The organism is Litorilituus lipolyticus (assembly GCF_006439335.1).
Lineage (GTDB): Bacteria > Pseudomonadota > Gammaproteobacteria > Enterobacterales > Alteromonadaceae > Colwellia > Colwellia lipolytica.
The window spans coordinates 172,680-230,350 of sequence record NZ_SAWY01000007.1 but is presented as its reverse complement, the minus strand read 5'-3'; the positions used below and the strand labels follow the sequence as shown (position 1 = coordinate 230,350).

The 57,671-nt window shown below is 38.2% G+C and carries 51 protein-coding genes, 1 tRNA gene and 1 riboswitch (2 of these 53 cut by a window edge); of the genes, 37 read left to right on the top strand and 15 right to left on the bottom strand.

Features of this window, described 5'->3' with window-relative positions:
- Nucleotides 1-270, top strand: the 3' portion of a protein-coding gene (locus EPA86_RS04650) for an NAD-dependent succinate-semialdehyde dehydrogenase (RefSeq protein ID WP_140602247.1). The gene continues 1,203 nt to the left of window position 1, outside the view; only the last 270 of its 1,473 coding nucleotides appear in the window; its start codon lies beyond the left edge, outside the window; it ends in the stop codon at nucleotides 268-270.
- 144 nt (nucleotides 271-414) lie between these two features.
- On the opposite strand, the gene EPA86_RS04645 is transcribed toward EPA86_RS04650, so the two are convergent.
- A complete protein-coding gene (locus tag EPA86_RS04645) occupies nucleotides 415-4,599 on the bottom strand; it encodes a hybrid sensor histidine kinase/response regulator (RefSeq protein ID WP_140602246.1) in 4,185 nt (1,394 codons plus the stop codon).
- A gap of 813 nt (nucleotides 4,600-5,412) precedes the next feature.
- On the opposite strand from EPA86_RS04645, the gene EPA86_RS04640 reads away from it, so the two are divergent.
- On the top strand, nucleotides 5,413-7,092 hold the full coding sequence (locus EPA86_RS04640; protein WP_140602245.1) for an alkaline phosphatase: 1,680 nt from the start codon (nucleotides 5,413-5,415) through the stop codon (nucleotides 7,090-7,092).
- 232 nt (nucleotides 7,093-7,324) lie between these two features.
- Here EPA86_RS04640 and EPA86_RS04635 read toward each other — a convergent pair.
- Nucleotides 7,325-7,400, bottom strand: a tRNA-His gene (locus EPA86_RS04635).
- A gap of 314 nt (nucleotides 7,401-7,714) precedes the next feature.
- Here EPA86_RS04635 and EPA86_RS04630 point away from each other — a divergent pair.
- Nucleotides 7,715-8,257 (top strand): DUF1285 domain-containing protein, encoded by a 543-nt coding sequence (locus EPA86_RS04630; RefSeq protein WP_140602244.1) that lies wholly within the window; start codon nucleotides 7,715-7,717, stop codon nucleotides 8,255-8,257.
- A gap of 28 nt (nucleotides 8,258-8,285) precedes the next feature.
- On the opposite strand, the gene EPA86_RS04625 is transcribed toward EPA86_RS04630, so the two are convergent.
- The 7 genes from EPA86_RS04625 to moaA all read right to left on the bottom strand — a co-directional run bounded on the left by EPA86_RS04625 (nucleotide 8,286) and on the right by moaA (nucleotide 12,601).
- Nucleotides 8,286-9,035: a HesA/MoeB/ThiF family protein gene (locus EPA86_RS04625; protein ID WP_140602243.1), complete on the bottom strand. Its 750-nt coding sequence runs from the start codon at nucleotides 9,033-9,035 to the stop codon at nucleotides 8,286-8,288.
- Nucleotides 9,036-9,076: 41 nt separating this feature from the next.
- On the bottom strand, nucleotides 9,077-9,532 hold the full coding sequence (gene moaE, locus EPA86_RS04620; protein ID WP_140602242.1) for a molybdopterin synthase catalytic subunit MoaE: 456 nt from the start codon (nucleotides 9,530-9,532) through the stop codon (nucleotides 9,077-9,079).
- 94 nt (nucleotides 9,533-9,626) lie between these two features.
- Nucleotides 9,627-9,875: a molybdopterin converting factor subunit 1 gene (gene moaD, locus EPA86_RS04615; protein WP_140602241.1), complete on the bottom strand. Its 249-nt coding sequence runs from the start codon at nucleotides 9,873-9,875 to the stop codon at nucleotides 9,627-9,629.
- A 26-nt stretch (nucleotides 9,876-9,901) separates the two neighbouring features.
- Nucleotides 9,902-10,399 carry a cyclic pyranopterin monophosphate synthase MoaC gene (gene moaC / locus EPA86_RS04610; protein ID WP_140602240.1) on the bottom strand — a complete coding sequence of 166 codons (498 nt, stop codon included), beginning with the start codon at nucleotides 10,397-10,399 and terminating at the stop codon, nucleotides 9,902-9,904.
- Entirely contained in the window at nucleotides 10,399-10,941 is a 543-nt protein-coding gene (gene moaB, locus EPA86_RS04605) for a molybdenum cofactor biosynthesis protein B (RefSeq protein ID WP_140602239.1), read from the bottom strand. Before moaB ends, moaC begins: the two co-directional genes overlap by 1 nt.
- 15 nt (nucleotides 10,942-10,956) lie before the next feature.
- Entirely contained in the window at nucleotides 10,957-11,625 is a 669-nt protein-coding gene (gene mobA / locus EPA86_RS04600; protein ID WP_140602238.1) for a molybdenum cofactor guanylyltransferase, read from the bottom strand.
- A gap of 4 nt (nucleotides 11,626-11,629) precedes the next feature.
- A complete protein-coding gene (moaA, locus tag EPA86_RS04595) occupies nucleotides 11,630-12,601 on the bottom strand; it encodes a GTP 3',8-cyclase MoaA (protein ID WP_140602237.1) in 972 nt (323 codons plus the stop codon).
- A riboswitch (molybdenum cofactor riboswitch) is annotated at nucleotides 12,588-12,747 on the bottom strand. It overlaps the preceding gene by 14 nt.
- Nucleotides 12,748-12,904: 157 nt before the next feature.
- Here moaA and moeA point away from each other — a divergent pair.
- Together moeA and EPA86_RS04585 are read left to right on the top strand one after the other, a co-directional pair.
- The gene (moeA, locus tag EPA86_RS04590; protein WP_140602236.1) at nucleotides 12,905-14,137 is read left to right on the top strand and encodes a molybdopterin molybdotransferase MoeA; all 1,233 of its coding nucleotides are present in this window, start codon (nucleotides 12,905-12,907) and stop codon (nucleotides 14,135-14,137) included.
- A 65-nt stretch (nucleotides 14,138-14,202) separates the two neighbouring features.
- Complete coding sequence (locus tag EPA86_RS04585) at nucleotides 14,203-14,592, top strand: hypothetical protein (protein WP_140602235.1); 390 nt, start codon at nucleotides 14,203-14,205, stop codon at nucleotides 14,590-14,592.
- A 95-nt stretch (nucleotides 14,593-14,687) separates the two neighbouring features.
- Here EPA86_RS04585 and hemL read toward each other — a convergent pair whose 3' ends face one another.
- The 4 genes from hemL to EPA86_RS04565 form a co-directional block, all read right to left on the bottom strand.
- The gene (hemL, locus tag EPA86_RS04580) at nucleotides 14,688-15,971 is read right to left on the bottom strand and encodes a glutamate-1-semialdehyde 2,1-aminomutase (protein WP_140602234.1); all 1,284 of its coding nucleotides are present in this window, start codon (nucleotides 15,969-15,971) and stop codon (nucleotides 14,688-14,690) included.
- A 51-nt stretch (nucleotides 15,972-16,022) separates the two neighbouring features.
- Nucleotides 16,023-17,036 (bottom strand): aspartate carbamoyltransferase, encoded by a 1,014-nt coding sequence (locus EPA86_RS04575; RefSeq protein WP_140602233.1) that lies wholly within the window; start codon nucleotides 17,034-17,036, stop codon nucleotides 16,023-16,025.
- A 530-nt stretch (nucleotides 17,037-17,566) separates the two neighbouring features.
- The gene (hemJ, locus tag EPA86_RS04570; protein ID WP_140602232.1) at nucleotides 17,567-18,010 is read right to left on the bottom strand and encodes a protoporphyrinogen oxidase HemJ; all 444 of its coding nucleotides are present in this window, start codon (nucleotides 18,008-18,010) and stop codon (nucleotides 17,567-17,569) included.
- Entirely contained in the window at nucleotides 18,010-19,785 is a 1,776-nt protein-coding gene (locus EPA86_RS04565) for a chloride channel protein (protein WP_140602231.1), read from the bottom strand. The genes hemJ and EPA86_RS04565 overlap by 1 nt, the downstream gene beginning before the upstream one ends.
- Before the next feature lie 168 nt (nucleotides 19,786-19,953).
- Here EPA86_RS04565 and EPA86_RS04560 point away from each other — a divergent pair, with 168 nt between their 5' ends.
- The 5 genes from EPA86_RS04560 (at nucleotide 19,954) to EPA86_RS04540 (ending at nucleotide 27,089) form a co-directional block, all read left to right on the top strand.
- Complete coding sequence (locus tag EPA86_RS04560) at nucleotides 19,954-20,679, top strand: DUF6776 family protein (protein WP_140602230.1); 726 nt, start codon at nucleotides 19,954-19,956, stop codon at nucleotides 20,677-20,679.
- 101 nt (nucleotides 20,680-20,780) lie between these two features.
- On the top strand, nucleotides 20,781-21,122 hold the full coding sequence (gene erpA / locus EPA86_RS04555) for an iron-sulfur cluster insertion protein ErpA (protein ID WP_140602229.1): 342 nt from the start codon (nucleotides 20,781-20,783) through the stop codon (nucleotides 21,120-21,122).
- A gap of 368 nt (nucleotides 21,123-21,490) precedes the next feature.
- Nucleotides 21,491-22,672 carry a diguanylate cyclase gene (locus EPA86_RS04550; RefSeq protein ID WP_140602228.1) on the top strand — a complete coding sequence of 394 codons (1,182 nt, stop codon included), beginning with the start codon at nucleotides 21,491-21,493 and terminating at the stop codon, nucleotides 22,670-22,672.
- 136 nt (nucleotides 22,673-22,808) lie between these two features.
- On the top strand, nucleotides 22,809-23,936 hold the full coding sequence (locus EPA86_RS04545; RefSeq protein ID WP_140602227.1) for an efflux RND transporter periplasmic adaptor subunit: 1,128 nt from the start codon (nucleotides 22,809-22,811) through the stop codon (nucleotides 23,934-23,936).
- 12 nt (nucleotides 23,937-23,948) lie between these two features.
- The gene (locus EPA86_RS04540; RefSeq protein ID WP_140602226.1) at nucleotides 23,949-27,089 is read left to right on the top strand and encodes an efflux RND transporter permease subunit; all 3,141 of its coding nucleotides are present in this window, start codon (nucleotides 23,949-23,951) and stop codon (nucleotides 27,087-27,089) included.
- Between the two features lie 195 nt (nucleotides 27,090-27,284).
- Here the strand turns inward: EPA86_RS04540 and EPA86_RS04535 are convergent, their stop codons facing one another.
- Together EPA86_RS04535 and EPA86_RS04530 are read right to left on the bottom strand one after the other, a co-directional pair.
- Complete coding sequence (locus EPA86_RS04535) at nucleotides 27,285-28,307, bottom strand: GGDEF domain-containing protein (protein ID WP_140602225.1); 1,023 nt, start codon at nucleotides 28,305-28,307, stop codon at nucleotides 27,285-27,287.
- 2 nt (nucleotides 28,308-28,309) lie between these two features.
- Nucleotides 28,310-29,461, bottom strand: coding sequence for an HD-GYP domain-containing protein (locus EPA86_RS04530; protein WP_140602224.1), 1,152 nt, complete (start codon nucleotides 29,459-29,461; stop codon nucleotides 28,310-28,312).
- 271 nt (nucleotides 29,462-29,732) lie between these two features.
- Between EPA86_RS04530 and EPA86_RS04525 the strand changes: the two genes are divergently transcribed.
- From EPA86_RS04525 to mreC, 27 genes are all read left to right on the top strand, one after another.
- The gene (locus EPA86_RS04525; protein WP_140602223.1) at nucleotides 29,733-30,359 is read left to right on the top strand and encodes a tetratricopeptide repeat protein; all 627 of its coding nucleotides are present in this window, start codon (nucleotides 29,733-29,735) and stop codon (nucleotides 30,357-30,359) included.
- Nucleotides 30,360-30,444: 85 nt separating this feature from the next.
- The gene (gene rnr / locus EPA86_RS04520) at nucleotides 30,445-32,847 is read left to right on the top strand and encodes a ribonuclease R (RefSeq protein ID WP_140602222.1); all 2,403 of its coding nucleotides are present in this window, start codon (nucleotides 30,445-30,447) and stop codon (nucleotides 32,845-32,847) included.
- A gap of 60 nt (nucleotides 32,848-32,907) precedes the next feature.
- Nucleotides 32,908-33,663: a 23S rRNA (guanosine(2251)-2'-O)-methyltransferase RlmB gene (rlmB, locus tag EPA86_RS04515; RefSeq protein WP_140602221.1), complete on the top strand. Its 756-nt coding sequence runs from the start codon at nucleotides 32,908-32,910 to the stop codon at nucleotides 33,661-33,663.
- Between the two features lie 92 nt (nucleotides 33,664-33,755).
- Entirely contained in the window at nucleotides 33,756-34,994 is a 1,239-nt protein-coding gene (locus tag EPA86_RS04510) for a DUF945 family protein (RefSeq protein WP_140602220.1), read from the top strand.
- 148 nt (nucleotides 34,995-35,142) lie between these two features.
- Nucleotides 35,143-35,550, top strand: a complete 408-nt coding sequence (gene rpsF, locus EPA86_RS04505) for a 30S ribosomal protein S6 (RefSeq protein WP_140602219.1) — start codon at nucleotides 35,143-35,145, stop codon at nucleotides 35,548-35,550.
- A gap of 35 nt (nucleotides 35,551-35,585) precedes the next feature.
- Nucleotides 35,586-35,903 (top strand): primosomal replication protein N, encoded by a 318-nt coding sequence (gene priB, locus EPA86_RS04500; RefSeq protein WP_246058255.1) that lies wholly within the window; start codon nucleotides 35,586-35,588, stop codon nucleotides 35,901-35,903.
- A 44-nt stretch (nucleotides 35,904-35,947) separates the two neighbouring features.
- Nucleotides 35,948-36,175, top strand: coding sequence for a 30S ribosomal protein S18 (gene rpsR / locus EPA86_RS04495; RefSeq protein WP_011041278.1), 228 nt, complete (start codon nucleotides 35,948-35,950; stop codon nucleotides 36,173-36,175).
- Nucleotides 36,176-36,193: 18 nt separating this feature from the next.
- Entirely contained in the window at nucleotides 36,194-36,646 is a 453-nt protein-coding gene (gene rplI, locus EPA86_RS04490; protein ID WP_140602218.1) for a 50S ribosomal protein L9, read from the top strand.
- Between the two features lie 284 nt (nucleotides 36,647-36,930).
- A complete protein-coding gene (locus EPA86_RS04485) occupies nucleotides 36,931-37,884 on the top strand; it encodes an MSHA biogenesis protein MshI (protein WP_140602217.1) in 954 nt (317 codons plus the stop codon).
- Complete coding sequence (locus EPA86_RS04480) at nucleotides 37,874-38,479, top strand: PilN domain-containing protein (protein WP_140602216.1); 606 nt, start codon at nucleotides 37,874-37,876, stop codon at nucleotides 38,477-38,479. Before EPA86_RS04485 ends, EPA86_RS04480 begins: the two co-directional genes overlap by 11 nt.
- Nucleotides 38,476-39,180 (top strand): hypothetical protein, encoded by a 705-nt coding sequence (locus EPA86_RS04475; protein WP_140602215.1) that lies wholly within the window; start codon nucleotides 38,476-38,478, stop codon nucleotides 39,178-39,180. Before EPA86_RS04480 ends, EPA86_RS04475 begins: the two co-directional genes overlap by 4 nt.
- The gene (locus EPA86_RS04470; protein ID WP_140602214.1) at nucleotides 39,173-39,493 is read left to right on the top strand and encodes a hypothetical protein; all 321 of its coding nucleotides are present in this window, start codon (nucleotides 39,173-39,175) and stop codon (nucleotides 39,491-39,493) included. The genes EPA86_RS04475 and EPA86_RS04470 overlap by 8 nt, the downstream gene beginning before the upstream one ends.
- A gap of 15 nt (nucleotides 39,494-39,508) precedes the next feature.
- Nucleotides 39,509-41,230 (top strand): pilus (MSHA type) biogenesis protein MshL, encoded by a 1,722-nt coding sequence (gene mshL / locus EPA86_RS04465; RefSeq protein WP_140602213.1) that lies wholly within the window; start codon nucleotides 39,509-39,511, stop codon nucleotides 41,228-41,230.
- Nucleotides 41,231-41,286: 56 nt separating this feature from the next.
- Nucleotides 41,287-42,189, top strand: a complete 903-nt coding sequence (locus EPA86_RS04460; RefSeq protein ID WP_140602212.1) for an ExeA family protein — start codon at nucleotides 41,287-41,289, stop codon at nucleotides 42,187-42,189.
- Complete coding sequence (locus EPA86_RS04455; RefSeq protein WP_140602211.1) at nucleotides 42,186-43,358, top strand: tetratricopeptide repeat protein; 1,173 nt, start codon at nucleotides 42,186-42,188, stop codon at nucleotides 43,356-43,358. Before EPA86_RS04460 ends, EPA86_RS04455 begins: the two co-directional genes overlap by 4 nt.
- 26 nt (nucleotides 43,359-43,384) lie before the next feature.
- The gene (locus EPA86_RS04450) at nucleotides 43,385-45,097 is read left to right on the top strand and encodes a GspE/PulE family protein (RefSeq protein ID WP_140602210.1); all 1,713 of its coding nucleotides are present in this window, start codon (nucleotides 43,385-43,387) and stop codon (nucleotides 45,095-45,097) included.
- Between the two features lie 18 nt (nucleotides 45,098-45,115).
- Complete coding sequence (locus EPA86_RS04445; protein ID WP_140602209.1) at nucleotides 45,116-46,351, top strand: type II secretion system F family protein; 1,236 nt, start codon at nucleotides 45,116-45,118, stop codon at nucleotides 46,349-46,351.
- Between the two features lie 28 nt (nucleotides 46,352-46,379).
- Nucleotides 46,380-46,871 carry a hypothetical protein gene (locus tag EPA86_RS04440; protein WP_140602208.1) on the top strand — a complete coding sequence of 164 codons (492 nt, stop codon included), beginning with the start codon at nucleotides 46,380-46,382 and terminating at the stop codon, nucleotides 46,869-46,871.
- Nucleotides 46,872-47,085: 214 nt separating this feature from the next.
- Nucleotides 47,086-47,766: a type II secretion system protein gene (locus tag EPA86_RS04435; RefSeq protein WP_140602207.1), complete on the top strand. Its 681-nt coding sequence runs from the start codon at nucleotides 47,086-47,088 to the stop codon at nucleotides 47,764-47,766.
- Between the two features lie 70 nt (nucleotides 47,767-47,836).
- Entirely contained in the window at nucleotides 47,837-48,379 is a 543-nt protein-coding gene (locus tag EPA86_RS18425) for a prepilin-type N-terminal cleavage/methylation domain-containing protein (protein WP_281284857.1), read from the top strand.
- 102 nt (nucleotides 48,380-48,481) lie between these two features.
- Complete coding sequence (locus tag EPA86_RS18420) at nucleotides 48,482-48,985, top strand: type II secretion system protein (protein ID WP_140602206.1); 504 nt, start codon at nucleotides 48,482-48,484, stop codon at nucleotides 48,983-48,985.
- On the top strand, nucleotides 48,975-49,556 hold the full coding sequence (locus EPA86_RS04420) for a prepilin-type N-terminal cleavage/methylation domain-containing protein (protein ID WP_140602205.1): 582 nt from the start codon (nucleotides 48,975-48,977) through the stop codon (nucleotides 49,554-49,556). The genes EPA86_RS18420 and EPA86_RS04420 overlap by 11 nt, the downstream gene beginning before the upstream one ends.
- Nucleotides 49,556-50,443, top strand: coding sequence for a PilW family protein (locus tag EPA86_RS04415; RefSeq protein WP_140602204.1), 888 nt, complete (start codon nucleotides 49,556-49,558; stop codon nucleotides 50,441-50,443). Before EPA86_RS04420 ends, EPA86_RS04415 begins: the two co-directional genes overlap by 1 nt.
- A gap of 174 nt (nucleotides 50,444-50,617) precedes the next feature.
- Nucleotides 50,618-51,046: an MSHA biogenesis protein MshP gene (locus EPA86_RS04410; RefSeq protein ID WP_140602203.1), complete on the top strand. Its 429-nt coding sequence runs from the start codon at nucleotides 50,618-50,620 to the stop codon at nucleotides 51,044-51,046.
- The gene (locus EPA86_RS04405) at nucleotides 51,047-56,107 is read left to right on the top strand and encodes a LamG domain-containing protein (RefSeq protein WP_140602202.1); all 5,061 of its coding nucleotides are present in this window, start codon (nucleotides 51,047-51,049) and stop codon (nucleotides 56,105-56,107) included. It begins immediately after the preceding gene.
- Between the two features lie 218 nt (nucleotides 56,108-56,325).
- The gene (locus EPA86_RS04400; protein WP_140602201.1) at nucleotides 56,326-57,369 is read left to right on the top strand and encodes a rod shape-determining protein; all 1,044 of its coding nucleotides are present in this window, start codon (nucleotides 56,326-56,328) and stop codon (nucleotides 57,367-57,369) included.
- Nucleotides 57,370-57,545: 176 nt separating this feature from the next.
- Nucleotides 57,546-57,671: the start of a rod shape-determining protein MreC gene (gene mreC / locus EPA86_RS04395; RefSeq protein ID WP_140602200.1), read on the top strand. It continues 768 nt past the right edge of the window; the window shows 126 of its 894 coding nt (coding positions 1-126); the start codon lies at nucleotides 57,546-57,548; its stop codon lies off the right edge, out of view.

The following is a 57,671-nucleotide window of genomic DNA, read 5'->3' as shown; positions in this document are numbered from 1 at the left end:
TTTGAAAATGAAGAAGACGTAATTACAATGGCTAATGAGACAGAATATGGGCTAGCAGCTTACTTCTATACGAGAGATATTGGACGGATTTGGCGAGTTGCAACTAAGTTGCAGTACGGCATGATAGGAATCAATGAAGGCATCATTTCTAATACTGCTGCACCTTTTGGAGGCATGAAGCAATCAGGCTACGGACGTGAAGGTTCAAAGTATGGTTTAGATGATTATTTAGATATTAAATACTTATGTATGGGTGGCTTGAACTCATAAATTCAAGGTACTTGCGTTAAATACGGAGTTGACACTAAAGCCAGAAAAGATGGGGTGGCTAATAGGATTGAATCTACAGCAACTGAAATCACACTGTAAAGCCTTACAACTCAGCGATAGCCAATACTACAGATAAGATACTGATTAAGGTATGTTAATATCTTGACCTAACCAAGCTCTTAGTTTTTTGAGTAAACTTTTGGGGTTGATAGGTTTGGTGAGATAATCATTCATGCCCGCATTAAGACATTTTTCTTTGTCTCCTTGCATCGCATTTGCGGTCATCGCAATGATATGGATGTTTTTATTCACTTCCCCTGCATCGCCATCTCTTATTTTTTTAGTTGCTTCATAGCCATCCATTTCAGGCATTTGACAATCCATGATAACAACGGTGAAAGGCTTGCTCGTTGCATTTTTGAGTGCTTTTAATGCTTCAATACCGTTAACTGCCACATCCGCTGTTAAGTTGATATTTTTTAGCACACTCAAAGCGACCATTTGATTTACCCTATTATCTTCGACAAGTAATATACGGGTAGACTCTGGCCAGTTTATAATATCCTCGATGACAGCTATTTTACTCTTTATCTGTTGTTTCTTGGTTGAGTGGTCAGTTGATGGTGACTCAGAAACAATATGCATAACAGATAATGCATTAACTAAATCATTGGTTGTTGCTGGTTTGTAAAAAGAAGTATTGGCTCCAATTGCTGATAAGTGCTTAAGATCTATTTGCTCATCCATTGATGTCATCATCACGAGTTTCATCGCTTTATAACTTTCATTTGCTCGAATACTTTTCACCAAAGCTTCGCCATTCATATTTGTCATATTGAAATCAATTAATGCAATATCAAAGAAAGAGCCTTCATCAGAATTAAAAGATTCATAACAGTAATTCAAAGCTTGCTCACCGCTATCCGCCTCAGTGACTGTTATTCCCCAGCTTTCAAGCTGCCTGCGTAATGCGCCCCTATTTGACTGATTCTCAGCGACAATTAAAACATTACTATTTGCACAATTTATGGGTGGAACAATATCTTTCGCCGACAGACTTTTTTCAACGAGGCAAGTGATTTCAAAACAGCTACCTTTACCTACTTCACTGGTAACAGTGACATCACCATTGAGTAATTTACATAACTTTTTGGTGATACTTAGCCCTAAGCCTGTACCGCCATATTTGCGAGTTGTAGAAGCGTCTACCTGACTAAATACACCAAAAAGAGATTGAATCTTTTCTTCAGGAATTCCAATGCCAGTATCTTGAATTTTACAGGTAAAAACATAGATATCATTCTGCTCGGTCGGTTCAAGTTTAGCTAGAATCGCTATCTCACCTTGTTCGGTAAATTTAATCGCATTACTAACAATATTAGTGAGTATTTGGCGTATTCTACCTGGATCAGACTTTATCGATGATAACTGAATATCAGTTAAGTCGAGGATAATTTCAACGCCTTTTATCTGTGCTGATAGCGCGATAGATTCGGCAAAATTACCCAATAAATTGCGTAAATCAAAATCTATGTATTCAAGCTCGAGTCTACCGGCTTCAATTTTAGAGAAGTCTAGAATGTCATTGATTATTGTTAGTAACGAGTTAGCGCTAGAATTTGCTATATTTATTCTGTGTTCTTGCTCTGAAGTGAGTTCACTGCTTTTGAGTAAATTAAGCATACCTAATACACCATTCATAGGGGTTCTTATTTCATGGCTCATATTGGCTAAAAACTCAGATTTTAATCGGGTAGCTTCTTCTGCTTTTTTTAATGCTTCTGTGAGATCAGCGGCTTGGGCATTTAATGATGCTGTTTTTTCAGAAACTTGTTGTTCGAGGGCGAATACAAATTGCTTTTGTCGCTTTATTTCTGATTGTTGTAAGCGTGTACGCAAATAAATGGCTAAGAAAATAAACAGAACAACAATCAAACTATAAAGTGAATATGCCCACCAAGTCCCCCAAGGAGAAGGAGAAACATGTAAGTTAATGGAAAGTAATTTCTCACCCCATTCACCACGACCATTAGTCGCTTTTACTAAAAATCGATATGAACCACCGTCTAAGTTGGTAAAAGAGGCTGAGTTTCGATTACCTATTTCAATCCAATTGTCATCATAGCCTTCAAGCTTATAGGCGTATTGGTTCCTGTTCGGGGAAATAAAATCAAGCACGGAAAACTCGAATGAAAAAAAGTAATCAAGATAAGAGAGCTCAATATCTGTTACGTAAGAATATGGCCTTTCAAGTTTTACTGACTGGCCCATTTTACTAAAGCCAGTTAATACTATATTCGGCTCACTGTTTACGGTCTCTAACGAAGCAAGATTAAAAAATTCTATACCTCTTTGGCTACTGGTAAATAGGGTGTCATTAACACCTCTGACTAAGCTGCTTGGGTAGTAGTTCAAACCTAGAGAGCCATTTTCATTTCCGTAGTTGGTCACTTCTCCTGATAATGGTTCTAACTTTGAAACGCCTTTGTTGGTTGTTAGCCAGATGTCGCCATTACTGTCATTTGCAATAGCACGTATTAACGAAGTAGGAAGACCATCTTTTACATTAAAATGTTTGAATGTCTTTGATTCAGGTAAGAATAAATTTAAGCCTTTTTGCGTAGCTATCCAAATATCGTCGTTGTTCGCTTGGTGTATGTCTTGAACTATATTTCCTAATAAACTGCCCTCTTGATTGCTGTCACTTTTAAATGAAATTAGCTGTTGCTTAGCTTCTTGCCAGAGATGGACCCCATCACCTGTGCCAATCCACATGTTGTCCTTTTTGTCCCTAAAAATTTCAAGTATTTCAGGGTGGGATAACTTAACGGTATTATCTAAATGAGCAAACGTTTTAGTCGCTATGTCATAGAGGTATACACCATTTTTATAGGTACCAATCCATAACCTATTTTTGTGATCTAAACTTAGTGCGCGAAAATCTCTGAACTTTCTGAAGTGTTGGTCTGTTTTAGGGTAAGTGAACAATTCTAACTGTTTAGTTTCAATATTATATTTAGCTAAACCTTCATCTTGAGCAATCCATAGGTTTTTATTGTTATCGGGTAAGATAATTGGGCGCTCTGTGATGCCATTATTAGTGTAACCATTGCCAGCACTAAAAATAGGTAGAGAGAGTTTTTCTAATTGCTGAGACGCCACTTTCCAGGTAAATAACTCTGAAAGTGAAGATACAATGAAAATATCCCCATTCGCGTCGGTAGCAAGGCCGTTTGGCGCAATTAATTCTGTGCTATTAATTGATTTAAAACGACCACGCGGCATCAGTTTGTATATTCCGTGAACTTCGCTAGTAATCCATTTTGTTCCGGTATTATCTTCAAAAATGATTCTTAGCCCATTGTTATGCTCAAAATCTAACTTTTCAATTTCGTTGGTAGAGCTAGATTGACGAAATACTCCTTTAGTCGTCACAAACCATATATCACCTGTTTGGTCTTCGATCATAGAATTAACTTGACCTAAGTTATTATCAAACGGTGAAGTTACTCTAGTAAACGTACCGGATTGCATTTCAAACAAATATGGACCTTGCTGAGTTGCTACATAAAACTTTCCCTGGGAGGTTATTAAAATACTTCTAATCTCATTAGCTCCCGTTGGGGTTTTGTTCTCCGGTTGAGGAAAAAAATGCGTAAAAGTTTGCTTGTTTTTATCGAATAAATTAAGGCCATAGCTCGTTGCAATCCATAAGTTGTTACTATCGTGATCTTTAATATCCCATATCCTACTGTGAGACAGGCTTGAAGCATCGCCTTCAATCTTATCTATGAGCTTAAAACGGTTATTACCAAGATATTTACTTAAACCTTTGTCATAAGAGCCTAGCCAAACCGTTCCTTCTTGATCATGAAATAGGGATTGAATGCGGTTAGATGCGATAGAATCTTTGCGTAGAGGATCATGAATAAAATTTTCAAAATGACCTGTTGCAGGGTCATATAGATTAGCGCCACCACCCCAAGTACCGATCCATATTTTTCCATTTTGGTCTAGCATCAAGTTGCCAGCATCGTTATGTGACAAACCGCCTGGGGTTAAGCTATCGAATTCAAAAAGGGTTACTTTTCTTCCATCGTAACGCATAACACCGTTTTCAGCGGTACCAAACCAAAGTAACCCCTGAGTATCTTGAATAATTGAATAGATTTCAGATGAGACAAACCCGTCTTCTGCGGTGAGTTTTTTAATTAAATATTTATTGTTTAACCTTGAAGGGGATTCATTACAATGAGCTGGAGTAATAGCCCCTAAAACTAAGGTAACTATACAAGTAAGACGAAGATAACTTAGTAAATTAATGAGCATAAAACCTATATAATATTGTAATTCTCTGAGGTATTGGAAAAGCTAATTATTTTATAACTTTAGTTTATTTAACAGCGTAAATCTATTTTTAACAATGTAGTGATTTGAGCAGATTACATAGTGTTTAGTATGATAGCTAAGTTTATAATCAGTAATAAGTACTTATAGTTAAAACTATAACTCAATAAAATTATCATATTGGGTTGTGGTGCTACAGTAAATAAGTGTTTATAAAGAGACATTTTATACTGCCTAATAGCGTATGATTTAATTAAGGGGGGAGATTGAGATTTTAACCATTGAGCTGCAGTTTCAAGTTCACGAAACGTTTTAACTTTTGATCTTTTTTATAGGGCACGTATAAATCATTTAGTTCTTGTTGTATAAGGCTGTGCATTCAAAATGCCTTTGCGATTAAATTTTGTTTATTCAGCCATTTGTTAATTTCTTCAACGACTTGATAAGTTTCAGCTGTAGCCCTTGAAGCTATATCATCGAGTAATGTATAAAAATCTAGTCTTTGCTTGCATTCAAATTTCTTTTGCAAGCTCCATCAGCACAGAATAAGTACAGGACTAGTTTATGGTTTCGATGTTTTATTGCTTTAATTAGCGTATGGAATGTTGAAGCTCATAAAGGGTAAAGTAGCTACATACCGAATGGCTTCAAACTAATAAAAAGCTGAATTATTTTTGTAAGCTTTTGAGGCGTAGTCATATTGTCACATTAGTTTATTATTAGTGAATTATTTTCGTCACAAATAACTCATATTGTATTGCGCATTACTAAGCATTTACTTTATGAGATAAAAATATGTTAAAAAAATCACTATTAGTTTTAGCTATTTCAAGCACACTATTAATGGGGTGTAATGACGACGACACCATCGAAGTCATCAAAGAAGTGGAAGTAGTGAAGGAAGTTGAAGTCGCACCAGCGCCTATTACCCAAGTAAAAAATGTTATTTTAATGATTGGCGATGGCATGGGGGCTCAGCAAGTCGGCTTGCTTGAAGAGTATGCCCGTCGTGCGCCAAACTCGATATACAATGAGATGAATAACCAGACCGCGTTAACTAAACTGGGCCATGCAGGCCAGTTAGGTTTATCGTTGAATGCGCCTTTTGGTGCTAACGGTAGCTTAGTGGTCGATTCTGCTTGTTCAGCCTCACAGTTAGCTACAGGCGTTGCAGCAGGCTCTGAAATGGTTGGTCTTGATGAACAAGGTAATATTGTTGAAACCATTTTAGAAAAAGCAAAAAGAGCGGGTAAAGCAACAGGGTTAGTGTCAGATACCCGCATTACTCATGCAACACCAGCCGCCTTTGCCTCACATCAACCACACCGTTCACTTGAGCCCGCCATTGCAGAAGAGTTAATTTCAACCGGTATGGTTGATGTCATGTTATCAGGTGGTGCACGAGTATTTTTACCTTCAGATATTAAAACTAATAATGAGAGTCGCCAACTAATGGCTGATCTAGGTGCGCCAACTAGCGTCTATAAAAAATCGAAACGTAGTGATGACCGTAACTTAATTGTTGAAGCGAAAGAAGTGCATGGCTATAACCTTGTATTTGATGGCACACAACTAGATAACGTAACTGGCGAAAAAATCTTAGGCTTATTTGCTAATTCAGGTATGGAAGACGGTATTGCCTACACTGCCTGTAAAGCAGATAACAGCTGTAGCCAACCATCATTACGTGATATGACCCTAAAAGCATTGGATGTATTATCGCAAGATGAAGATGGCTTTTTCTTGATGATTGAAGGTGGACAAATTGACTGGGCTGGCCATGTAAACGATGCAGGATGGATGTTACATGAACTCCTAAAGTTTGATGAAGCGGTAGATGCAGTTTATGAATGGGTAAAAGATCGTAATGATACGTTAGTGGTAGTTACTGCTGATCATGAAACTGGCAGCTTTGGTTTCAGTTACACCCGCAAAGATCTACCAGCAGGAAAAGTATTAGAAGGTAATGGCATGCAAGGTCTTGAATATAAGCCGAATTTCAATTTTGGCTCATTGCATAATCTTGACCGTTTATATGCGCAAACCGGTACATTTTACGACATGATGAACCAAGTTAATGGCGATTGGGATTTTACCAATACACTAGGCTCTGAATGGGCTGACGCTGTTAATGCTCACAGTGACTTTAAGATCAGTGATGAGCAAGGTACTGCGATCACCGAACGTGAAGCGAATGAATATCATGTTGACGGCCATAAATATCTAAGCGCCACCGAGTTCCCGAAAATTAACGACTTTAAAGAGTTCTTTGTTTACGGAGATGAGCTGCACGCTAACTTAATAGGTCGTGCATTGTCAGCAGATCAAAACGTAGTTTGGGGGACAGGAACCCACACTGCAGCGCCTGTGCCAGTTTATGTTTATGGCCCGCAAGGGCTGACACAGCAATTCTCAACTATGCAACATCATGTTGATATTGCGAATAAGATGATGAGTGCATTATTGCCTGAGTAGTATGTAAGTAGTGAACTAAGAGAAATATAAAGCCCAGCGACAAAGTTTACAGGGCTTTTTACAAGAGGTTCATCATTCCAAAGATGTAATATGCATTATTGGATTTTTAGCGTTAAAAATAGCACTAACGGTGCTTGATGCATTTACAGAATATACACAGGACTGTTCATCAGAAATTTCAGGCTGTAGTGATGAATTGCCAGCAGGTATTGATTTTAAATGCAAGAAAAAATGGGGTGGCTAATGGGACTTGAACCCACGACAACCGGAATCACAATCCGGGGCTCTACCAACTGAGCTATAGCCACCACTGAGGTGTACTGTTGTACGAGTGCGCTGTGAATTATCAGCGCGGGGATTGTATTGCATTTCACTCACATTTGACAAGGAAAAGTTAAGCTTTTTCCGTGAATTTTGTAAAATCCATTAAAAAACTCTTCTTTGTTGAAAAAAGTATTGATGAAAATAGCTTGAACTTGATAATTTGAGCATTTTGTTTTCTTCAACCGTGCCTTTTTAAAGACTAGTCTGAGCGATTTTTTGTTTGTTTAATACGTTATTACTTTTTTCTTTTTTTGCCTTTAATTTATACTGGAAGCTAGTTCTCATATTAAGGTCGCTTATGTCACTTGAAAAACTCTCAGCTGAATTAAATAAACATCAACAATCGTTACCGCCTGTTGAATCATGGAATCCTAGTGATTGTGGTGATATTGATATTGAAATAAAGCGCAATGGTGATTGGTATCATGAAGGAAGTGCATTTAAACGTATGCCGTTGGTCAAGTTATTATCATCAGTCCTTATCAGGGAGCAAACTCAAAGCAATGATGATTACTTTCTCATTACACCTGTTGAAAAAATGAAAATACGTGTTGAGGATGCTCCTTTTGTGTTAACGCACTGGCATTGGCAAGATAATGAGCAAGTAATGGTTGTTGAGACCAATGTTGGAGATCGTTTTATCTTGAACAGTGAACACCCTATGGAATGTGGTGATGATGGCAGTTTATACGTAGTTGTTAGGCGTAACTTAACCGCTAAGGTGCATCGTAATGTCTATTATCAGTGGATAGATTTGGCGACAGAGCAAAAAACTGCACAAGGGGTTGAATTGATGTTTACCAGTGCAGGATGTCAATTTTCCTTAGGGAAAATAGCGTAAATATTTTAGGTGAATTCAGCTAAAAAACTTAGCGACTTCCGCATACTGGGCAATTAGCTTGCTTTTTCATGGAGAACTGTTGCCACTGATTCGACAACCCATCAAGCATATTTAATTGATTCACTTGTACTTTATTATTGGTCAGTAGTTTTATTGTTTGCAGCGCTTGCATGCCGGCGATCATTGCTAATATAGGGCCAATAATACCAATGGTTTGGCAATTATTGGCTGGCGCCTTTTCACTGGCTGGGAATAAACATTGGTAACAGGCACTATGCTCATCACGAGGATCTATAGTGAGTTGCTGACCATCAAACCCTGTTGCAGCGCCAACAATCAGTGGCGTTTTGTGTTGAATGCAGGCTTGGTTGATCATGTAGCGTGTTTGAATATTGTCTGAGCAATCAAGCACCACATCAACCATAGGTAAATAGTAATCACATAGCTCTTCATCGAGCATGTCATCTATGGCTTCAATAATGGTGTCTGGGTATTGTTCGCTGAGCTTTTCTGCTGCACATTCTGCTTTATTTTCTTCTACATTGTTTTCAGAAAAAAGAATTTGTCTAGGTAGGTTTGATGGCTCTATGGTATCGCCATCAGCAATATATAAGGTGCCAACTCCAGCAGCCGCTAAATATAAACTGGCAGGGTTGCCTAAGCCGCCTACACCTAAAATAAGTACCTTGGCATTGCGTAAGGCTAATTGACCCGACTCACCAATTTTCTTCATCATAATTTGACGTGAATATTTGAGTTGTTCTTGCGTTGTTAACACGGGGGATTTACCTTATTTATGTTTTTCCATCAAAGAGAACATTAGGACCATTGCTGAGCTTTAGCTTCGTCACTGTGCTTGGCATCCAACCATTGTTCACCTTTATCACTTTGTTCTTTTTTCCAAAAGGGCGCTTGTACTTTTAGGTAATCCATGATGAATTCATTGGCAGCAAAGGCGTCTTTTCGATGTTTACTAGTGACACCAACAAAAACAATTTGTTCGCCAACCTTTAATGCACCTATGCGGTGAATAACTTTTACTCGGCCAATATCCCAACGCTCTTTAGCTGTTGCAATGATTTTGGCAAGCGACTTTTCTGTCATGCCGGGGTAGTGTTCTAAGGTTAAAGTGCTCACCTCAGTGTCGTTATTGTTATTGCGTACGCGACCCGTAAAAGTAACTACTGCACCATCGGTAGCATTATCTTGTTCAAGCAGGGCTACTTCGTCTGCGAGTGCAAAGTCTTGATGTTGGATGGAAATTTCACTAGTCATGGTTCACTCAATCTTTAATTTATCTTTTTTGCCTATGCAGTGGTGATTAACTAAGTCATTAACGACTAGGTAATTCACCACTTAGCGTACTTTATTAACCACCAGTAACAGGGGGAAAGAAGGCCACTTCATCACCCGCTTTTACGGGATGAGATTTATCAACCATGTCGTGATTTACCGCAGAAAGTAACGACGCGTTGTTAAGTGTTTGTTGCCATTGCTCACTTCTGGCACTTAATTGTTTAATAATATCAGCAACAGTACTCAACTCATGACTTTCAAGGGTGAGTGAGTCACAATCTAACTGCTCTCGTAAAGCGGCAAAAAATACAACGTTAATCATAGGAGCTCCTAAGTGTTAATCAGTGTTTAGCTACTTGCTTGCCATTGACCTGACTTGCCACCTTCTTTTGTTAAAACTTTAATACCATGAATCTCCATTGCAGGATCAGCAGCTTTACACATATCAAATAAGGTCAGACAAGCAACGCTTACAGCTGTTAGTGCTTCCATTTCAACACCTGTTTGTCCGGTAAGTCGACATAAACTTGTTACTTTCACCTGTTTGTTTTCTGAGTCAGTCGTGAAGTCTACTTGTACTTTACTGAGCATTAGAGGGTGACATAAAGGAATTAAGTCACTGCACTTTTTAGCAGCTTGAATACCGGCAATACGAGCTACAGCAAAAACATCACCTTTTTTGTGCTTACCTGTGGTGATCAGCTCAAAGGTTTCATTATTCATACTGATAAAGCCTTGTGCTGTTGCTGTGCGTGATGTCATAGCTTTTTCTGTCACATCAACCATATTGGCTTCACCGTGTTGGTTTAAATGACTAAGTTCAGCTGCTTGGTTTGTTGTCGTCATTAGCTTCTGCTCTCACATTGTTCAGCAGTGATGTTAAGGTGCGGCACAAAATTGCAAGGTCTGTGGCTGGCATCAAGTTGCTCTTTAATGACTTTATCCCAAGCCGTTTTACACGCATTAGTTGAACCAGGTACACAGAGTACTACCGTTTTATTCGCTATGCCGCCAAACGCGCGTGATTGAATTGTTGAGGTGCCTATTTCACCTAAGGATACGTGACGAAAAACTTCACCAAATCCTTCAACAGCTTTATCGAATAATGGCATTAGCGCTTCAGGAGTATTATCACGAACGGTAAAGCCGGTGCCGCCTGTTGAAATAATCGCGTGAATATTTTCATCAGCTATCCACTTAGATACCATGGCACGCAGTTGATACACGTCATCAATAACAATCGCTTTGTCGGCTAAGTTGTGACCTGCAGCAGTTAAACGTTCAACAAGTGCTTGGCCAGATGTGTCATTTGCTTCGGTACGTGTATCAGAAACCGTAAGCACGGCAATATTTAAAGGGATGAATGATTTACCGCCATGTGCAGACATAAGTTTTTCCTTTGATTATAAAGTACCCATGTTGGCAAATTGCTGCTGCGCTAGCTGCCAATCTTGGGGGGTATTACTATTAAATAAAATGTTATTTGCTTCACCCGTTGAGGTGAGTGCTACGCTTTGATGTGGCATATTTTTTAATAAAGCCCGTATCGAAGGTGCTTGCTTGTGGTTGTTTTTCTTTTTCGCTTGATGGTTTAAGTGTTTATTATCTTGAGCAATTAAAGTTTTTCCGTTAAAGCTTTTTTCAATAAACAGCGTTAAAAAAGCATTGTTGGGTAAAAACAATGGAATATTGTGCTGCTTATTTTGGCTATCAGTAAAGAATGTTGCTTGTTGCTTTAACTCTCCTGCAAGCCTTAATGAAGTTAATGCAGAGGCTGTCATTAACGGTAAATCAACGGGGATTATTAAGAAACTGTCAGGTTGCTTCATCTGCTGTTGATTTAAATAATACAGCACACTGTAAATACCACCCACAGGGCCTGATTGCTTAATGGCGTCGGGAATTTGATACTCATCACCACTAATGACCACATCAGATAGCCCTGAATCACGAAGTAGCTGACAAGAAAAGTTGAGCATGCTTTCTTGATTTTTACGTAACAGCTTAGACTTATCTTCACCCATGCGAGAGGACAAACCGCCCGCTAAAACCACCCCTAAACATGAAGTCATCTACTTAACCGCCCAACATCGCTAGATGCTTTGTGGCCCCGGTTAATTTTTCGTGTAGAAAGTGGGTTGCTTTTTTATCAGTTAGCAGTGAAAGAATTTTTGCTTGTAATGGCGCTAAGTCATCACTTTGCAATTGTTCTCTTAACGACAAGCCTTCTTCACCAAATAAACAAAGATGCAATTTCCCACTAGAGCTTACTCTTAAACGGTTGCAGCTATTACAGAAATCCTTAGAGTAAGGCATGATCAAACCAATTTTTCCTTGGTAGTCTGGGTGATAAAATTCTTGTGCAGGGCCTGCAGATTTATTTTGAATAACGGGTAACCAGCCATCTAAAATGAGGTTTTGCTTAATTCTTGAGCCTTGTACATGTTGCGCATTGAAAAACTCTTGGTTATCGCCTGTTTGCATTAATTCAATAAAGCGCAAAGTAACAGGCGTATCTTTTAACCAATCTAAGTAAGATTGTATGTCTTTACCGCTATATTGGCGCATTAACACCGTATTTACTTTGATATCAGTGCTGCCGTCAGCTAGCGCCATATCAATACCTTTAAGGATGGTTGCTAATTTATCGTGGCCTGTTATGGCGAGAAATTGCCTAGGGTCTAAACTATCAATACTAATATTTATGGCGTCAATTCCAGCATCAAGCCACTGTGGAAGGTGCTCTGGTAACTTAAAACCGTTTGATGTTAAGGCAACTTTCTTAATGCCTTGAGTATTTTTACAGATTGATATTATTTCAGGTAAGTCTTTGCGCAAAGCAGGTTCACCACCTGTAATACGTATTTTTTCTGTACCTAATTGGGCAAAGCCATGGGTAATACGCTTGATTTCATCAAGAGAAAGGAAGTCGCGCGGCTGATTACATTCATAACCATCAGGCAAACAATAATTGCAACGAAAATTGCAAACATCGGTAATTGAGAGGCGAAGGTAGCTAAACCTACGGCCATAATTGTCTGTTAACATGTCACCTTTCCAAATAACGGGAGGCTAACGCGTTTCCTTGTTAACCCTGGTAAACAACGAATTGCTTACGGCTTTTATGACGTGCTAGTTAAATAAATAGTGAAGTTAACTAGGTTAGCGATAAAAGCTCGGTGTAAATTCTATGTGGTAAGTATATATCAGTTTTATCAAAAAATGATATTTCTTTTGTTGCTGAAAACCTTGATCCTTATCAAAGAAAATTAGCATTTACTCTATGCAATATCAGGGCAATTAAGCATACTAGCGCCAATGATGAAATTTACAGAATAAGTGAGAGTTTTTATGTCTGATTGTTGTTCAGCACCAGGTTTATTACCTTTTGAACAGGCGCTTACTAAAATGTTAGCTCAAATTACGCCGGTGACCGATGTATTAGATTTACCTGTAGAGCAGGCGTTAGGTTATGTATTAGCGAGTGATGTACTCAGCCCAATTAATGTGCCGCCACACGATAACTCGGCCATGGATGGATATGCTTTTTCTCATTCAAGTTTAGAGCAGTCTTCCACATTAACGCTTGTTGGGCGTTCAATGGCTGGTGCGCCTTTCACCGGTAAATGCGAAGCTGGTCAATGTATTCGTATTATGACTGGGGCGAAAATGCCTGATTGTTGTGACAGTGTTGAAATGCAAGAGAACTGCCAAGCAGAAGGTGAACATATTCGTTTTCTGCAAGAGAAAAAGTTTGGCTCGCATGTTAGAAAAGCTGGTGAAGATATTCAAAAAAATCAGCAGGTACTCAAGCAAGGCCATCGAGTAACACCTGTGGACATTGGTGTTTTAGCCTCTTTAGGTGTCCCTACTGTTAAAGTATTTCGTAAACTTAATGTTGCCTTAATTGCGACAGGTGATGAATTGAAGTTACCAGGACAAGCATTAACTGAAGGTGATATCTACGAAAGTAACAGTTTCGTGTTATCCGCAATGTTAGAAAAACTCCATGTTAATGTGATTAATTTTGGCATTATTAAAGATGATCTTTCGGCGATTAAGGCCGCCTTCATTGATGCAGATAAACAAGCGGACGCGGTTATTTCTTCAGGTGGGGTGTCAGTGGGTGATGCAGATTATACTAAAACTGTTTTAGATGAATTAGGTGAAATTGGTTTTTGGAAAATTGCCATGAAGCCAGGTAAACCGTTTGCTTTTGGTAAACTCGCGAATAGCGTATTTTTTGGCTTACCGGGTAATCCTGTTTCTGCCTTAGTGACCTTTCACCAGCTAGCTTTAGTTGCTTTAACAAAAATGCAAAATGCCGAACCATTAAAGCGTACAACTTTACGCGTGAAAACCACTAGCGATTTACGAAAGTCGCCTGGTCGTATGGATTTCCAGCGAGGCGTACTTTCAGTGAATGAACAAGGTGAAACGGTTGTTGCTTCTACGGGGTCACAAGGTTCAGGTATTTTATCTAGTTTAGCGCAAGCGAATTGTTTTATTGTGCTAGAGAGTGAACAAGCTAGCGTGAGCAAGAATGACTATGTAACTGTACAAATGTTCGATAATTATTTGTAGATTTTTTCTGGTGGGCTATAGTTCACAATGAATGATGTAAATGTTGTACTAGGAGAGTCGTGTTTATGGAGCATAGATTAAGTTTCGCTTCTGTAAAATTAATTAATCCTAACATTGCAGAAGTTATTGTAGACGCTGGCGTAATAGTTTCCATGGAGATGGTAGAAGAATATGAGGCTTTTTTAGGCCAAATATTTCAGCATGAGTTTGCCTTACTCGTTAATAAAATTAATCCATATGATTATTCTTTTGAGGCAAAATTATCAATAGGATCTCATGAGAAACTAAAAGCGATTGCCGTGGTTTATTACAATGAAACTGCAGAGAAAAAAGCCTCTGAGGTCGCTAATTTAAGGCAAGTCGATGGTTGGAATGTTAGGTTTTATTCTGGACTTGAACTGGGCTGGCAAGAAGGTGTTAATTGGTTAGAAGAAGAACTCAAGCAAGCTAGCTAGTGCTATTGAGTAAATTAAGTCTATTAATAAGTTAATAAAAAGCCGTTTACACTTATGTGTGAACGGCTTTTTTAATTAAATTGAATTTAACGAGTTTACAGCTGTGCGAAACACTTATCTGCAGCTGCTAATGTTTTTTCAATAATGTCATCTGTATGCGCTGTTGACAAAAAGCCGGCTTCAAATGCTGAAGGAGCTAAGTAAACCCCTTCATCTAACATTAAGTGGAAGAATTTTTTAAACTTCTCAGTATCACATGCGGTGGCTTGTGCGTATGTAGTAATTGGCTGCTCTTCTTCGGTAAAGAAAATACCGTACATGGCGCCAACGTAATTAATGTTTAAGCTAACGCCATTTCTTTCAGCTGCGGCTTTTAATCCCATCGCTAATTTTTCAGTGGCAGCGCTTAATTGTGCGTGCTTATCACCTTGAGATAACTCATTTAGTGAGGCTAAACCGGCAGCCATAGCAATTGGGTTACCTGATAATGTACCTGCTTGGTAGACCGGACCAACAGGTGCGATGAAATCCATGATTTCTTGTTTACCACCAAAAGCGCCAACTGGCATACCGCCACCAATGACTTTACCTAGTGTGGTTAAGTCTGGAGTAATGTTGTAATGGGCTTGAGCGCCACCTAGTGCCACACGAAAGCCTGTCATAACTTCATCTAAAATTAATACGCTTTTATATTCGTCACAAATTGCGCGTAAACCTTCAAGGAAGCCTTCAACTGGCGGAATACAGTTCATGTTACCTGCTACTGGTTCTACAATAATACAAGCAATTTCATCAGCATATTTAGAGAAAATTTCTTTTACTTCATCTAAATTGTTGTAACTTACTGTTAGAGTGTGTTTGGCAAAATCAGCAGGAATACCTGGAGAATTTGGTACACCCATAGTCAATGCACCTGAGCCGGCTTTTACTAATAAAGAGTCAGCATGACCATGGTAACAACCTTCAAACTTTAATATTTTATCGCGTCCGGTATAACCACGTGCTAGGCGAATGGCACTCATGGTTGCTTCAGTACCTGAACTTACCATACGTAATGATTCCATTGATGGTACAAGTTCTTTGACTTTTTCAGCCATGGTGATCTCTAGTTCAGTCGGTGCACCGAAACTTAAACCGTTTTGCGCTGTTTTTACAACGGCATCAAGAATAGCTGGGTGGTTATGTCCTAAAATCATAGGCCCCCAAGAGCCAACATAATCGATGTAGGCTTTATCGTCTGCATCATAAACATAGGCACCTTCAGCACGTTTAATAAAGCACGGGCTGCCGCCTACACCATTAAATGCACGTACTGGTGAGTTAACACCACCAGGGATAGTTTTTTGCGCTTGGGCAAATAATTGTTCAGATTTGTTCATAATTTGCTTCTTGATTATCTAAAGTAAAATGAGTGTATGGTCTGTTTTTCATTAACCATTTTTATTTGTATACCAGTTTACTGGCATTTCATATTGAGTTAATTGATCTTCAACACCTAAAGTTAAAGCAAATAACGCCATTCTCACTAAAACCCCATTTTGGGCTTGTCTGAAAATAGCTAAATTATCTAGTTCATTTAAGTCGGCATCTAACTCATTTGCCTCTGGGCGAGAGTCGCGAGGTAGCGGATGCATGATCACGGTATTGTCTTTGCAATATTGCTGATAAACACTTTTATTTAAACTAAAGTGTCCACGGTATAAATCGGCTTCATCTTTGCTAGCAAAACGTTCTTGTTGAATTCGTGTTTGGTAAATTACGTCAGCTTGTAAATTGCCTGCCATTTTATCGGTAATGATCACTTCATGGCCCGCATCAGATAATGTTGAAATAACACTATCTGGCATTTGCAATGCTTTTGGCGAAACCATAGTGATTTTAACATTGTTATATAAACTGATAAGTTTTGATAATGAATGTACTGTTCTACCGTGTTTTAAATCCCCCATGAGCACAATATTCAAGTCATCAAGACCTTTATTGAAGTGCATCATTTCAGATTGGATAGTAAATAAATCTAAAAGGGCTTGGGTTGGGTGTTCATTGGCACCATCACCGCCGTTAATCACTGGTACGGTACTACCTTGGGCAAACTCACCGACTGAGTGCATTTTAGGGTGACGCATTGCAATAACATCTGAGTAGCCACTGATCACCTGTGCGGTATCAAATAAAGATTCACCTTTACTTAATGAAGAGTTTTCTTGACCAACGGTTTCTCTGACAAAGCCACCTAATAAGTTAAATGCTGTGCCAAAACTTACGCGGGTACGCGTACTTGGTTCGAAGAATAAATTACTTAATATTGCTCCCTCAAGTACATTACAGCGTTTTTGACGTGAGGCATAAGGCGCCATTTGAGCTGATACTTGTAGGATTTTTGCAATCGCTTCGCGATCAAATTGAGATACTGACAGGATATGACTGCCTTGAAATTTCATCATCTTTTCTAGCCTAAGAGAATGTATATCATCCTAAAAAATTTGCCAGAATATAGCATAAATGCCAAAAATTGAGAACGACTATACAAGTTTGTTTACATATTTAAAGCAGGGGTGGTTAACTGTTAGTTGAGTGAGATTGCTTGAAATCGTTATTTTTCTTGACTGAAATGTTAGGAGTAGTAATAAAAGCGGCCAAGAAAAATAAGATAAAAACAATAAATGTGCTGAGATTACTTTGCTCTCTAATAGAAATATTAAAGTAAAACCATGCTTGTTCAGCCAAGCCTATAATCAAGCCTGTCAAAAAAAGTACTTTGGCAGAAGGCTCAATATAATTCGGTTTTTTATGTAAAAACCACTTGGCTGCGGTATAACCTAATGTGGGGATAAAAGTCCAAACGATGAATACAATAATCGAAAAGAATACCGCAGAAGCGGAGATATTTACTTTGTAAAATAAGCCAAAGACTAATGACAGTTGAAAAATTAAGTATCCACAATAAAGAGGTAGCATAGTATTTTTTAAAAAGTTATGGCTTTACATAAGCAAGAATGATTACGGCAAATAATATCAATACGGGGACTTCATTAAAGATACGATAAAACTTGCCTGAGCGAGTGTTTTTATCTTGTTGGAAGATTTTAACCAGCTTGAAACAGTAGCCATGATAGATAAACAAAATAATCACTAAGGTGAGTTTTATATGCAACCAAGTTGCTGCTACAAACCAAGCACTACCGTAAGCCATTATGATGGCAACACCTAGAATAAGCGTGAAAAGTGCAAAAGGAGTAACAAAAAGCAGTAAGCGCCTTTCCATGCCTTTTAATTGCTCTGACACTTCTTTTGATTGAGTTTCTGCATGATTAACAAATAAGCGCGGTAAATAAAAGATACCAGCAAACCATGCCACCATAAAAATCACATGAAATGCTTTTAACCATAAAACATTACTTAATAAAAAACTGCTCATTAAATTAATTTTCCTTCAACGAGATAATAACGAATTTGTTCAAAGGTCACGATGCCGATAAAGTCATTATGATCTTTTTGATAAATATATACACCACCTTTACGCTGCTGCACTAACGCAAGGTATGCTTCGGCAAGTGTTGCTTGGCTAGACAAAGGCAATAATTGATGTAATTGCATTTTTTCTGCTACTTGATATTCAGCTTGTTCATAGTGTTCAGGTATTTCGGGTTGAGTAATAGGATTTTCCTGGTGCTCAAGAATATTCACTAAAGGTACAGCAGCATTAAATTCAGCCCAATAATAGGTAATATCTGCTTCACTTTCTTTGTTCGATATCACCTTATTGATAATTAAGGTGTCTTGCGGTGTGCTGACTATTTCACCCGCTAGGCTTCTTTGTGTGGCATTTTCAAATAGTTTGTACTTATCTTTCATGATGGCGAGTACGCCTATTTTTTGTAATGCTTCTTCTATTGGGGGTTTATGATAAATTAAATTTTGTACATCAAGTTGCATGGTAAAGATAGAGCGATTTTCAAAGACTTGTTTTGAAATGACGCTCGCTACTGTGATAACTATCATGGCCGGTACAATAATTTCTAATTGACTAGTCAGCTCCACCACAGCTAACAATGCTGCCAATGGTGCATTTAATGTGGCTGCCATAAAACCGGCCATTCCCATTAAAATATAATCACTAGCTAGGTTTTCTCCTGGAATGATTTGCATAACAATGGCTCCTGCGCAAGCGCCAGTGATTGCACCAATACCGATAACAGGACCAACAATGCCGCCAGGAATGCCTAAACCAAGGGCAGAAATAGTCATTAGCAGCTTAGCTATAAGTAAGCTTAATAATAAACTTATTTGCCAATGATGTTCTAATGAGAAATCGATAGCACTTGATCCTGTTCCCATAGCACCAGGTACAAGATAGCCTAAACTTCCGGTAATAAAAGCGGCTAACATTAGGCGTGGGATAATATGCATTGTTGCACTACGCTTTATTAAAGTGACTAAAGACTTGTTAAATAATGCGGCGAGTATGCCAAGGAATATACCAAGAATGATTAAGAAGAAGTATTGCCCGTGACCTAAAGTTATCGTTGAAAAGTATTCAAAATGATGTGAGGTACCAAAAATCGTTTGAGTAATTAACGAACCGACAATTGCGGCTAACATCACCGGAATAAATATATGAATTTTATATTCGCGCATGATGACTTCCATGACAAAAATAACCGCGGCTATTGGGGTATTAAATGTTGCCGCAATACCTGCCGCAATACCACATGCACATAAGGTTCTTATGCTATTGTAGGGTAGCTTGAGTAAGTGGCCTAAATAACTACTACAGGCTGCACCCAAATGAACTGCGGGTCCCTCACGGCCTACAGAAAAACCAGAAGCTAAGGCAATGGCACTACCAAAAAATTGGTTTAGGGTATTTTTAAATGGCATGACGCCGTGGGCTACTTTTAAGCGGTGTAAGACAAAAGCGATACCTGTTCTTAGGTATTTGTATCCTGTTAACCAACCAATGGTTAATATAATAATCGCACCAATAATCGGTAAATCGAAACGACTTATGGAATCTAAGCTGTTATAGTTATCGCGTTTTACTAGGTATAATTGCTGAATTTCTTCAATTGTTAAGATAAATAACACTACCAATAATGCAGAGGCAGCTCCCCCAACGATGGCTAATAAGCAAATTTGCCAAGATGTTTTGGGTAAGGCTAAGTGCTTTCTGATTGCTGGGATTGAAATCATTAATTGGCCTAAGTAAGTCAAGATTTAAATATAAGGGTCAACAGCGAAAGGTTTATCAAATCGGCGTATTTGGTTTAATTTGCTGTGAATGATTATTCATTATTTCAATAGTGATGAAATAGCCAGCAGCCCTTATTCTTTCAAATATAAGGTTATTGTACGTTACAAATGAATTGGTTAGCAAAAATAAATCTTAAAATTGTCAGCCAGCGATTAGGCCCTTTTAAGTCGGCACTGTTTTTATTTCTTTTAATAAGTTTATGTGTGTTTATTGGTTATCGGTTAGGTAATTATTTTCAACAGCAGCAATTGATGACACTTGCACAACAAAAAGAAAGATTAGAGCAACTTTATGCTGAGCAATCTCAACAGCTAGCGCGTATACACACTTTAGAAGTTGAGCTTGCAGTTGAACAAATGGCTAATCAAGAAGCACAAGCTATTTTAAAAGAAACCGCAGAAGAACATTATGAAGTAAAAAAACAACTCGCTTTTTATGAAAAGGTGATGGCGCCTGAGAAGGATGCAGGCGGGTTAGTGATTGATAATGTTAAAGTGCTTGCTACTCAAAGCGCTGAACATTACCAATTTCAAGTAGCATTAGTTCAACAGCAATTAAAAAGGCGATTTAGCAAAGGTTATATTGATATATCGGTTTCTGGTAGTTTAGCAGGCAAGCCTAAACAGTTAAAATTGAAAGACATTGCAGATATTTCTAAAAAAGCTTTATCGTTTAATTTTCAGTACTTTCAAATCATTAATGGGAAGTTTACTTTACCTCAAGGGTTTACTCCTGAAGAAATTCACATTACAGCTACAGTACCTAAAGCTCGCGGACAAAAGTATTACAAGTTAGAGAAGAGTTTTCCCTGGTACATTGATGAGCAATTATAATACTTGATTAAATTGGTCAGGTTTAAGATAATTAGCCCCCTTAATTAGGCTTAATCTTTTAAGTTTATTTTATTTGTATTATTTGTAATAAGTAGAGCGCCATGTCAAACCCTGAGTTACCGATTAAATTTACTGATGCCGCAGCTAATAAAGTTTTAGCCTTGATCACAGAGGAAGAAAATCCAGCACTAAAATTACGTGTTTATGTGACAGGTGGCGGTTGCTCTGGTTTTCAATACGGTTTTACTTTTGATGAAAAAGTTAATGACGGTGATATGACGATTGAAAAACAAGGTGTGACTATGGTGATTGACCCTATGAGCCTTCAATATCTTGTTGATGGGGAAGTAGACTATCTTGAAAGCCTGGAAGGTAGCCGCTTTGTAGTGAACAATCCAAATGCATCAACAACCTGTGGTTGTGGCTCATCATTTTCAATTTAATACTTAACCTCAGCTCGAGATAACAACTTGCTTTCTAGCAGTCTATTTTCCTTACTACAGCGTTAAATTAGTTTGCAATAGACTAGCTATTGACGCACTAATTTGCCTTGTATTAAGAAAAATAGCCAAGCTAGAATAATGATAAATATTAGTTTACATACATTTCAAATAGCTAGCTAATTTCTTATCCCGAGTTGAGGTTACTTAACATATTGTAATACCCAAAACGCCGACTTTATGTCGGCGTTTTTGTGCCTTGCCTTTAAACTCATTTGTGCTGTCTTATCTCAGTCAACATTGACAATAGTATCCTTGTGCTATAGTTAAATGACTTTTCAAAACTGCAGACATATTGGTATGGAGTGCCTATGGTAGATGATAGCCAATCTTCTACGGTCGCGTTTATGCGAGAAATCTTTGCTTACTTGGGAACTAGTAAAAGTACCTTTAACTTATTGAGTTCGATACACCAAAGTTTAAAAGAAGTACTCTATGCTGAAAATTTTTATGTGGTACTAGTAAGCGCCTCTACACGTTATGTCACTTTTCCTTATTATCAAGATGTTATTGATGATATTTCCACTGATGATTTGAATTTAGTGCCCTTAGAAAAGCTTTTCAAAACATTAACCATGTATGCGATTAAAAAGAAACAGGTGGTTTGTTTAACGCGTGACGAAATAGAGATACTAGGTGAGCAAGGAGAGGTGTGTGTATTGGGAACTATTCCTGAGCAATGGCTGTGTTTTCCGTTGATTCACCAAGGTGAATTTCTAGGTGATTTTGTTATTCAATCGTACCGTAGTAGTAAAGAGTATTCTCAGCAAGATATTGATGTACTGAATTTAATTAGTCATGTTATTGCAGCAGCATTATTTTTATTTAAACAAAACGCAGAGTTAACCGATACGCTATCACAGTTACAGCAACATAAAGATCAATTAGAGGAAAAAATTCAATCAAGAACCAGTGAGTTAGAGCATACTTTGATCAGCTTGCAAGATGAGATAGAAAAAAGCAAAGAGCTGGAAGAACGGCTAAAGTTTCTAGCTTTTCATGATAATTTGACTGAATTATATAATCGCCAATATTTTCTTGAGCAAATGGAAAACTTAGCCTCAAAAAGTAAACGTGAACCAATACATGCTGTGGTCGCTTTTCTAGATCTCGATGGCTTTAAACCCATTAATGATACGTTTGGGCATGCCTGTGGAGATTACGTATTAAAGACTACCGCTCAGCGACTATTAAGCTGCTTTCGCCGGCATGACATAGTTGCTCGATTTGGTGGTGATGAATTTGTTATTTTATTAAATAATGCGATATCGAATGAAAGTTTAGTGGCAATTTTAACGCGTGTTGTGGAGGTTATTTCACAAGTCATCCACTATCAAGAAAACTCCGTAAAAATTGGTGTCAGTATTGGTGTGGCACAACACTTTAATGGTGTCATAAATCCTAGCCAATTATTAGAGCGTGCAGACTTCTCGCTTTATCAAGCGAAAGAAAAAGGCAAAGGTTGTTTTGTCTTTAATAGTAGCGTTGCTTAATGTGAACTTATCGCTATTTAATCAAGTTGATTGATAGCTATTGCACGGTAAACAATTTTTAAACATTTTGTAGCAAGATAGCTTTTTCAACTAAAAGCAAAAAAAGTTATAATAAGCCCATTAAAATGGAGACATTATGACTAAATTCACCCTAAATACTCGTTGGCTAGAACAACGTCCATATATCATTGCTGCAATTATTTCGGTACTACTTATTCTATGGATGGCATCAGGCAGCCATGCTGCTAGTTCTTCAGAATCCTTAGATGTTCAATCAGAAGCAAAGCCTCAAGTTAAAGCACAAGTCAAAGTGGAAACTTTTCATGCGAGTGATATTTTTCAAACCATTGAGCTTTACGGACGAACTGAACCAGATCGTGTTACAACATTAAAGGCAGAAGTACGTGGAAAAATTGTTAAAGTTACGGCTAAAAGAGGCTCTACAGTAACTAAGGGACAGGTCATTGCTGAAATCGCCTTAAACGATTTACCTTCACAACTCACGCGCAGTAAAGCTTTATTAAAACAACGTGAAATTGAATATAAAGGAGCGATGAAGCTTAATAAGCAAGGATATCAAGGAGAAGTGCAGTTAGCGCAAGCTTTCTCCGACCTTGAAGCGGTAAAAGCAGAGATACAAAGATTAGAGTTAGATATAAAAAATACTATTATTCGAGCGCCATTTTCTGGTGTACTGAATACGCGATATGTTGAGGTAGGAGACTATGTAGCTTCGGGTGATGATATCGCGATGATTGCTGATTTAAATCCTTTAATTGTCAGAGCTCATGTAACGGAAAAACAAATCAATAAAATAGCTGTGGGCATGAAAGCTCAAGTGCTATTGCTTAATGAACAAAGAGCACAGGGTGAACTGCGTTATATTGCTAGTGTTGCTAACGATGCCACTAATACTTTTAAGATAGAAGTAGAAATACCTAACGACGAAGGAAAGTTGCTGGCTGGGTTAAGTGGTGAAATGATTATTGAAGTGGAAGAAATGCCCGCTATTAAAATCTCTCCAGCGTTACTTGCTTTAGATGAAAAGGGCAATATCGGTGTTAAATCAGTGCATGAGAGCATAGTGCAATTTACCCCTATTAATATTATTAAAAGTGAAAGTGATGGTATTTGGTTAACGGGCTTGGGTGATCAAAGTGACATTATCACTTTAGGGCAGGGCTTTGTTAGAGCGGGTGATCGAGTAGATGCAATATTTGCCCAGCCAAGCAGTGAAACTGTTAACGACAATAACAGTAAGTAATTAGGAGTTTCTATGCTAACCCTTATTGATGCTGCGCTGCAGCGTACGCGCTCAATCTTAATGTTGTTCGTGCTTTTATTGGTATCAGGTGCAATTACTTATGCCAATATTGCAAAAGAATCAAACCCAGATATTACTATTCCAATTATTTATGTCTCTATGGTGCATGATGGCATATCGCCTGAAGATGCTGAGCGCATGTTAGTGCGTCCGATGGAAAATGAGCTTAAATCTATCGCGGGCATAAAAGAAATGAGTGCTAATGCGGGTGAAGGTCATGCTTCAGTGACTATAGAGTTTGTTGCTGGTCTTGATCCCAAAGAAGCATTGGCAGACGTGCGAGATAAAGTCACTCTAGCCAAGGCAAAATTGCCAAGCGACACAGAAGAGCCTGAAGTTCATGAAGTGACTATGGCTAACCAAGAAGCGGCAGTGACGGTTATTCTTTCAGGACCTGTAACGGAGCGCGGTTTAATTACGCTTGCTCGTTCAGTGAAAGATAAAATTGAAGCCATGCATGAAGTGCTTGAAGTTGATATTGGTGGTGATCGAGAAGACATGGTAGAAATCCTTGTTGATCCCTTATTAATGGAAAGCTATGGCTTAGATCAGGGTGATATTTATAACTTAGTAGAACGTAATAACCGTTTAGTACCTGCGGGAACTATGGATACAGGCAAAGGACGTTTCGCTATAAAAGTGCCATCAGTCTTTGAAAATATACAAGACTTACTTGAGCTACCAATTAAGGTAGATGGTGATAAAGTCATAACTTTCCAAGATGTATCAACAGTGCGTAGAGCATATAAAGATCCAACGTCTATAGCACGCCTAAATGGTCATCGTTCTATTTCGCTTGAAGTGAAAAAGCGCTCTGGCGAGAACATTATCGATACGGTAAATAAGGTCAAAGAAATTGTTGAGGAGAACCGCTTAAAGTGGCCAAATCATGTCAATGTTGATTATGTTGGTGATAAATCTGATGAAATAAAAGAGACGTTAACGGATTTACAAAATAATGTTTTTTCAGCGGTATTATTGGTTGTCATTATTATTATAGCTGCTTTAGGTACGCGTACAGCCTTACTTGTTGGTTTAGCAATTCCTGGGGCATTTTTAACAGGTATCCTTGTGATTGCTATGGCGGGAATGACGGTCAATATCGTCGTTTTATTTGGTCTTATTATGGCCGTTGGTATGCTTGTTGATGGCGCGATAGTGGTGACAGAATTTGCCGATCGCGAAATGAACGAAGGTCGCTCTCGTAAAGTGGCTTATAGTTTAGCAGCAAAAAGAATGGCATGGCCTATTATTGCCTCAACCGCGACAACATTAGCTGCATTCGCTCCCTTGATGTTCTGGCCTGGCATGATGGGCGAGTTTATGAAGTATTTGCCTTTTACTTTAATTGCCGTATTAACCGCTTCTTTAGCAATGGCGCTCATATTCGTGCCAACATTAGGTACTGTTTTTGGTAAAGCTAGAGCCATTAGTGAAAAAGAAAAGCAGCAAGTTGTTCAGGCAGAAGAAGGGGATTTATCTCAGTTAACTGGTTTTACTGGCCGTTATATTGGCTTGTTAACGTCAGCGATAAAACACCCATGGAAAGTTGTAATTGCCACTTTTGCAATTGCTTTTGTCGTGATCGTTTTATATAGCAAGTCTGGCTTAGGCATGGTTTTCTTCCCTGAAGTAGAGCCAGAGAGTGCCACCATGGTAGTTCGCTCCCATGGTGATTTATCTGTTCAAGAAAAAGATGCCATCATGTTCTCTATTGAAGATCGTATCTTAGACATGGAAGAAATCGAGACTCTATATACTAGAACAGGCGGCAACAACCAAGTAGGTACTTTTAGGGTTAACTTGGTTGATTGGCAGTTAAGACGTAGTGCCGATGACGTGATTGCCACAATACATGAGCGTACTGCTGATTTAGCAGGTGTTGAAATCGAAGTACGTAAAAATGAGAATGGCCCGCAAAGTGGTAAAGACTTGAAAATTGAACTGAGTTCACGTTTTCCAGATAAGTTACAAGACTCTGTAGGGATAATTCGTGGTGCCTTAACAGACAGTGGAAAATTCACCGCCATTGAAGATACAGGCTCAAAGCCCGGTATAGAATGGCAGTTGGTTGTTGATAGAAATAAAGCTGCGACCTATGGTGCTGATGCTGCGCTTGTTGGATCTAGTGTTCAAATGGTGACTAATGGTTTAAAGCTCGGTGAATATCGCCCCGATGATGTTGATGATGAGTTGGATATTCGAGTGCGCTTTCCTGAAGAAAAACGTAATATTAGTCGACTAGACTCATTGCGTTTAAAAACAGCTTCAGGCTTAGTACCAGTAGGTAGTTTTGTTGAACGAAAGGCAGCTCCTAAAGTTGATACCATTCGACGAGTTGATGCGAAAAGAGTTGTGACAATTCAGGCAAACTTGGTTCCTGGTGCTCAATTACAACGCGTATTACCCGTTTTGCAGCAGCAATTTCCTGAACTAGGCATTCACCCTAGTGTTGATATTGCAGTCAAAGGGCAAAATCAAGATCAGCAAGAGTCTGAAGAGTTTTTGGTGAATGCTTTTGGTATTGCGCTTTTCGTTATGGCAATGATTTTGGTGACACAGTTTAATAGTTTTTACCAAGCCTTTTTGATTTTAAGTGCGGTAGTGTTCTCAACAGTTGGGGTATTTTTAGCTTTACTTCTTGTGCAAAAGCCTTTTGGTATTGTGATGGGAGGAATAGGGGTTATTTCTCTGGCGGGGATCGTAGTGAATAACAATATTGTACTCATAGATACCTACAATGTATTAAGAAAAGAAGGTTATGCAGTTGTCGATGCCATTTTAAGAACAGGTGCTCAACGCTTGCGTCCAGTCCTATTAACAACAACGACGACTATTTTAGGCTTGATGCCAATGGTTCTGCAGGTCAACCTAGACTTTTTTGAAAGAACAATTGTTTTTGGTGCGCCTTCAACACAATGGTGGACTCAGTTAGCAACAGCGATTGCAGGTGGCTTAGCGTTTGCTACTTTACTGACACTAGTTTTAACGCCTTGTTTATTAGTATTAAGAGATAAACGAAAAGAGGCAAAATTATCGTCGATAAAGTCAGGCAGTAAGGTAACTCCCAAAAAAGTTAGTCATGCAGCGTAATAATTAGTTTTGTTCTGTAGTTATTTTATTGCGTCATGAAAAATTGACGACAATTTGATAACAGTAAAAAACTGGACTTTTAGGCAATAGCTTGCAGTAAACTAAAAACCTGTTCATCTTAATAAAAAGCTATATTGACTGTTGTGGGTATGGCTTTTCTTTGTTTTTAATAATCTGTTATTAGGCAAGTTTGTGCTAACTCACGGGAACTTTCTTTTGCAGATATAATTGCTGATCGGCTTGTTTTAGTAATTCGCTCATGGTTTTTTTACCATCGCTAACTGCTGCACCACAGCTAATAGTTACCGCAAGTGTTTTATCATGGTAGGGCATGGGGTTAGTCTGAAAATATGCCATTAATCGCTTAGCAACTTCTAATGCTTGCTGGTAACCTTGCCCTGCAAGTGTTACCACAAATTCATCGCCGGCATAACGAAAACACTTGTCATTTTCGCGAATCAAATGCTCAATGGTTTGGGCAACATAACTCAGTACGTCATCGCCACAATCGTGTCCATAAGTATCATTGATTTGTTTGAATTTATTGCAATCAATAAACAGTACTGAAAACGGGATGTTATATCGCTGCTGACGCATTAACTCTTCATTAATAGTGACCTCCATTAATCGTCTATTAGCAACGCCTGTTAATCTATCGTAATTGGCCATGTATTCGAGTTGCTCTCGAATGAGTACGTTAGATAAACATAAACTTATTTTAACTGCCAATTGCTCTAGATGAAATGTACCAAGCTGAGGATTAAACCTGTCTTTCTTTTGGTCAGCTAAGAATAAGCTTGCGAACAGCTTTCCTTCTAATATTAAGGGGATTAGTGCCGCAGAACCCGTTTGTGCTAATAATGACTCGGGGAGAATATGGTCAAGTTGCTTAATATTATTAATGAGTAGGGGCTTTTGAGCGTGTTGGTGTAACGAGTTAAGGCTCTTATCATCGATATTAAAACAATTTTCTTTATGCCAATGGGAAGTCAGGTTGTCTGTTAAAAGGTATGCAATGGGTGTAGGTTGAACAATTAATAACGCAATATCAGATAATGAGAACTTGTCTCTAATGAGGGTTAAAAGTCTCTGTAAAAGCTCATTACTGGTATGGCAAGCTAATATTTCAGTTTCAATATCAAAAAGCTTTTGTGCAATAACTTCATTAGTTCTCGAGTTTGCTAATAACTGTTGCAGTTGTTCAGCAGAATTATCCATAACTAACCATCCATAAGTAGCATTTCAATAATTTTATTCATATCTAGATTAAATTCTTCAGCTCGAACCCCTTTGACTATCGCATCGTCGCTGTTATTTAAGTCTATTTCTTGTGTGTTTAAAAAGTGATTAAGTTTTACGCTATAGAAAGAATGTACTTTAGGACTTGTAGGGCAGGTATCATTGCGCTCTTTTACTACCGCGAGCTTTTTTGATTCTAGTTGCACTAAGGTACCCACTGGGAATACACCAACACAACGAATAAAATGATCTACTAAGCTGGCATCTAAATGGTTGTTTTGTCCTAATTCACGCAGAATGGCAAAAGCTTTGTTGTGTGGGAAGCCCTTCTTGTACACACGTGTAGCTGTTAAGGCGTCGAAAATATCACAAATAGCGATCATGCGACCATATTTACTTATTTTATCGCCAGGCACATTAAACGGATAGCCGCTGCCATCGAGCTTTTCATGATGTAATGCCGCTATTTCTAATGCGAGCTTACTGATACCGGGAGTTTTTTTGATAATATCAATAGAGTGATTGGCGTGAGTTTTCATCACGGTAAACTCTTCATCCGTTAATTTCCCAGGTTTATTGAGTATTTCGTCTGGAATTTTAATTTTGCCGATATCATGTAAAAAAGCGCCAATGGCTAGTTGTTCAATGATTTTTCGGTTGAGCTTTAAGTAACGACCAAAAAGGGTGATGTATACGGAGACCGCTACGGAGTGCTCAAGTAAATATTCATCTTTTTCACGAATATTTACCATGCAAGCCAAAGAGTCAGGGTTTTCGAAAACTGCTTCAATTGACTTATTTGTTATGTCTACTACAGGGTCTAGTTCAATAGTACTACCGGTGAGAGCATCAGAAAAAAGTTGCTTTTGAATGTTTTTAGATTCATCAAAGATGACTTTCGCTTCTTTTATTTGTTCAGTAAATTTAACTTCGGGGCTTTCAGTTGCAGGAGTAGTAATTGTCTTACTTTCGTCAATAATAACAGAGTAAACTTTTTTGCTTTTTAAATTATTAATGACCGCTAGACTTTTTATATGGCCAGGAGATGTCAGAGAGAATTGCCCTTCTTGTTTGGCAATTTTAACCACGTAGTGGCCAACAGCGATCTCAGTAATTTTCTTTTCTGTCAGCATTCAACTACGCCATTATGTAAAGTTAACTTAAGAAGATATGATCTCTTATAAAATTATATTAGCTATTATTTTACTAAGGTACAATATAATTGAGTACAAACAGGGATGTATATTCAATTTTTAACTGGCTTAATTTATGCTTAATAATATTTCATCACAAAATTAAATATTGGCTGTTATGGGCCGATATAAAAGTATTGTTTTTAATGTTTCTTACTTATTTGTGTTTATTGTTTTGAAATAGGCACAGTAATCTATTGGATTGTTTAATATGCGACTTTTTTTAGTTTTCTTTTTAAGCCTTTGTTTTTCCTTATCTGCTCAGGCTTTTCAAAGTAACCTGCAAGCAGTTCAAATTTATACTGATGATCAACTATTAGATTTAATTAAAGAAAATAAGCACTTAAGTCAAGTTGTTCTTGATGAATGTCAGTTAGTTCAAGATATTGAAGCGCGTGCTAATAAAGCGAGTATGCCTTCATATCAATTTTTATGGGGCGATATGCTGGCATATGGCGTTTGTGTAAAAAAAGATATTCAGCTCGGCCTACACTATATGCACCTTGCCGCAGATCAGGGATTGGCAGAAGGCCTTGAACAGTTAGGGCGTTATTATCATGTCGGTAAATTTATGCAAGTAGACATAGATAAGGCAATTGTTTACCTCAAAACGGCAGCATCGTTAAACAACCTTGCCGCTCAAATTCGCTTAGCAAAGATATATCAACAAGGTTATGGTAGTCCGTTAGATTATCCAGCGCTTTATTCTCAGTTACATCACTCTGTTACAGACGATAAAAAAATGCATAAAGAAATTAGCCGATTACTAGAGGATTTGGCAACAAAAATGCCTGAAAAAGTGGTCACTGCAGCAAAAAGAACTGATTACACCAATTAATTATTTCAATCGCTTACACGATAATTGCTCAATTGGTTGTGATATACTTACCCCAGATTATCTATATCACTGATCAAATATTATTGTGACCTTAAATGACCCTCATGCTCAGCGTGAAGCTAAAAAATACCAGAAACCTATCGCCAGTAGAGAATTACTTCTCTCGCTAATAGAAAAGTCTTCACCGCCACCTACCTTTACCACCTTAGCTAAGCTTTTGAAATATAAAGACGATGAACAGCTAATTGGCTTAAAGCGTCGTTTAAGGGCAATGGAAAATGCTGGTCAGTTAGTTTTTAATAAATTTAAGCAATATGCTATTCCGGCTAAGAACAGTTTAATTACCGGTAAAATTATCGGGCACCGAGATGGCTTTGGTTTTTTTACGCCTGATGATGAAAATTTAGCAGATAAGCGTGGTAAAGATTTTTATGTTTCTTCCCATGAAATGCAGCGTGTTTTTCATGGTGATATTGTGCAAGCGATATTAGTGGATAGAACGGATCGTAAAGGCCGAAAAGAAGTTAAAATTATTGATGTTATTGAGGGGAGAAAAGCACCGATTGTTGGGCGCTTTTATGTCGATCATCATATTTGTATTGTAGTCCCAGAAGACAGTAAAATTAAACAAGAAATCTTGATTGACCCTAAAGCTAAGTTAGGGGCAAGGCATGGGCAAATGGTTGTGGTAGAGCTTATTCAACGGCCCACGAAACGTTCTAATGCTATAGGTAAAGTGATTGAAGTATTGGGTGATCATTTAGCACCGGGCATGGAAATTGAAATAGCGCTACGAGCTCATGATTTACCTCATCAGTTTTCACATCAAATTCAAGCTGAATTGGCTACCATTAGCGATGAGGTCATAGAAAACGATAAATTGCTGCGTAAAGATTTGCGTGATCTACCTTTAGTTACCATTGACGGTGAAGATGCCCGAGATTTTGATGATGCCGTTTATTGTCAGCCTAAGAAATCTGGAGGCTGGCGTTTATGGGTCGCTATTGCTGATGTCAGCCATTATGTAAAACATGGCAGTGCGCTTGATGAGGAAGCGATTTCACGCGGAAACTCAGTGTATTTTCCTAGCCAAGTTATTCCTATGCTGCCAGAAAAGCTGTCTAATGGTTTATGTTCGTTAAACCCTGACGTCGACAGACTTTGTATGGTGTGCGAAATGACGGTGAGTGCCGCAGGTAAGTTATCTGGTAGTCAATTCTACCCTGCTGTGATGCGCTCACACGCTCGATTTACCTATACCAAAGTGGCTGCTATCCTTGACGGTGATGAAGCTTTAATTGAGCAATATCAGCCACGAGTGGATGATTTAAAAAACCTCGAGCAAATGTATTTAGCTTTGAGTGATGCAAGAGCAAAGCGCGGGGCAATCGCCTTTGAAACACAAGAGTCTATCTTTATATTTAATGATGACAAAAAGATTGAACGTATTGAGCCATTAATTCGTAATGACGCTCATAAAATTATTGAAGAGTGTATGATTTTAGCCAATGTGGCGACGGCTAAGTTCATTGAAAAGCACAACAAGGCAGGTTTGTTTCGTGTACATGACAAACCTAGCGAAGATAAATACAATAACTTTATCAGTTATTTAACAGAGTTAGGTATTTTCCTTCCGCCAAAAGAAGAGCCTGAACCACAAGATTATTGCGATATTCTAGGACAAGTGGCTAATCGTCCTGATCAAGAATTAATCCAAACCATGTTATTACGCTCAATGCGTCAGGCGGTCTATCAAAGTGATAATTTAGGCCACTTTGGTTTAGCCTTATCATCATACAGCCACTTTACTTCTCCTATTAGACGATATCCTGATTTAGTTGTTCATCGGGTGATTAAAGCCATTTTGCAGCAACAGCATAAAGATGATGAGCTGGTTAAAAAAGCGACGGCTGGTGCCTACGATTATCAATTGCCAGAAGTCATTGAGCTGGGCGAGCATTGTTCAATGACAGAAAGACGGGCTGATGAAGCAACACGTGATGTCTCTGACTGGCTTAAGTGTGAGTTTATGCAAGATCACGTTGGTGATACCTTTACAGGGGTTATCTCAACGGTAACTAATTTTGGTATGTTTGTCCGCTTACAGGATCTCCATATTGAAGGCTTAGTTCATATTACTTCGCTCGGTAGAGATTTTTATCATTATGATGATGTGCGTATGTGTCTTACAGGTGAAAATACCGGAGTGAAATACCGTGTAGGCGACGTTGTAACTGTACAAGTTGCTGCGGTAAACCTCGATGAGAAGAAAATAGACCTCTCCTTAGGTAATAAAATAAGCAGCGCTAAGCGAGTGAGCCATTCAAAGGCGAGCAAAGGTAAAAAATCTAGCAAAAAAGCCTCAGCAACATTTGTTAAAGATAAGCCTAAAAAAACGAAAGTAAAAAAAGAAAAGAGCAAGGCAAAGAAAAGAACAGCTCGTAAAAAACGTCCAGGTAAGAATGCTCGAAAACAAGCAAAACAATAATTGCTTGTCAGTAAATGAATAATATCAGTCGATAGCCTTGTGCTATCACAGGAAAGAAACATGGCAAAGAATGAAGAAATAGTTTTTGGTATTCATGCAATCAATGCATTAATTAACAGCGCACCAGAACGTTTTATTGAACTGTGGTTGTTAAAAGGGCGTGAAGATGAGCGGTTATTACCTATTATCAATTTGGCTAGAAAATATGGCATTTCTGCTCAAATGGTACAGCGAAAAGTGCTCGATGATAAATGCAAAGGTGAGCAACACCAAGGTGTAGTCGCGCGAGTAAAACCAGGGAAAGTACTGTCTGAAAATGATTTAGATGACATTATTTCGCTTGCTGAAAAACAAAATAAGTCACCTTTCCTTCTTATTCTTGATGGCGTTACTGACCCACACAATTTAGGTGCCTGCCTAAGAAATGCAGATGCTGCGGGAGTTCAAGCGATTATTGTACCCAAAGATAATGCTGCGAAAATTACTGGTACGGTAAGAAAAGTTGCTGTAGGTGCTGCTGAAACAGTCCCTTTAGTACAAGTAACAAACTTAGCCCGAACGATGAAGCATATACAGAAAATGGGGGTTTGGATTGTCGGTACCGCAGGAGAAACAGATACCTGTCTTTATGACGTTAAGCTTTCAGGCCCTATTGCATTAGTAATGGGAGCTGAAGGCAAAGGGATGCGCCGATTAACGCGTGAAAACTGTGATCAACTGGTTAAATTACCTATGGCAGGTAGTGTTTCAAGTTTAAATGTTTCAGTAGCCACGGGTATTTGTTTATTTGAAATGGTGCGACAAAGAGCACTTTAATCTGTTTAGCATTGACTAAATTTATTACCAACTCAGTTACTGAAAGTTGTCAGTAACTGACTAATGGATCAACCTACAAGGAAAGGACTCCAATGAAAAAACTCTTTATTACTTTAATCGTAGTGGTTGCACTATGTTTAGTTTTGCCAAAAATATTTGGTGGCATAATAAAAGCTGAATACCATAATACGCTTAGCCAACTTAACCAGCACCCGGCAATAAAGGCTAAAATTAATGCTTTCACTATAGATTGGTTTAGTGGCCGAGCGACTAGTGAAATTACTTTCCTTATAGCCGATGATGACATTGAAGAAATTTCTATCATTATTGAAGATACACTGGATTTTGGCCCTATTATTTTAGCAGATGAAAAACTGCAATTTGCCATGAGCTATGTGAAATCATCAGTTAAATTAAATACCGATGTTGGTGAGTTTAATCAGCGAGTGACTAATTTCATCGATAAAAATGTTCAACTGACCAGCTTATTCACTTTTAGTAAAGATGTCATATCAAAACTTGAAGTGGCAAGTATTAATGAAACCATTGACGGAGAGAGTATTCATTCTAAACCTGCTTATGGTGAATTTACCTTATCAGATATGCGAGATTTTGACGGCGTATTTAACTGGGGTGGTATGACGATAAGTAAAGAAAATACTCGAGTTAAATTAGGAGCTGTTTCATTAGAATCTAGTCAACAAGCAATAAATGGTAATTATTTTCAAGGAAATACCTTGTCTACAGGTTACTTCAAGTTAATGGTTGAAAGTATGACTGTTGATGAAGGAGGTCAAGAAGCACTATTAACCATGAATGGGTTATCAATGAATGCCGATTCCACTGTTAATGACAATTTGATGGAAGTCGGTGTGAATTATCGTATTGATGAGCTTACTTCAGCAGGGGAAGTGTTTAGCAATGCCGATTTTGATTTGAAAGTAATACGTTTGGATGTAGATACAATGCAAGAGGCGAATGATATTTTTGCCAATTTAACTAATGATATTGACCAGCTTTCTTCTCAAGATAACATGGTAAAGTTCTCAGAGTTAGCACAAAAGTTAATTGCTAAAGAGCCAAAGCTAATTGTTGAAAACTTAAGTGTTGATACCTCAGAAGGAAAAGTTAAATCTGATCTTGTTGTGAGTATCGATAAAGAAGTCTTTGATGCTAAAAATATCATGAGTATTATGGCCGCCATCAGCGCTAAGGCAAACGGTTCTTCACCTGAGGCCTTATTATCAAAATATGGCTTGGACGCACTGGTTAATCATTATATCGAGCAAGGATTATTGGTTAGGGAGAAAGCTGATTACAGTAAACCATGATAAAAGGCGCTTATTTTTTATTCTTGTTATTATTAAAGCTTTTCTCTATAATACGCCTCCTTAATTCAGCCCGAACTTTTTGTTCCTTGCCTCTACACTGGTGTTGGCTGAGCCAGATTTTGAGGCTACAACCCATAAGGAGCTCGTAATGCGTCATTACGAAATCGTATTTATGGTTCACCCTGATCAGAGTGAACAAGTGTCTGGTATGATCCAGCGCTACACAGACTTGATCAATGCTGCTGAAGGCAAAATCCACCGTCTAGAAGACTGGGGTCGTCGTCAATTAGCATACCCAATCAATAAACTACACAAAGCACACTATGTTCTTATGAACATTGAAGCGCCACAATCAGTTATTGATGAATTAGAAACTTCTTTCCGTTATAACGATGTTGTTATTCGTAACATGATCATGCGCACTAAAGACGCGGTAACTGAAGCATCACCTATGGCTGCTGCTAAAGATGACCGTCGCGAAGCTAAGAAAGAGGTTGCTGCTGAGCCAGCTAAAGCTGAAGAAGTTACTTCTGAAGAAGCTGCTAGCGAAGAATAAGCACCCAGTGATTTTTCTTGATTAGAGTGAATGCAATGCAAGAAGCTCTACCAGAGAATAGCCTGATGTTGACAGGTATTGTTGTGAAAACACCAAAACAGTCAACAAGCCCAGCGGGTATTAGTCATAGCCAGTTTTCCATAGACCATAAGTCTATACAAAACGAAGCTGGCATGAATAGACAAGCATTTGTCAGAATACAAGTTGTAGCCACAGGTGAATTATCACACTTAACTCGTGAATTAGTTGCTGGTTGTCATGTAAAGGTGATGGGATTTATAAACCGTCATGAATCTAGAAATGGAAATCCACTTTTAGTGTTACATGCTCAGCAAATTGAAATGATTAATTAAGGTTTGACTAACATTTGTTAGTTAAATCAAATGAGGAGAACTCCATGTCTCGTTTTTTTAGACGTCGTAAGTTTTGCCGTTTCACAGCGGAAGGCGCAACATCTATCGATTATAAAGATATTGCTACTTTAAAAAACTATATCACTGAAAGTGGTAAAATCGTTCCTAGCCGTATCACTGGTACAGCTGCAAAATATCAACGCCAATTAACTCGTGCAATTAAACGCGCTCGTTACTTGTCATTGTTACCATACACCGACTTACACAAGTAAGCTAATAAGGGGTTTATAATGGAAGTAATTCTTCTAGACAAAATCGCCAAATTAGGCGGCCTTGGTGACAAGGTAACTGTTAAATCAGGTTATGCACGTAACTACTTATTACCAAAGGGTAAAGCAGTTTTTGCATCTCAAGCAAATGTTGAGCACTTTGAAGCACGTCGTGCTGAACTTGAAGCTCAATTAGCTGAAGTTTTAGCTGCTGCAGAAGCTCGCGCTGCTAAATTAACTGAATTAGCAGAAGTTACAATCGCATCAAAAGCTGGTGACGAAGGTAAGCTATTTGGTTCTATTGGTACTCGTGACATCGCTGATGCGATCACTGAAGCTGGCGTTGAAGTTGCCAAGTCTGAAGTACGTTTACCATTAGGTGCTATCCGTGAAACAGGTGAATTCGATATCGTTATTCACTTACACAATGATGTTGATACTAGCATCAAAGTGGCAGTTATCGCTGAAGCATAATCATTAATCAGTATTGTACTGATTAAGCTATAAAACGCTGTTTAGTTATTTAAAATAACGACAGCGTTTTTTTTCGTCCATAATTAGCATAAAGCATTTTAAAAAATATTAATTCAGGTTAATGCCTTTTATGAAAAGCGCAGCACTTTCAACTTTAAAATCAAATACCAACAGTAATACTTTTATTAAGTGAAAAAGCTTGCACCTGAGTCACATTAAAGGATAATGTTAATTAAGTGTTTCTTTTTGATACTTCTTTTAGATAAATAAAATAATACTAATACATGTCAATATTTACGCGGATAACGAATTTATTCTCCAAAAAACATGCCACTCAACGTGTTGGTATTGCGTTGCGACAAAATACCCTTTCTGTATGTTCAACACCCAAGCAAGATGATGAAACGGTTGTAGGCGAAGTTGTCTTTAAAGAGCAAACCATTATTGATAATGATAACTGCGCTGCCATCGAGGCAATTCAACAACAGTGTTATTTAACTGGACAAGTGTACTTAGTGTTAAATGAACAACAGTCGCAAGTTGTTCAGGTCGATAAACCCAACCTTTCTGAAGCAGAAATATTAGGTGCATTAAAGTGGCAAATAAAAGACTTAGTGACCATACCGCCTGATAATATGGTATTAGATTACTATGATGCTCCAATGATGATGGCTGGCAAAGAAAAAATTAATGTAGTCTGTGCCCCATTAGCTGAATTAAAAAAATTGGTGCAAACTGTGCATCAACATGAACTAAATATAGAGAGAATCACCACGCAAGAATTTGCTTTCGCCAATCTAGTGCCGATTAAAAATGAAGCTGTGTTACTTGTTTGTCAGCAACCAGATGAAGAAATAGTTATTATCATTGTTAAGCAAGGAAAACTCTATTTTAACCGTCGGTTACGTGGGTTTGCACAGTTGGCGAGTAAAACGGAGGAAGAACTTAGCTTTGGTGTGGTAGATAGCTTAAGTCTCGAAATTCAACGATCGACAGATTATTTTGAGCGCCAATTAAAACAAGCACCAATAAAAGAAATTCAAGTACTACTACCAATAAAGTTGGAAGGCTTCTTTGCGCGTAAATTGTCTGAGAATACCAATGTTCCTGTTACTTTGTTACCTCTGCCTAGCCCATATCACGAGCAAAGAGAGTTTGCTGTAGCCTTAGGCGCAAGTTTGCATAGGTCTGATGACGACCAAACGGAAGCTTCTTCGGAGGTACAAGATGCAGGGTAAACATTCGATTAATTTATTGCAGGCGGAATTATTGCCTGAAAAAGTTTTACTGACACTGCCTCGAGTTGTCATGTTATGGGGTGCACTGTTACTGGCTATGGTTATATGGGCCTTTGTAACTCATAGCTCAAATAAACAATTAAAATCAACTTATAGTGTTTTACAAAAGCAAAGTAATAAGCAAAGTCAGCAAGTTAACACTTTAGAAAAAAAGATAGCAAATCGAGCGCCTGATAAACAATTACAAGATAAACTGGCAACCTTAAACTTATTGATGCGACATAAACAAGGTTTGCATGGAAAGCTAACTGATACCAAGCGGACTTTTGTTGTTGGTTTTGCTAAGGCGATGCAAGAGTTATCACAAATGCATCACCCTGATATTCGTTTAACACAAATCAATATTAACTTAGATGATATGACTTTTTCAGGTTTAGCTAAGAAACCTGAAGCGGTACCTGCTTGGTTGGCAGGGTTTGAGGACTCAGTATTATTATCAGGAAAATCATTTGTTCAGTTTGAACTGACTCGAAATGAAGCGAATATGACTGAATTTACTGTGAGTTCAAAATATGCTGCGGAGGATTCAAAATGAAGCAGCAATGGCAATTATTAACAGAAAAATATTTACAGTTAACCAGCAGGGAACAGTACCTCATTTTGTTAACTGGTGTGGTGGCGGTTTGCTTCACTATTTTCTATTTGTTTATTGATGTGAAGTCCCTTGAAAACGATAAATTGAATAAACAAATATCGCAGCTCAAATCGACCAATAAAACCCAAGCTATTACCATAAAAGAGTATCAAGCTGCGCTAAAAGTTGATCCAAATACTGTCATTAAAAATAAAATTGCTCACATCGAAGATAAAATGGCGAAAGTTGATAAGCAACTATTAGCCTTAACTTCTGAATTGATTGATCCTATTCAAATGCGTCATGCGTTGTTGAAATTACTTAAGTTAGAACCTAATGTTTCATTGTTATCATTTGAATTAATTGGTGCTGTACCATTAATTACTCCACAAACTAATCAAGATGGTGAAACAGAAAATCAAAGTGATGTTATAGAGCCTTTAGTACTAGAAGAAGCAGGATTAAATCTTTATCGACATGGCATTAAAATTAAACTTTCAGGAAGTTATTTTGATCTGATGGCCTACTTACAAAAGCTAGAGCAATTGTCATGGACATTCTTTTGGCAACAATTTGATTTTACTTTGAAAGAGTATCCAGTAAATGAAGTCGAAATTGAAATTTATAGCCTAGGAACCAAGGAGGACTTCGTTGGTGTATAAGTTATTTATTATCATCATTTCATTAGTTTTTTCCTTAACACTTTGGGCAGCTAATATTGATCCAACCAAGCCTTTTGGCCAAGGTTCGTCGCAGTCTTTGGTAAAAGATGAGAGCAAACTAGTGTTAGAGTCAATTGTCCATGGTGAAGGTATTCATACCGCAGTTGTAAACGGTAAAGTATTAAGAGTAAATCAATCAATCGGAGAATATCGTCTGATTGCAGTAAATGATGATAGTGTTGTATTACGCAGTGAAACTGAGCGCCTTAAATTGTATGTTCATAAAGCATCCGTGTTAAAAAACAACAAGTAGGTTTGGCAGGTAGCAATGATAGAAAAAATGATTCCTATGAAAAAAATTCCATTACCCCTAATTGTCTCAAGCTTGCTTATAGCATTAGCTGGTTGTCAGTCAGTGCCATCACAGCCCACAGATTTTAAAGAAGGTCTGTCTGAGGCGATTGAAGATACAAAGGCGGTCAATGCGCCTAAACCGTTAACCCAGGTACCAAATTCTGTTCAGCAAGAAGTCATGCAGCAAAGCATGTCGAAAGCTAAGCAAGGGTTATTATCTGAAAAAAGACTGCAAGTAGCGGCAACAGCTGTCGAAGCAAAAGATTTTTTTAATGCCATTGTAGAAGGCTCAGCTTACAGTATAGCTATTCATCCTGATGTATCTGGACAAATTTCCCTAAATCTAACTGACGTTACTTTATCTGAAACGTTAAATGTTATTGAAGAAATTTATGGTTATGAAATTCATCAAAGCAATAACATTATTAAAGTTTATCCTTCGGGAATGCGTAGTGAAACTATTGCTCTGAACTACTTATTTTTAAAACGCTTTGGTACCTCGAGTACAAGTATTAATTCAGGTGGTGTCTCTGAAAACGATCCAAACTCTGGTGGAAATAGTAATAACAATAATAACAGCAGTGGCAATGGCAGTAATAACAACCGAAACAGTAATAACAATAACTCGAATAGCCAAACTTCTTCCAGCGGGATTAACATTTACACTGAAAATGAATCTGATTTTTGGCTTGAGTTAAAAGAAACCCTAACGGCTTTTGTTGGTACAGAAGGAGGTCGTTCAGTTATTGTTTCCCCACAAGCAGGCCTAGTGACTGTCCGTGGTATGCCTGATGAAATAAGTGCAGTGAAAAAGTTTATCACTGATACTGAAACCCATTTACATCGCCAAGTTATTATTGAAGCGAAAATAATGGAAGTGACCCTTAATGATGATTATCAACAAGGTGTTCACTGGGAGGAAGTTTTAGGTAGTCTAGGTGATACTAACTTCACTTTCCAAACTAATGGAAATATTTCAGGCAATGTTATTTCATCGGCTATTGGTGGAGCAACTAGCTTGAGTTTTTCTGGTCCAGACTTTAGTGGCGTTATAGATCTTTTGCAAACTCAGGGTAACGTACAAGTGCTCTCTAGTCCGAGAATTACTGCTACGAATAATCAAAAAGCAGTGATTAAAGTGGGTGAAGATGAGTATTTCGTGACCGAAGTCTCCAGCACAACGACAACTGGCACGGCAACAACAACTACACCAGAAGTCACACTAACACCATTTTTCTCAGGTATAGCGCTTGATGTCACTCCTCAAATAGATAAAGACGGTGATGTAGTGCTTCATGTTCACCCATCAGTTACCTTAACTGATGAGCAAAACAAGAGTATTCAGCTTGGAAGTGAAGAGCTTATTTTACCTCTAGCGCAAAGTAGTGTGCGTGAGTCAGATACTATTATTAGAGCTAAGTCAGGTGAAATTGTTGTTATTGGTGGCTTAATTGAAACTTACACTATAGATAAAGAGTCAAAAACACCGTTGTTGGGCGATATACCGATTGTTGGTGAGCTTTTTAAAAGTAAAAGTGAAACAACACAGAAGAGAGAGTTAGTGATTCTACTGAAACCTGTCGTTGTTGGTGCAGATACGTGGCAAAATCAATTACAAGATGCTCGTCAATTGCTAGATCAATGGTTTCCTGAAGAAAGTCACTTCAACGACGATAGTAATAACAACCAAGAGTAATCAGAGTATTTATAGTTAGCGATATTGATGAAAAGGTGAGGGTATAGCTTAACAATATGTATTTGTACCACTTTGGTTTGCAAGAGCTTCCCTTTACGCTGACCCCCAATACTAACTTTTTTCTAGGGCTTTCACCTCATAACGAAGCCCTAGCTGTTTTAATGACGGCTTTAAAAACTGGCGAAGGCTTTATTAAAGTAGTTGGTGAAGTCGGCACTGGTAAAACGTTATTGTGTCGAAAATTGCTAAATGAAATTCCTGAACACTTTGTTACGGCGTATATTCCTAACCCGTATTTAAACCCAAATGAGTTAAGACGTGCAGTTGCCGTTGAGCTGGGTGTTAAACAGGCGCAACGTATGTCTGTGCAGCTATTAACACAGCGTATACAAGATAAGCTACTTGAATTGCACCAAAAAGGTCACTCGGTTGTATTGATTCTAGATGAAGCACAAGCTTTACCTGAAGAAAGTTTAGAGGCGTTAAGGTTGTTTACTAACTTAGAAACAGAGACGCGTAAATTATTGCAAGTGGTATTATTTGCACAACCTGAATTAGATGAACGTTTAGGCCAGAGTGAGTTTAGACAATTACGCCAACGTATTACTTTTTCTTATCAATTGCGTGCAATGAATGAAGAAGAAGTTCAGCATTACATTCAGCATAGAATGAAGGTAGCGGGATATAAAGGTGCTGAGCTTTTTTCAAAAGCTGTTATTAAAAAAATTACCAAAGTGAGTAACGGCATTCCAAGATTGGTCAACATTTTATGCCATAAAATGCTTATGCTCGCTTATGGGCAAGGGCAATATCAAATGACGAAAAAACATTTACAAGCAGCCATAGAAGATACCGAGGGGGTTAGTTATAAGCCCCTGAGTTTGACTTATTTAGCCGTAGTCATGATAGTTCTGACAAGCTTAGTCAGCGTAATTTATTGGTCTGGAGTCTCTTTATGAGTGTTATAAATCAAATGTTAAAGGACCTAGAAGAGAGAGCTCCTGAGCAAAATCAGCAAGGTGTTGTGCCAGCACCAGCTGTAGTGAAATCATCACCGATAAAACCTATTGCAATCATAGTTACAGTAGTCGTTATTATAAATATTGTCGGCCTGTATGTTTGGCATTTGCTGCAAGAAAATAAGGCATTAAAATCTCAACAAACAATTCAGATGGCAAATGTAGAGCCTAGGACAAATGAGGCATTAAAACAGAGATCATCAGCTGAAGAAGACTCAATTCTACTAGCACAGCAAAAAAGCGAAACTAAAGCACCAGCAGATGTTGATAAGCCTTCAAAGCTTGTCAAACGAAAAGCAATGCCTGAAGAAAAGAAGGTGGCGTCTAAAGATACTGTACAAGTTAAAAGACAAAATATTGGTACAGAGCAAGTAAAGTTTAATTCTGAATCAGTTAAAGAAAGCAATTCAACAAAAGAGCCTGCTATTGTTGAGCCTATTAAGGAAGAAAATAAATCAATAGCTAATATTCCAACACCAGCGCAGCAAGTGCAGCAAAAGAAACAAACTGCAAGTATGTCTGTTTCAAGAAGACAATTAACCGCCGATGAACTGGTTTCGCAAAAATTGCAGCAAGCTGATGAAATGTTAGCAACAAGAAATGTTGCCAAAGCAGAGCAGTTACTTGAAGACGTACTTATTATTCAACCAGAGCACATTGAAGCAAGAAAAAAACTTGCGGCATTGTGGTATGGAAGAAAAGCTTATAACAAAGCGAGCAATTTACTGTCGCAAGGGGTGGCTTTAGCGCCGAATGATAGTGAATTACGTCAAATGAAAGCGCAAATATATGTTAAACAGAATAAATTTCGTTTAGCCTATAATATATTAGAGCCCCTAGCGAATGTTAAGGAAGAGGAGTATCAAGTCTTGTTAGCCAGTGTAGCGCAAGAGACTGCTCATTTTACCATGGCTATACAAAGCTACCAGCAATTGATTGATATGCAGCCCGCTGTAGGTCGTTGGTATCTTGGACAAGCAATTGTTTATGATAAAAATAGCCAATTCGATTTAGCTGGAAAAGCATATAGGCTAGCATTAGCTAAAGGTGATTTGACCAATGCTTCGGCTCAATTTGCGCAGCAAAGATTAATTGCCCTAGGGCAATAAAAAACGGCAAAGTTTAGGAGAGAAAAATGGCGGCCCCCAAATTAAAAATGCGGTTAGGTGATTTATTGGTACATGAGCATATCATTACCAATGAACAACTAATGCAGGCCTTAAATAGTCAAAAGACGTCTGGCCGTAAGTTGGGTGATACGCTTATTGAATTAGGTTATTTATCAGAAAAACAATTACTTCAGTTTTTAGCCCAACAGCTTAATGTACCTTTCTTAGATATTAGCCAACGCCAAATACCTACCTCTATCGCTAACTTACTTCCAGAAGTGCATGCTCGTCGTTTAAGGGCGCTTATTATTGAAGATAAAGGCGATTCTGTTCTGCTTGGTATGAGCGATCCCGCTGATTTAAGTGGCTTAGACCAACTCGAGAATATGCTTGCTCCTAAACGCATTGAACTTGCGGTTGTTATGGAGTCGCAGCTTTATGATGCATTTGATAGCTTGTATCGCCGTACTGCAGACATTGAATCATTTGCTTCTCAATTAGAAGAAGAGTACCAGGAAACTTCAGATTTTGACTTGTCGACCTCTTTTGTTGATGAAACAGGCGATGCTACGGTAGGCAAACTATTACAATCAGTATTTGAGGATGCTGTGCAAATGCGAGCATCAGATATTCATATTGAGCCTGATGAAAGCCAGTTACGTATTAGGCAACGTATTGATGGGGTATTACAAGAAAATATCCTTAAAGAAAATAAGATTGCTGCGGCTATGGTGCTTCGCTTAAAGCTCATGGCAGGTCTGGATATCTCTGAGAAACGTATTCCACAAGATGGTCGTTTTAATATTCAAATCAGTGGTCACAGTATTGATGTTCGTATATCAACAATGCCAGTTCAGTATGGTGAGTCTGTTGTTATGCGACTGCTTGATCAGTCAGCTGGTTTATTATCTTTTGATCAAACGGGTATGCCTGAGGATTTAATTAAGCGCGTTCGTCATCAAATCACCCGCCCTCATGGCATGGTGTTAGTTACAGGGCCAACCGGTAGTGGTAAGACAACGACATTATATGCGGCATTAAGTGAATTAAATGAAGCAAGTAAGAAGATTATTACAGTTGAAGATCCTGTGGAATATCGTTTGCCACGAGTGAACCAAGTACAAGTAAACCCTAAAATTGACTTAACATTTTCAAGCGTATTACGTACAGCATTACGACAAGATCCCGATATTATGATGGTAGGTGAGATGCGTGATCAGGAGACTGTTGAAATTGGTCTTCGAGGCGCATTAACAGGTCATTTAGTGTTATCAACCCTGCATACCAATGATGCCATCACCAGTGCCTTACGTTTAATTGATATGGGGGCCGCTGGGTTTTTAGTGGGGAGCTCTTTACGAGCAATTATTGCACAGCGATTAGTGCGTCGAGTATGTGATAATTGCACGCAAGAATATGTTCCCGATGCGCAAGAACTACTATGGTTAACTAACCTAGCCGGAGAGCAAGCAAAGCAAGCTAAATTCTCTCACGGTTCTGGCTGTCAATCATGTCAATACACTGGTTATAGAGGCCGTATTGGTGTTTTTGAACTACTAGAAATGAATGAAGGTATGATGGCCGCATTAAAAAGAGATGATAGCGAGGCATTTACTGAATTATCAAAAGCAAACCCTAGTTTTACTCCTTTAGCTAAAGCAGCGTTTGACTACGCAGTTCAAGGCATCACTTCCGTTGAAGAAGTGCTAAGACTTGTTGAAACGGTCGACGTAAGCTAACAAGGTTAATTTTGCAATATGGCATTATATAATTATACAGGTCGAAATATTAGTGGCGGTCAAATAAAGGGCAAGCTTGAAGCGGTTAGCTCGACGGCAGCGGCTGAGCAATTATTTAGACAGAATATAACGCCAACTTCAATTAATGAAGCGAAGCAAGAGTCTGAAGCTAGCTTAGCCAGTGTTGATGTAAAAGAACTTTTTGGTTTTGACAGTGTATCATTAGACGAAATGATTATTTTCTGTCGTCAAATGTATGCCTTAATGCGTTCAGGTGTGCCAATATTACGAGCGATAAATGGCATGGCTGAATCAAGTAATTCAGCGAGCTTACAAAAGGCTTTACTTGATATTGGCAAGCAACTTGAAGGTGGTTACACCTTATCTTCTGCACTAAATCAGCACACCAATATTTTTAGTTCTTTGTTTATTTCATTGATACATGTTGGTGAAAATACAGGTCAACTTGATCAGTCCTTTTTTAAGTTAACGACGTATCTAGAGCGAGAGCAAGCAACAAAAAAGCGCATTAAAACAGCACTGCGTTACCCAACAATGGTCATCATAGCACTGTCCGCTGCGCTAGTTATTTTAAATATTTGGGTTATCCCTACTTTTGCTAGTATGTTTTCAAAACTCGGTGCTGATTTACCCTGGGCGACTAAATTTATAATCGCTAGCTCAAACTTTTTTATCAATTATTGGCCTTACATGTTATTCGGAGTAATCGCGGTAATAGTTGCGCTAAGGCAATCGTTAAAAACGAAACACGGCCGATATGTTTGGGATAGGCGAAAAATTAAAATACCTATTATTGGCAGCATCATTGAACGCTCAATACTTGCACGCTTCTCTCATAGTTTTGGTATTGTATTAACGGCTGGTGTTCCAATGACATCAGGGCTTAACTTAGTGGCTGACGCAGTAGATAATAGCTTTATGAAAGAAAAAATTGTCGCCATGCGTGTTGCTATTGAAAGTGGTGAAAGTTTATTGCGTGCCGCTATTGCCAGTACATTGTTTACCCCTTTGGTATTACAAATGATCGCTGTAGGTGAAGAGACAGGTCGAGTCGATGATTTACTTAAAGAAGTCGGTGATTATTATGAAAGAGAGGTAGATTACGATTTAAGTACATTGACGGCCAGAATAGAGCCATTGTTACTTATTGTTGTTGCAGCTATGGTATTAGTGTTAGCGCTAGGTATATTTACACCTATGTGGGATATGGCCTCGGCAATGCAAGGTAAGTAATTTGAATAAATTACTGTAGGTAAAAGCCATGATAGATAAAGTTGAAAAGCGAGAAAAATCATTGGCTGAATTTATTCTTATTGTGGTGTTGTTGGCGCTTTTAATGAAAGTGTTTATTAGTTACTTTTTCGAACATCAAGAGCAAATAACAGCAACAGGTTTTACTAGCTTAGCACAAAGTTTTAATGGCACAGTTGTTGCGGTGCATGCACAATGGTTAATGGAGAAAAAACCAAATGTTGTCGCACTTGGGCAATTAAATAATTCAGAAAAACAGCTTGTTCAGGTAAACAGCCATGGTTGGTTAGATACTTATAAAAATGACTTTGCATGTGAAGAGATTTGGCGAGTAGCAATGGCGGTACCAATGTCATTGATGAAGTTATCGATAGCAGCGATCGAACTTAAACGGTCAGAAAATAACTTTCATCATTGCCGATTTATTTTATCAAGTGGGCATTTTTTTGACTATATCAGTGATACAGGGAAAGTGACAGCGGTGAGTAAAATAAATAAATAGTGAAATAAAACTCAGAGAAGCAAGTTCTAACTAAATCGTTAGCCGCAAAAAAATACGCTACACTGAGACTATAAGATTGAAAATGTTGTTTGTCGTAATTACTTGGTAGTAATTTGTTCTTAAAGAGGTTTCTGTTAATTAAATAAGTGACTTATTTAATTAAACGTTGTTACAATGGTGTTAACGATCGAATATCAAGGCTTGTGAGGCTCATATGAATAAAGTGTTTTCTCAACATAGTGTGAAAAAATTAAATAAACAGCGTGGTTTTACCTTAATCGAATTAGTGATTGTTGTTGTCATTTTAGGCTTTCTCGCAGTTACGGCTATTCCTAAATTTTTAGATTTAACGGATCAAGCTAAACAAGCCAATATTGAAGGTATGGCCGGTGGCTTTGCAACAGGTGTTTCTTTAGTTAGAGCACAATGGGAAGCAGAAGGTCGACCAACGGCTGCTAATGTGAATCGTGTTGATTATGAAGGTAGTTTTTTTGCATTAACAACTCCACCAACACCTAATACAAAAAGTATACGTCCTGGTTATCCCGTCGGGCTTGTTAATGGAAACGCAAGTACAGCAGACATGACAAATGCTCGTTGTATTGAATTGTGGCAGGGAGTTTTTGCACAGCCACCGAGTGTTTCATCTGCGGTAGCTGATTTGAATAATCCAGCATTAAGTATAGATTACTTAGCAGATACAACTAACGTTGAATTAACTGATTCTGCTGGTGTGGTGCAGAGTTTTACCGGCTGCGTGTTCTACTTGAAAGAATCTTTAGATAAAAATGCAGCAGGAAGCTTTGTAACCCCTGGAGGCAGTACTGCTGTTGGCAATAATTTCACTTACAATGCGGCAAATAGTGAAGTGGTAGTTTACGTTAATACGCCATAAGTACTTGACGTTAAAGACTATTTTATAGATAGTATTTTTTAATGATTTTTAAAGATGTATAGGGCTTAAAATGAAGTATTCAATGAAAAATAAAGCACAACAAGGTTTTACGTTAATAGAATTAGTAGTGGTAATTGTTATCCTTGGTATTTTAGCGGTTACAGCGGCGCCAAAATTTATTAATTTACAAGATGATGCACAAACAGCAACTATGCAAGGTGTTGAAGCTGCATTATCTAGCGCTTCAGCATTAGTACATAGTAAATCGTTAATTGCCGGAAATGATGACTTATCATTTTCAGGTGGTGATGCTAATGCAACGGTAGTCGTTGATGGCGCAGGTAATACAGTTCAGTTAGAGTATGGTTATCCTGACGATACTGAAGCCGAGTGGAATAAAATTGTAGATTTAAACAGCAATGATTTCACTTTTGATGTAGCTTCAGTTGCTAATACTGTAATCATTCATCCAGCTAATAAAATTCCAGCTGATCTAACTGGAGGCTTACCTGCTAATGATGTACCTTCAGCAGATGTTAACTGTATTGCATATTACACTATGCCTATTGCAGCAAATACTGAACCTACCATTAGTCACATACCATGTATCTAATGTAGCTTATTTTCAAAAAGGAGAGCTTCGGCTCTCCTTTTTTGCTTTAACTGCCTTATTTTGTTAAAAATATAACTTTGTTTATGCTGTATAATTAAGTACATGAAATCTCAATCTGGTTTTACCTTAGTTGAACTTGTGACCGTTATTATCTTGCTAGGGATATTAGCGGTTAATGTGCTACCTAAATTTGATGGCACTAATGCTTATGAAGCGCATAGTCATAGGGCGCAGTTAATTTCAGCGCTACGCTTAACACAGCAGCGTGCCATGCAGCAAACTCGTCAAGATATAGCCTCGGGTAATAATTATTGCCACCATTTAATTATTGAAAATACTCGTTACGGTGTGCCAAATCGTAATGATTGTGATGATATTACCCTTGATGGTGATTGGCATGAAGACAAAGATATCACGGGGCATGTAGTTAATAGCCGATATAATATTACTTTTAGTGTGTCATTTGTCGGAAATGCCGTAATCGCTTTTGATTGGTTAGGTCGGCCTCTTGGTGGCTGCGGTAATGGTTGTACAATTGACGTAGCCAGTGGTGTGGAAACACTGTCGATACAAATAGAACCTGAGGGCTATATTCATGGCCTGTAATAAAAACAAGCTTCTTTCGCAACAGGTTAAACCAAAAAACCGAGGGTTTACTTTAATAGAAATCATTTTATCCATTGTGGTATTAGCGATTTCACTCTCTATTATTTCTACCTTAATAGCGCCAACTGAAGAGCAAAGTGCCGATGCTATTTTGCAAATTAAAGCAGCAGAGCTAGCACAAAGTTTAATGAATGATATTAATAGTCGGGCATATGATAATCGCTCTGATATGGCTGGTGGTAGACATCGCTGTGGAGAAGTGGATCAACCTGCATGCTCTATAGCGCTAGGCCCTGATAATGGTGTTGATGGTCGAGATAATGATGGCGAAGACCCTAATGATGTAAATACCTTTGATGATGTTGATGACTTTGACGGTTTTACCTTAAAAGTAAACGCGATAAATGCAGGTTTAGATTCTGGTTATACCAGTTTTGATCTTAATGTTTCAGTTGAATACGCCGGCGGGGATTTAGGTTTAGCGGCGATAAATGCCAAAAAAATAACCGTAGTAGTAACTACTCCTTTAGGGACTGATATTGAGTTTGCTAGCCATAAGGCGAACTTTTGATGAAAAAATCAGTTCAATCTTTTATGCATAAACATAGGCCTTTATTTAAGCAAAGCGCAGGCTTTACTCTAATGGAACTTATTATTGTTATTATCCTACTTGGGGTAATGGCAGTGGGTATTACAGGTTTTATAAAGTTAACCACTCAAACTTACTTAAATGTAAGTGAACGAGATGAGTTGATTTCAAGTGCGCGCTTTGTTGTTGAAAGGCTTAATCGAGAATTACGAAATGCAGTACCTAATAGTATACGACAAATTAATACTGTCACTGAGCAATGCTTGGAGTTCACTCCTATAGTAGCAAGTACGGTATATACTGATATTCCTGTAAGCCCACAAAATAGTGATACATTAGAGGTCATCCCATTTATTGATATTGATGGTAATGATTATGTCTGTGCTAATTGCAACGACTCCATAGCGGTATACCCAACGAATGTCTTGGGGCAAGATATTTATAATAGCAATAACAACAAACGCTTCTCACTTGATAGTTACACTTTGCCAATAGCGCCCTCTCAGGTGGCAACTTTGACATTAGATAGTGCAGAAAGTTTTGCTGCGCATTCACCCACAAGCCGTGCTTATATTATTAATTCTCCAATTTCCTATTGTGTCATTTTAACTGGTGGCGAGGCTAAAATAGAGCGCTTTAGTAACTATTATTTGCTGCAAAATCAGCTAGGTTCAAATGATTTACTAGCCTTGGGTGCTAGTAGGAGCTTAATGGCTGAAAGTCTTGCTTACACTCAAGGAGAGCTACCATTTACTGTAGTGAATGCCACTTTACAACGTAATGCGGTTATTCAAATTAAGCTCATTTTTACCCGTGAGGGAGAGCGTGTCGTGTTTGATAATGCAGTACATATTAATAATGTTCCATAGCAATCATATGTAGTTCTAAGTTAGAAATATTGCTAAGTCAGACAGATAGCGTTACCTTTTAATAAATAACAGATTTTTGTTCTTATAGAATAAAGTGAATTAACAGTATATTACGGAGCCAGGTAGTAGAGCTAAATTATGATGAAGTATAACGCTCATTTCAGGCAGAGATATATGACCCAATCGCACTCTCAGCAGGGGAGTGCACTTATGCTGTCATTATTTATTATCATAGTGCTTTTACTGTTAGGTAGTGCTTTAGTGAAAGTACTATCGACAAGTAGCGAAACTATTGCCCAAGAAGTCATAGGCACTCGGGCACTAATGGCAGCTAATTCGGGTATGCAGGCCCATCTACAGTTAACCTTTCCCTTAAATGGAGCTAATGCATGTCCTGCTGATGATACTTATGATTTATCGGGCGTTGACGGCTTAGATCATTGTCGAGCGATGGTAAATTGCAATTTGTACAACACACACGAAATGGTGAACTACTATCGTTTAACAAGTACTGGGGAGTGTGGTAGTAGTGCGATTGCTGATCAATCAATTGGTGTTGTTCGCAGTAGTCGTACAATTCAAGTAGAAGCGAGGAGTTTGTAAGTGAAACTGTATATCAAAGCAATATGCCTTTCACTTATACTGTTGAGTACACAGGTTCTTGCTGTTTGCTCAGACTTTATGAGCTTTGTAACCCTAAACGAAGCAGGCAAAGTTGGTTTTATAGAAATCAAATTGTTAGATGCATCAATACCAGCTTCAACCTACAATACTTGGTCTGTACAGATATGTAGAAGTAAAAAAGGGGAGTGTAGTGGTCCGTTACCACTCTCATCAGGCGTATTATCAAATGATGTTTACCTTTTAATTCCCACAAGCTTTATTCCAAGCAATGAAGCTTTTGATATTTTAATGACAGATAGTAGTGGTAACACTATTGATTATTTAAGTGTTGGTTATACAGCTCAGCGAGATAATAGTTGTAACCTTACATATGATTGGACTGCATCAGTATCAAATTCACATGATTATAGAAGATCACCTGATGGTACTGGAAACTGGGGCAATGCAGGAAATGGTAATTCAGGAGGTAATACAGGAGGAGGATCAAACGAGGGTGATTCAGGTGTATATTTAACGATTTCTGATGATACAGTTCAGCAAGGAGAGACTTTAAGTTTTACGGTATCACTATCTTCAACCTTAACTAATAACGTTACTTTTAATTATCAAACCTTGAATAATACGGCTCTGGCAGGTACGCATTATAACGGTGCATCTGGAACAGCAACAATTGCAGCAAATACATTGTCAACGACTATTTCTATAAACACATTCGATGTTGGAGACAATACTACAAGGGACCTTAATTTATTTATAGATGGCTCGACGAATGCCTCCATCAGAGATCATTTTGGTAATGGTGTTATTACACCCTATGTCGCCCCTCCTCCCAGTTGTGATGTACTATTCCCAGGATTAAACCCGTTCGGTACAATCACTGCGTTAAATAGTGATAGTGAATTTAAAGATACTAGTGAATGTAATGGCATTACATGTAGTAAAGCTGATGTTATTGCTGTTACAGAAGCTCGAATCCCTACCATACCATCTGGTGGAGTGAACCTAGGCAGTTTTAATTCTAATTCATTATCAGATACTGATTATAACTTTTTCAATAGTTGGAATAATAGCAATACTCAGGTGACTTATGGTGATAGCAGCGGAACGGCTGTAGTTTATATTAAGAGTTCAAATGATGTGATTCTGCCTGATAATACTGAAATAAACTCATCAGGCTTACCAGCAAATGTTTTGGTTGTTATTGAAAGTGATACTAAGATAGAAATTGGAAAAGAGTCAGAGATTAAGGCTTTTCTATATCTTGTATCGCCAGAGATAAAAATTAATGAAGAAGTAGAAATTAGTGGCGCTATTACAGTTGAGACAGATAAGCTGGTTGTTGAATCAGATAGCGAGTTTAAATTCTCAACGTCAGACTTGAATAACTTTAATCCTCACGGTTTTTGTGATGAGGTTCCTGCTATAGCGCCAATACTCGAATATACCTTTGATCAATGTAGCTATAATGGTACTTCTGGAGAAGTGATTGATAGTATTGGTACTCATCATGGAACAGCAATAAACGGTTTAACTACAGCTTATAACGGTCAAATTGAGAATTCTGTTGATATCGTGGATGGGCAACATCATGTAGAGACATCGCTATTGCTTCCTTCAAGCTACAGTGTTTCGACTTGGTTTAAAAAGCCAACCGCTACTGATGGTAATCGGTATTTTGTTTTAGGGGCGATGGAAGCAGGCGGGGATTTATTATATTTAGATGGCCAAAATAATTGGTTATGGGGTGTTTATGATGGCACTGGCTCAACAGACGGTACTTACCAATTTGGTAACTTAGATAATAACTGGCACCACCTTATGCTTGTTTACGGTGCAGGTCAAACTCAACTCTACATTGATGGTGTGTTAGTTGATACGGTTAATCGCATGCCTTCAGGCACCCTCAAGTATATTGGTACTTCGTTTGATGAAGTAGGTACAAGTTCACCACAGGGGTTTAGAGCACCTTTAGATGAATTTCTAGTCTATGATTCAGCGTTATCCCTAAGCAAAATACAAGAGATATATAACAACCAATTGGCTGGGAATAATTACGATGGTACTCCTAGAGCGCCTGTTTCTTGTTCTTCTTTAATTGCTGAGTATAAATTTGAACAAACAGATTTTAGTAGTCAAATAAACGATACCAGTGGCAACAATAATCACGCAGAAAACATTTTTGGTGGTTTATCTACACCTGATGGTAAGTATTGTCGAGGCTTTGAGAGCGAAAGCTGGAATGATTATAACGGTATAACAGATGCCTTTAGAGCAGGCCCAACAATAAATGAAGTTGGCATTCAAGGCACAATAAGCTTTTGGTTTAATAGTTCAATTGACTGGGATCAAGGGCATGAACGAGTACTCTTTGATGCTAGTAAGGTAATATCTGGTCCTGATAAGTTTTTTGTCTTAGAAATTCAACAAGACGGACGGTTAAAGTTTGCTTTTGAAGATTCTGCTGATAGTGATTTTGTCTTAATTGAAGGTAGTAATAATCGTGTTAGGGATACTTGGTATTATGTCACAGTATCATGGGACTTTAGCAATGATAGTTTTGCAATTTATGTTGATGGGACCTTAAGAATACAAGAAACTCGAAATACTAATGGTGCTTTGGGTGAACTTAATCGTATTGTTTTTGGTGATAACTCTTCCAATTATACGCAAGCAGGTAATTCTGTTATAGCGTCACCTTACTCTTCTCGTGGCGACTATGATGAAGTGAGAATTTACAATAAAGTTTTATCACTTGCTGAAATACAAACAGATATGAACGATAGTGCAGGCTGTGAGAGTATTTTAGATCATTTTGAAATAGATACCTTAGATGGCGAAGGGCTAACGTGCCAAGCTGATAATATTACCATTCGCGCTTGTGCTGATGTAGATTGTAACACTTTAAATACTGACAATTTCACCGTCGACTTATTAGTTAATGGTGCTGCTAAAAAGACCATTAACTTTTCCGGAGGGAGTGTTAATACTGATTATACTCATACTCTAGTAGGTAACGCGGCGTTAAGTTTAGCTCAAGGTTATGAATGTAGAAATACCAGTGGAACGCCATGTGATGTCGATTTTAAAGCCGCAGGCTTTATTATTGATAATGCATTAGGTGATGGCATTCCTACGCAACTATCAGGAAAACCATCCAATGTTGAGTACAATGCTCGTAATTTATTTATACAGGCCGTTAAAACCGATGATAATAGCGGTGCATGTGTAGGCTTATTTCCTGATGGTGGTGATATACCGATAAACCTTTCATATACTTGTCATAGTGATAGCAGTGAATGCAATAATGAGTTAATACTAACAAGTAATAGCAACCCTCATCCGATCACAGAGGTAATTTCTAGTTCTGAATTGCATTTTAATACTGAATCAAAAGCTTTTTTTGATATTAACTACCCTGATGCCGGTAAATTAATACTTAATGCCCAAAAAACGGTGCAAGTGTTCGATGATGAAGGAAACACTGAAAATTTAGATTTGTCGGTTTCATCAAATCCGTTTGTTGTGCGCCCGTTTGCGTTTAAATTTGATCTGAATGATGCCAGTGCTATTTCACAAGATGGTTTGGGCGCACCTGATCCTAATGGCTCGGTATTTAAAACCGCAGGTGAAACTTTTACGTTAACTGCAACAGCAGTGCAGTGGGCGAGCGGACAAGATATTAGCTCACCATATGATGGTCAGCCTAATGATTTGACCTCAGTATCGGGTAATACTATTGCACGGCATTTTGATAATGAGCAGTTAGACATTAGTCATGCCTTAGCAGCTCCTTTGCCCGGAAATGTAGGTGACTTTACCCAAGAAACATTTAACTTATTGAGTGATAGTGTTTTAGAAAATGAATTTAAATTTAGTGAAGTCGGTATTATTGATATCAGCATTAAAATCGATGATGATGATTACTTAGGAGCTGGAGCTGTAAACGGTTTAGTAAAAAATGTTGGCCGCTTTATTCCTGCATATTTTTTACAAACGGTAAATGATACAGGCACATTATCAGCTAATCATAATGCTGTTTGTAATAATGAAGTCTGGGCCTATGCAGGACAAAACATCACTCAAGGTGGAGCAACAACAGGGGCTATCACTTATGCAGCAGCAGACGCACCTGAAATTATGATTACTGCGTATAACCTAAATGATGTTGTTACACAAAACTATACTGGAGTAGGATTCACAAAATTAACGGCTGCAGGTATTACCATATTTGAGCCCACTCAAGATGATATTCAATTACGAGAATCTCCTGTTGATGCCGATGATAAAGTCAACATTACTTCTGAAATGAATGCTGGAAATGATCCGGTTGTTGGCCCAAACAATGGCGAGTTAATTTATACTTTTAACAGTACAGATCACTTTATTTATGAGCATAATGCTCGTTCAGAATTAGTCCCATTTCCTGCAAACATTCCATTTGAGATTGACTCTATTATAGATAGCGATGACGTAGCTTTATACGCAGGATCAAGTGCTAGCATTACGCCAATAGAGAAAGTGGTTACGCAAGGGGTAGAAGTGCGCTTTGGACGGTGGCTTATGGAGAATAGCTTCGCACCAGAAACGCAAGATTTACCTATGCCGATGTTTATTCAACACTTTAATGGCGTTGATTACATTAACAACCCTGCTGAGAATTGCTTAGTACCATTAATTGCGAATAAAACGACCTTAGGTGCTATTGGTAGTGGTGGTCTAACCTTATGGGATTATCGTTTAGTTGACTTGAATAATGGCGATAACTTACAACCTCAACATACCGATGCAAGTGTGGATGGTATTACCGCATTTACAGCAGGAGTATACAGAGAAAGTGGCGCTTTCCCTGCATTGAAGTTTTCAGCGCCACCACCAGTTAATCGACAAGGAGCACTACGAGTCGAATATGAAGTACCGCCTTGGTTGAAATTTGATTGGACGGGTGATGGTAACTTTATTGATAACCCGAATGCTACGCTAACGTTTGGCTTATACCGAGGCAATGATCGCATTATTTATCAACGAGAAGTAGACAGATAATCCATTAAGTTATTTGGTTGAATAATGTACTCATAATTAAAAAAAGTAATGGTGATATTATCCGTTACTTTTTTTTACGTATTTTCTCTTGGTATCGCTTGTTTTCTATCAAAAAAAGCAACACTTTCCTTTAATACTAAGGTATGATTGTTCGATCTGTGATTGTGAAGATCACTCGCTTTAATTAATTGGCCAATTTTATAGGATATTTCGCCCCTATGTTTAAAAAATTACGCGGCATGTTTTCTAACGACTTATCCATCGATTTAGGAACTGCAAACACTCTTATTTATGTCAAAGATCAGGGCATAGTATTAAATGAACCTTCAGTAGTTGCTATTAGACAAGACCGCGCTGGTGGTTCAAAAAGTGTCGCTGCGGTAGGTGTTGCGGCTAAGCAAATGCTAGGCCGTACTCCGGGTAATATTGAAGCTATTCGACCAATGAAAGATGGCGTAATCGCTAACTTTTTTGTCACTGAGAAGATGTTACAGCACTTTATTAAGCAGGTGCACAGTAATAACTTTCTTCGCCCTAGTCCTCGTGTATTAGTTTGTGTTCCTTGTGGTTCTACACAAGTTGAGCGTCGCGCAATTCGTGAATCCGCAATGGGGGCAGGGGCTCGTGAAGTGTATTTAATTGACGAGCCTATGGCAGCAGCAATTGGTGCTGGAATGCCTGTATCAGAAGCAACTGGCTCTATGGTTGTTGATATTGGTGGTGGTACCACAGAAGTAGGCATTATTTCATTAAATGGCGTAGTGTATTCATCATCAGTTCGTATTGGTGGTGACAAATTCGATGAAGCGATTATTAATTATGTACGTCGTAACTTTGGTAGCTTAATTGGTGAAGCAACCGCTGAACGCATAAAACATGAGATTGGCTCTGCATACCCAGGTGAAGAACTAGTTGAAATTGAAGTACGTGGCCGTAATTTAGCAGAAGGCGTTCCTCGCAGCTTCACACTTAATAGCAATGAAATTTTAGAAGCATTACAAGAACCGTTAACAGGTATTGTTAGTGCTATTATGGTTGCTTTAGAGCAATCTCCACCTGAATTGGCTTCTGATATTTCAGAACGAGGTATGGTGCTTACCGGTGGTGGTGCGCTACTAAAAGATTTAGATCGTTTATTGATGGAAGAAACAGGGATTCCTGTTGTGGTTGCTGAAGACCCGCTAACATGTGTAGCTCGTGGCGGTGGTAAGGCATTAGAAATGATTGATATGCATGGGGGAGATTTGTTCTCCTACGAATAAAAACTATAAATTCTCTTTGTTATTTAGCTCTATTACTTCGTTAAAGGTACTCATTGGCAAAAGCCAACTCCGTGCCTTTGCCTCGTACTAGAACTGAATAGCTTTGACAATTTAGCAGTTTAGATAAAGTATTTTATTTTAGGTACTTCACTAACAAACGGCATTTTAGTTCCCCTATGAATCCAATTTTTAAACATGGCCCTTCTCCACAGCACCGACTTATCTTGGTGCTGTGCTGTTCTGCGGCTTTGATATTTTTTGATCATAAAATGTCGAGTTTTGATATTGTGCGAGGTTACTTA

What these genes read in the sequence shown, in the direction of transcription:
- hemL (WP_140602234.1), bottom strand. Translation starts at nt 15,971, where the DNA reads ATGAACAAATCTGAACAATTATTTGCCCAAGCGCAAAAAACTATCCCT.
- EPA86_RS04445 (WP_140602209.1), top strand. Translation starts at nt 45,116, where the DNA reads ATGGCATTATATAATTATACAGGTCGAAATATTAGTGGCGGTCAAATA.
- EPA86_RS04485 (WP_140602217.1), top strand. Translation starts at nt 36,931, where the DNA reads ATGTCAATATTTACGCGGATAACGAATTTATTCTCCAAAAAACATGCC.
- moaA (WP_140602237.1), bottom strand. Translation starts at nt 12,601, where the DNA reads ATGTTAACAGACAATTATGGCCGTAGGTTTAGCTACCTTCGCCTCTCA.
- rpsF (WP_140602219.1), top strand. Translation starts at nt 35,143, where the DNA reads ATGCGTCATTACGAAATCGTATTTATGGTTCACCCTGATCAGAGTGAA.
- EPA86_RS04410 (WP_140602203.1), top strand. Translation starts at nt 50,618, where the DNA reads ATGACCCAATCGCACTCTCAGCAGGGGAGTGCACTTATGCTGTCATTA.
- EPA86_RS04415 (WP_140602204.1), top strand. Translation starts at nt 49,556, where the DNA reads ATGAAAAAATCAGTTCAATCTTTTATGCATAAACATAGGCCTTTATTT.
- EPA86_RS04400 (WP_140602201.1), top strand. Translation starts at nt 56,326, where the DNA reads ATGTTTAAAAAATTACGCGGCATGTTTTCTAACGACTTATCCATCGAT.
- EPA86_RS04480 (WP_140602216.1), top strand. Translation starts at nt 37,874, where the DNA reads ATGCAGGGTAAACATTCGATTAATTTATTGCAGGCGGAATTATTGCCT.
- EPA86_RS18425 (WP_281284857.1), top strand. Translation starts at nt 47,837, where the DNA reads ATGAAGTATTCAATGAAAAATAAAGCACAACAAGGTTTTACGTTAATA.
- EPA86_RS04435 (WP_140602207.1), top strand. Translation starts at nt 47,086, where the DNA reads ATGAATAAAGTGTTTTCTCAACATAGTGTGAAAAAATTAAATAAACAG.
- moaD (WP_140602241.1), bottom strand. Translation starts at nt 9,875, where the DNA reads ATGATTAACGTTGTATTTTTTGCCGCTTTACGAGAGCAGTTAGATTGT.
- EPA86_RS04420 (WP_140602205.1), top strand. Translation starts at nt 48,975, where the DNA reads ATGGCCTGTAATAAAAACAAGCTTCTTTCGCAACAGGTTAAACCAAAA.
- mobA (WP_140602238.1), bottom strand. Translation starts at nt 11,625, where the DNA reads ATGACTTCATGTTTAGGGGTGGTTTTAGCGGGCGGTTTGTCCTCTCGC.
- EPA86_RS04575 (WP_140602233.1), bottom strand. Translation starts at nt 17,036, where the DNA reads ATGATGAAATTTCAAGGCAGTCATATCCTGTCAGTATCTCAATTTGAT.
- moaB (WP_140602239.1), bottom strand. Translation starts at nt 10,941, where the DNA reads ATGTCTGCACATGGCGGTAAATCATTCATCCCTTTAAATATTGCCGTG.
- EPA86_RS04530 (WP_140602224.1), bottom strand. Translation starts at nt 29,461, where the DNA reads ATGCTGACAGAAAAGAAAATTACTGAGATCGCTGTTGGCCACTACGTG.
- EPA86_RS04460 (WP_140602212.1), top strand. Translation starts at nt 41,287, where the DNA reads ATGTATTTGTACCACTTTGGTTTGCAAGAGCTTCCCTTTACGCTGACC.
- EPA86_RS04585 (WP_140602235.1), top strand. Translation starts at nt 14,203, where the DNA reads ATGGAGCATAGATTAAGTTTCGCTTCTGTAAAATTAATTAATCCTAAC.
- EPA86_RS04640 (WP_140602245.1), top strand. Translation starts at nt 5,413, where the DNA reads ATGTTAAAAAAATCACTATTAGTTTTAGCTATTTCAAGCACACTATTA.
- moaE (WP_140602242.1), bottom strand. Translation starts at nt 9,532, where the DNA reads ATGACTAGTGAAATTTCCATCCAACATCAAGACTTTGCACTCGCAGAC.
- EPA86_RS04550 (WP_140602228.1), top strand. Translation starts at nt 21,491, where the DNA reads ATGGTAGATGATAGCCAATCTTCTACGGTCGCGTTTATGCGAGAAATC.
- mshL (WP_140602213.1), top strand. Translation starts at nt 39,509, where the DNA reads ATGATAGAAAAAATGATTCCTATGAAAAAAATTCCATTACCCCTAATT.
- EPA86_RS04545 (WP_140602227.1), top strand. Translation starts at nt 22,809, where the DNA reads ATGACTAAATTCACCCTAAATACTCGTTGGCTAGAACAACGTCCATAT.
- priB (WP_246058255.1), top strand. Translation starts at nt 35,586, where the DNA reads ATGCAAGAAGCTCTACCAGAGAATAGCCTGATGTTGACAGGTATTGTT.
- EPA86_RS18420 (WP_140602206.1), top strand. Translation starts at nt 48,482, where the DNA reads ATGAAATCTCAATCTGGTTTTACCTTAGTTGAACTTGTGACCGTTATT.
- EPA86_RS04450 (WP_140602210.1), top strand. Translation starts at nt 43,385, where the DNA reads ATGGCGGCCCCCAAATTAAAAATGCGGTTAGGTGATTTATTGGTACAT.
- moaC (WP_140602240.1), bottom strand. Translation starts at nt 10,399, where the DNA reads ATGACGACAACAAACCAAGCAGCTGAACTTAGTCATTTAAACCAACAC.
- hemJ (WP_140602232.1), bottom strand. Translation starts at nt 18,010, where the DNA reads ATGAGCAGTTTTTTATTAAGTAATGTTTTATGGTTAAAAGCATTTCAT.
- rplI (WP_140602218.1), top strand. Translation starts at nt 36,194, where the DNA reads ATGGAAGTAATTCTTCTAGACAAAATCGCCAAATTAGGCGGCCTTGGT.
- EPA86_RS04645 (WP_140602246.1), bottom strand. Translation starts at nt 4,599, where the DNA reads ATGCTCATTAATTTACTAAGTTATCTTCGTCTTACTTGTATAGTTACC.
- EPA86_RS04630 (WP_140602244.1), top strand. Translation starts at nt 7,715, where the DNA reads ATGTCACTTGAAAAACTCTCAGCTGAATTAAATAAACATCAACAATCG.
- erpA (WP_140602229.1), top strand. Translation starts at nt 20,781, where the DNA reads ATGTCAAACCCTGAGTTACCGATTAAATTTACTGATGCCGCAGCTAAT.
- EPA86_RS04475 (WP_140602215.1), top strand. Translation starts at nt 38,476, where the DNA reads ATGAAGCAGCAATGGCAATTATTAACAGAAAAATATTTACAGTTAACC.
- rpsR (WP_011041278.1), top strand. Translation starts at nt 35,948, where the DNA reads ATGTCTCGTTTTTTTAGACGTCGTAAGTTTTGCCGTTTCACAGCGGAA.
- EPA86_RS04565 (WP_140602231.1), bottom strand. Translation starts at nt 19,785, where the DNA reads ATGATTTCAATCCCAGCAATCAGAAAGCACTTAGCCTTACCCAAAACA.
- EPA86_RS04510 (WP_140602220.1), top strand. Translation starts at nt 33,756, where the DNA reads ATGAAAAAACTCTTTATTACTTTAATCGTAGTGGTTGCACTATGTTTA.
- EPA86_RS04440 (WP_140602208.1), top strand. Translation starts at nt 46,380, where the DNA reads ATGATAGATAAAGTTGAAAAGCGAGAAAAATCATTGGCTGAATTTATT.
- EPA86_RS04560 (WP_140602230.1), top strand. Translation starts at nt 19,954, where the DNA reads ATGAATTGGTTAGCAAAAATAAATCTTAAAATTGTCAGCCAGCGATTA.
- EPA86_RS04535 (WP_140602225.1), bottom strand. Translation starts at nt 28,307, where the DNA reads ATGGATAATTCTGCTGAACAACTGCAACAGTTATTAGCAAACTCGAGA.
- EPA86_RS04455 (WP_140602211.1), top strand. Translation starts at nt 42,186, where the DNA reads ATGAGTGTTATAAATCAAATGTTAAAGGACCTAGAAGAGAGAGCTCCT.
- moeA (WP_140602236.1), top strand. Translation starts at nt 12,905, where the DNA reads ATGTCTGATTGTTGTTCAGCACCAGGTTTATTACCTTTTGAACAGGCG.
- EPA86_RS04540 (WP_140602226.1), top strand. Translation starts at nt 23,949, where the DNA reads ATGCTAACCCTTATTGATGCTGCGCTGCAGCGTACGCGCTCAATCTTA.
- EPA86_RS04525 (WP_140602223.1), top strand. Translation starts at nt 29,733, where the DNA reads ATGCGACTTTTTTTAGTTTTCTTTTTAAGCCTTTGTTTTTCCTTATCT.
- rlmB (WP_140602221.1), top strand. Translation starts at nt 32,908, where the DNA reads ATGGCAAAGAATGAAGAAATAGTTTTTGGTATTCATGCAATCAATGCA.